The following is a 57,671-nucleotide window of genomic DNA, read 5'->3' on the forward strand; positions in this document are numbered from 1 at the left end:
ACCGATCCCACTGGACGAGGTCGAGCCCGCCAGCGAAATCATCAAACGCTTCTCGACCGGGGCGATGAGCTACGGCTCGATCTCCGCGGAGGCGCACGAGACGCTGGCCATCGCGATGAACCGGCTGGGCGGTCGGTCCAACAGCGGCGAGGGCGGCGAGGACGTCAAGCGCTTCGACCGCGACCCCGACGGGTCCTGGCGGCGCAGCGCGATCAAGCAGGTCGCCTCCGGGCGGTTCGGTGTCACATCGCACTACCTGACGAACTGCACCGACATCCAGATCAAGATGGCCCAGGGTGCGAAACCCGGTGAAGGAGGCCAGCTTCCGGGGCACAAGGTGTACCCGTGGGTCGCCGAGGTCCGCCACTCCACGCCCGGCGTCGGCCTGATTTCGCCGCCGCCGCACCACGACATCTACTCCATCGAGGATCTGGCCCAGCTGATCCACGACCTGAAGAACGCCAACCCGGCCGCGCGCGTGCACGTCAAGCTGGTCTCCGAGAACGGCGTGGGCACGGTGGCCGCGGGTGTGTCCAAGGCACACGCCGACGTGGTGCTGATCTCCGGGCACGACGGCGGCACCGGCGCCACGCCGCTGACCTCGCAGAAGCACGCCGGCGCGCCGTGGGAGCTGGGTCTGGCGGAGACGCAGCAGACGTTGTTGCTCAACGGGTTACGCGACCGGATCGTGGTCCAGGTCGACGGCCAGCTCAAGACCGGCCGCGACGTGATGATCGCGGCGCTGCTGGGCGCCGAGGAATTCGGCTTCGCCACCGCTCCGCTGGTCGTAGCGGGCTGCATCATGATGCGGGTCTGCCACCTCGACACCTGCCCGGTCGGCGTGGCCACCCAGAACCCGCTGCTGCGGGAACGTTTTACCGGCAAGCCCGAGTTCGTGGAGAACTTCTTCATGTACATCGCCGAAGAAGTCCGCGAATACATGGCGCAGTTGGGGTTCCGCACCCTCAACGAGGCCGTCGGCCAGGTGAAGTCGTTGGACACCACGCTGGCGCGCGCCCACTGGAAGGCGCACCGGCTGGATCTGGGCCCGGTCCTGCACGAGCCGGAATCGGCGTTCATGAATCAGGACCTGTACTGCACCTCGCGTCAGGACCACGGTCTGGACAAGGCGCTCGACCAGCAGTTGATCGTGATGAGCCGCGAGGCGCTGGACTCGCAGAAGCCGGTACGCTTCTCCACCACGATCAGCAACGTCAACCGCACGGTGGGCACCATGCTCGGCCATGAGGTGACCAAAGCGTATGGCGGTCAAGGGTTGCCGGACGGCACCATCGACATCACCTTCGACGGCTCGGCCGGCAACAGCTTCGGCGCCTTCGTGCCGCGAGGCATCACCTTGCGCGTCTACGGCGACGCCAACGACTACGTCGGCAAGGGACTGTCCGGTGGGCGGATTGTCGTTCGGCCGTCGGACGACGCGCCGCAGGACTACGTGGCCGAGGACAACATCATCGGTGGCAACGTGATTCTGTTCGGCGCGACCAGCGGGGAGGCGTACCTGCGCGGCGTCGTCGGCGAGCGATTCGCGGTCCGCAACTCCGGGGCGCACGCCGTCGTCGAGGGCGTCGGGGACCACGGTTGCGAGTACATGACCGGCGGCAAGGTCGTCGTCCTCGGTCGCACCGGCCGTAACTTCGCGGCCGGTATGTCCGGCGGTGTGGCGTACGTCTACGACCCGCACGGCGAATTGTCAGGAAATCTCAACGCGGAGATGGTCGAGCTCGAGAGCTTGGATGAAGATGACAACGAGTGGTTGCACGGCATGATCCAGGGACACGTTGATGCCACCGATTCCGCTGTGGCTCAGCGCATTCTGAGTGACTGGCCAGAACAGCGGAAGCATTTCGTCAAGGTGATGCCGCGGGACTACAAGCGGGTGCTGCAGGCCATCGCCGAGGCGGAACGTGACGGCGTGGATGTGGACAAGGCGATCATGGCGGCCGCCCATGGCTGATCCAAGCGGCTTCATGAAATACACGCATCGGGAACTGCCGAAGCGCCGGCCCGTCCCGCTGCGGTTGGGCGACTGGAACGAGGTCTACGAGGAATTCGACAACGAGACCCTGCGTGAGCAGGCGACCCGCTGCATGGACTGCGGCATTCCGTTCTGTCACAACGGCTGCCCGCTGGGCAATCTGATTCCGGAGTGGAACGACCTGGTACGCAAGGACCAGTGGCGCGACGCCATCGAACGACTGCATGCCACCAACAACTTCCCGGACTTCACCGGTCGGCTGTGCCCGGCCCCCTGTGAGCCGGCCTGTGTGCTCGGCATCAACCAGCCCCCGGTGACGATCAAGCAGATCGAGTACGAAATCATCGAAAAGGCCTTCGCCGAGGGCTGGGTGCGGCCGCTGCCGCCGGAGAAGCTGACCGGGAAAAAGGTCGCCGTGGTCGGTTCCGGGCCGGCGGGTCTGGCCGCCGCTCAGCAGCTGACCCGCGCCGGCCACAGCGTCGTCGTCTTCGAGCGGGCCGATCGCATCGGTGGACTGCTGCGCTACGGCATTCCGGAATTCAAGATGGAAAAGCGCGTTGTCGACCGTCGGCTGGACCAGATGCGGGCCGAGGGAACCGAATTCCGGGCGGGCATCAACGTCGGGGTCGACATCACCGCGGAACAACTGCGCGCCGACTTCGACGCGGTGGTGCTGGCCGGTGGTGCGACCGCGTGGCGCGATCTACCCATTCCCGGCCGGGAATTGGACGGCATCCACCAGGCGATGGAGTACCTGCCCTGGGGCAACCGGCAGGCCTCGGGTGACCTCGGCGACGCCGAGATGGATGCGGACGGACAGCCGCCGCTCACCGCCAAAGGCAAGAGGGTCATCATCATCGGCGGAGGTGACACCGGCGCCGACTGTCTGGGCACCGTGCACCGGCAGGGCGCCATCGAGGTGCACCAGTTCGAGATCATGCCGCGCCCGCCGGAGACGCGCGCCCCGTCCACCCCGTGGCCGACCTACCCGCTGATGTACCGGGTCTCCGCGGCGCACGAAGAGGGCGGCAAGCGGGTGTTCTCCGTCAACACCGAGGAGTTCGCCGGCGAAGACGGTCACGTGACCGCGCTCAAGGCGCACGAGGTGACCATGGAGGACGGCAAGTTCGTCAAGGTGGAGGGTTCCGAATTCGAACTCGAGGCCGACCTGGTGTTGCTGGCGATGGGATTCGTCGGCCCCGAGAAGGAGGGCCTGCTCACCGAACTCGGGGTCAAGTTCACCGACCGCGGCAACGTCGCGCGCAGCGCCGACTTCGAGACGTCGGTTCCGGGCGTCTTCGTTGCCGGGGACATGGGTCGTGGCCAGTCCCTGATCGTCTGGGCGATAGCTGAGGGCCGGGCGGCCGCAGCGGCGGCGGACCGATTCATGATGGGTTCCACCGCACTGCCGGCACCCATCAAGTCGACCGCGGCACCGCTTCAGTAGTAACACCAGTCACACCAGAAACACAGCCGGTCGTCGTCGGCGCGTCTCCCGCAGTTTGCCAGATGGTAGGTGTCTAATAATCCTCTGTGAGCCCGCTCACAGGGGGGTCACACTGTTTCCCGGATGAACGGACCGACCGCAGGAGTGGTTCTTGTGCATATCCACCCAGTACCCCGGACTCGGATGGGGCGAATGGCCTGGTCATGGCTGCGTCACCCGGTGAAAAGTCGTGAGTTTCCCGCCAAGCACGAGCGGCTCGTAACCGCTCAGGACCTACTGCTCTTGGGCGCGTGACCGCCCGGGCGGCGCGCTTGCCGGCGCGCACTGGGTTTGCTCGGATCCCGGCGAACGGGATCTTCGCCTAAGAGTCTCAAGCGGGCCCGAAACCGGTGCACAGTTCGTCACTGCTCCACCAACCCCGAATCGCGGATCGCCTCGGCGAGCGGCTCCAGCACGGCGGGGTCGAACGGCGGGGGAAGGTAGACGATGCCCAGATCCAGCCCTTCGGCGGCGAGTCCGGCCGCGTCCTCGACGACCTTCCCGTAGTCGAGGTTTGGCTCCAGGCGCAGGTGGGCCGAGAGGGTGATCTCCTTCGGATCGCGGCCGATGTCCGCGCAGTGCGAGGCGAGAACGTCACGCTTGTGGGCGAAAACATCGGGCGGACCGCCAACGAAATTCCAGTGCTGCGCATAGCGGGCGGTGATCCGCAGCGTGCGCTTCTCCCCGCTGCCGCCGATGCAGATCGGCGGGTGCGGCCGCTGCGGTCCCTTGGGCTCGTTGCGGGCGCCCTTGAGCTGATAGAACCTGCCTTGAAAATCGGAGCAGTCGGTGGTCAAAAGGCGGGTCAGCACCTCACACGCTTCCTCGAAGCGGTCGAAGCGTTCCGTGATGCTGCCCAGCTCGATGCCGTAGGCGCCGGATTCCTCTTCGTTCCAGCCGGCGCCGATCCCCAGCTCGAGCCGCCCGCCCGAAATGATGTCGAGGGCGGCCGCCATGTTGGCCAGCACCGCGGGGTGGCGGTAGTGGATCCCGGTGACCAGGGTGCCCAGCCGCAACCGCTTGGTGGCCTGTGCCAGCGCCGTCAGCGTCGTCCAGCCCTCCAGGCATGGCCCGCTGCTGTCGGAAAAGATCGGATAGAAGTGGTCGAACGTCCACCCGGATTCGTAGACGTCGATGTCGTCGGCCACCTGCCAAACGGCCAGCATTTGTGGCCAGGTCGTGTTTTGCGGAGAAGTCTTGAACGCGAAGCGCATCTCGATCACGTTAGTGGATCTTTATGAAGGGCAACTAAGCTCGACTGCGCTATGACTACTGTTTGCGGTTCCCTCGGCATCGACACCAAGATCACCCTGCTGGCGGCGGGCCTGATCTTCCTTCTCGCGCTCGTTCTCGGCGTATGGAAATACCGCGAGATGATCACCTCCGACAACCACCTCGCGCATCCCTACGTCGACATCGCGCACCGGGCGGCGCTGCTGTACTCGTTCGCGACGCTGCTGCTGGCGGCATTCGTGCAATACAGCGCCTGGCCAGCGTGGGTGAACCTGACGGCGGCGGGGGTGGTGGTCTTCTTCTTCGTGGCGGCGATCGCGGCCTACATCGACCACGGAGCGCGGCGCGACACCGTCAACCAATTCGAGAACGCCGACGGGCGACTCAGGCTGGCGATGGTGCTGCTGATCATCGGGGAGATCGGCGGATTCACGGTGCTGCTCGCCGGATTCGTCGCCGGCCAGCTGGTGTGATCCGGGGAGGTCTGGCGGGCACACTGGAGTCATGGACCCGGTAGCGGCGCTGCGCCAGATCGCCTACTACAAGGACCGGAGCCGCCACGACCCCAGGCGGGTGATGGCCTATCGCAACGCGGCCGACGTCATCGAGGGCCTCGACGACGCGGCGCGGGAACGCCACGGTCAGGCCAACAGCTGGCAGTCGTTGCCTGGTATCGGTCCCAAAACCGCCAGGGTCATCGACCAGGCGTGGTCGGGTCGTGAACCCGACCTGCTGGTCGAACTCCGTTCTGGCGCCGAGGATCTCGGGGGCGGCGACATCCGTTCCGCGCTGCGCGGCGATCTGCATCTGCACTCGAACTGGTCGGACGGCTCGGCGCCGATCGAGGAGATGATGGCCGCGGCGGCCGCGCTGGGCCACGAATACTGCGCGCTGACCGATCATTCGCCGCGGCTGACCATCGCCAACGGTCTCTCGCCGGAGCGGTTGCGCAAGCAGCTCGACGTGATCGACGGGCTGCAGGACGAGTTCGCGCCGATGCGCATCCTCACCGGGATCGAGGTGGACATCCTCGACGACGGCAGCCTGGATCAGGAGCCCGAACTGCTGGAGCGCCTCGACGTCGTGGTGGCCAGCGTGCACTCCAAGTTGTCGATGGATTCGGCGGCGATGACCCGTCGCATGGTGCGCGCGGTGGAGAACCCGCACGCGGACGTGCTCGGCCACTGCACCGGCCGGCTGGTGTCCGGAAACCGCGGCATCCGGCCGGAATCCAAGTTCGACGCCGAGGCGGTGTTCACCGCATGTCGCGAGCGCGGCACCGCGGTGGAGATCAACTCCCGGCCCGAGCGGCGCGACCCGCCGACCCGTCTGCTCAACCTGGCGCTGGAGATCGGCTGCATGTTCAGCATCGACACCGACGCCCATGCGCCCGGACAGCTGGATTTCCTCGGTTACGGCGCCCAGCGCGCGCTGGATGCGGGCGTTCCCGTCGACCGGATCGTGAACACCTGGCCGGCCGAGCGGCTGCTGGAGTGGACGGCGAATTAGTCGCCTGTCGCACATCCTGTCGATCAACGACTCCCGTGACGGCTCTTGGTGCCCGCGGAAATGACAAGTCCTCCAAGGCTTCCCATCGCTGCGAGGGCGCCGCCGACAGAGGCTTTGGCCGTGTCCCGCTTCGACACGTCAGTGCGACCTGGAAGCGAAGCCAGCCACGCGAGTGCGTGGTCGCGTTCCTTCGATCAGTCGGGTGGGTGCGGCATGTCGAAGCCCGCATCGCGGCCCAACAAGACCGCGGGGGTGAGCGCCGATTTGCCATAACGCCGGCGCACCCGGTCGATGGCCGCGTCGATGTCGTCGCCGGCCGCGCGGCGGTTCGGTTCGCCGAACGGCAGCATCAGCTGCTGGGCGCCGCTGCGGTCGATGCCCGCCACCGCGAAGCCGACCAGCGTCAAACCGCGCTGCGCGATCATCGGCGCGGCGCCGGCAACCAGCTGCCGCGCGGTGGACAGGATGGGTGCCGTGGACGACGTGGCCCACGGCATGGTGTGTGACCGGGTCGCCCGGGTGAAGTCGTCGAAGCGCAGCCGCAGCACCACCGTGCGACCGGTGCGCCCGGCGGCGCGCATGCGACCCGTGATGCGGTCGATCAGGTTGACCACAACGGCGTCAATCTCATTGGGCGACATGGTGTTACCGGGGCGGCCCAGCGCCCGCTGGGCGCCGACGGAGCGACGCCGAACGCCGGTGGTGACCCGGCGGCGATCGATATTGCGGGCCAGCGCATACAGCTGGCGACCCATCGCGCCGCCCACCATCGAGCCCAGCGTCGACTCGCTGAGCTCGGCGACGTCAGCGACGGTCACGATGCCGTGTGCGTGCAGCTTCTCGGCCGTCACCGCGCCCACGCCCCACAGCCGGCGCACCGGCAATGGCCGCAAAAACGTCAACTCCCGATCGGGCGGCACCAGCAGCAGCCCGTCGGGCTTGGCCTCCTGGCTGGCGACCTTGGCGAGGAACTTCGTCCGGGCGATCCCCACGGTGATCGGTAGCCCGACCCGGTCGCGCACGTCGGCGCGCAGCCGCTCGGCAATCGCCGCCGGCGTGCCGCTGACCCGGCGCAGCCCGCCGACGTCGAGGAAGGCCTCGTCCACCGACAGCGCCTCCACGATCGGGGTGCAATCGCGGAACACCTCGAAGACGGCGTCACTGGCGCGGCTGTAGGCGCTCATCCGCGGCGGCACCACCACCGCGGCCGGGCACAGCCGCCGCGCCTGCGCGCCGCCCATGGCCGTCCGAACGCCGTAGGCCTTGGCTTCGTAACTCGCGGCCAGAACCACCCCGCCGCCGACGATCACCGGGCGGCCGCGCAGCGTCGGGTCGTCGCGCTGTTCGACGGACGCGTAGAAGGAATCGAGGTCCGCGTGCAGGATGTCGGCTGTTTGAATACGCGAGCTCCGCACGAACATATGTTCGCACGCGGCTCCGACAGCTAGCCGGATTCGCCGTAGATGCTGCTGACCCAGATGTGGGTGAGGGTGTCGACGACGCGGTCCTCGTCCACCGCGGGTGTCTCGGCGGAGAGCGCGGCCATCATGCTGCGCTCGTTCATCTGGTTCAGCGATGTGGCGAGGTCGGCGGCGGGAATGGTGTCGGGCGCCGCGCCGCGCTCGCGTTCCGCCGTGATCATGGCCGCCGTCTGGTCGATCCACTTCTGCATGAACCCCGACCACACCGACCGCAACTCCGAGCTGGTGGCCAGCGCCTCGGTGGCGGCGCGAGCCAGCGGGCGGTGCGAGCTGAAGGCGGTGAAGAACGCCTTGATCCCGTTGCGCCACACCCGCCGCGGGTCGGCGGGCAGCCGCTGCACGGCGCCGTCGAACTCGGCATCGGCGCGCGCGATGACCGGCTCGAGCAGCGACAGCACCACCGCCTCTTTGGACTTGAAATAGAAGTAGAACGTGGGCCGGGACAGGCCGGCGCCCTTGGCCAGGTCGTCGACCGAGATGCCGGCGAACGGTCGCGTTTCGAGCAGCCGCTCGGCGGTGGCGAGAATGGCCTGCTCACGCTCGTCGCCCGAGGGGCGGATGGGGCGGCGGCCCCGCAGGGCGCGAGTCTGGCCGACGGAAGTCACAAACGCCACTTTACACCCTGTTGAAATTCTCGACACTGTGTTGACCCACTCGACGCAGCGTTGATAGCGTGGGGGTATGACTGAGCACCTTGACGTCCTCATCGTGGGCGCCGGCATCTCCGGCGTGAGCGCGGCCTGGCACCTGCAGGAACGCTGCCCGACAAAGAGCTACGCCATCCTCGAACGCCGCGCCGACCTCGGCGGCACCTGGGACCTCTTCCGATACCCGGGCATCCGATCCGACTCGGACATGTTCACCCTCGGCTTCCGGTTCAAGCCCTGGCGTTCGGCGAAGTCGATCGCCGACGGCGCGTCGATCAAGGCCTACATCAAGGAGGCCGCGGTCGAGAACCGGATCGAGCCGCGCATCCGCTACAACCACCGGGTGGTGGCCGCCGACTGGTCCGACGCCGACAACCGCTGGACGCTGACCGTCGAAAACGACGGCCGCCAGACCGAGATGACGTGCTCGTTCCTGTTCGCCTGCACCGGCTACTACAACTACGACGAGGGGTTCTCGCCCTCCTTCCCGGGCTCGGACGACTTCGGCGGCACCATCGTCCATCCGCAGCACTGGCCGGAGAATCTCGACTACGCGGGCAAGCGAATCGTCGTCATCGGATCCGGCGCCACCGCGATCACACTGATTCCCGCCCTGGTGAACTCTGGCGCCGGTCACGTGACGATGCTGCAGCGCTCGCCGACCTACATCGGGTCGCTGCCCGGGGTCGATCCCTTCGCCGAGAAGGCCAACCGGCTGCTGCCGGAGCGCCTGGCGCACATGGCCAACCGCTGGAAGGCCATCGCGTTCAGCACTTTCCAGTACCAGCTGTCCCGCAAGGCCCCCGCCTACATGCGCAAGACGTTGATGACGATGGCGCAGCGGCGCCTGCCGCAGGGCTACGACGTCGAAAAGCACTTCGGCCCGCGCTACAACGTCTGGGACGAGCGGTTGTGCCTGGCGCCCGACGGCGACTTCTTCCGGACCATTCGGCACGGCAAGGCCGACGTCGTCACCGACACCATCGATCGGTTCACCGAGTCCGGCATCAGGCTCATCTCGGGTCAGGAGTTGCCGGCCGACATCATCGTCACCGCAACGGGATTGAACATGCAGTTGCTGGGCGGGGTGAAGCCGACCCGCAACGGTGAGGACGTCGACCTGACCTCGTTGATGACCTACAAGGGCCTGATGTTCTCCGGTGTGCCGAACTTCGCCATCACCTTCGGATACACGAACGCATCCTGGACGCTGAAGGCTGACCTGGTCTCCGAATTCGTGTGCCGGTTGCTGAATTACATGGACGCCAAGGGTTTTGACTTCGTGGAGCCGCAGCACCCGGGCGACGACGTCGGCGAGCTGCCGTTCATGGACTTCAGTCCCGGCTACTTCCGGCGTTCGATGCACCTGCTGCCCAAGTCGGGGTCGCGGGCGCCGTGGCGGCTCAAGCAGAACTACTTCGTCGACATGCGCACGATCCGGCGTGGCAAGGTCGACGACGAGGGCCTGAAGTTCGCGAAAAAGCCTGCGCCGGTAGCGGTTTAGCGGCTCGTGGTGACGACGACTATCCCGTCTTCGTCGCTGTAGGCGATCTCGCCCGGCACGAACGTCACACCGCCCAGGGTGACTTCGACGTCGCGTTCGCCGGCACCGGTCTTGGTGCTCTTGCGAGGATTGGTGCCCAGCGCCTTGATGCCGATGTCCATGCCCCGCAGTGCGGCGGCGTCACGCACCGCACCGTTGACGATGAGCCCGGCCCAGCCGTTGGAGCGTGCGAGCTCGGCGATGACGTCGCCGACCAGCGCGGTGTGCAGCGAGCCGGCACCGTCGACCACCAATACCCCGCCGTCACCCGGCTCCGAGAGCACCGACTTCAGCAGCGCGTTGTCCTGAAAGCAGCGCACGGTGCTGATCGGCCCGGCGAATTCGGCCCGCCCGCCGAGCTGGCGGAATTGCACGTCGCAGCTGCGCACATCGGGACCGATGCTGTCGACGAGGTCGGCGGTCGGCCGGAATGGCACCGTCACTTCTGACACGTTAAACGCCTGCGCGCTCAGCGACGGCGCAGCTGGCGGATGAGCAGGATGGCCAGCAGGCTGACGGCCAGGGCAACGATCAGCGGCACCGGGGATTGACCCACTGCGGGGCCCGCAACGGTGGGAGAGACCGGGTTGTTGGCGGCGTCCACCGTGGACTTCGCCTGTGCGGCGGCATCTTTGGCGGCAGCGGTGAGATCACCATTGGTTTCCGCACGCTGTTGCGCGTTGGCCGCGGGTTCGGTGTTCTTGACGGGCGCCTTCTTGGCCGGCGCCTTTTTCGCGGGCGCTTTCTTGGCCGGCGCCTTTTTCGCAGGTGCTTTCTTGGCGGGCGCTTTCGCGGCCTTTTTCGCCGCCTTGGCGGGGGGCTTCTTCTCCGGCGGAGTGCCGGCACCGTCGGGCGCGCTGTCGGTTGGGTCCTGCGGGTCTGCCATGCGGCCGCTCCTTGAGCTTCCTCTGTCGTCGTTTCCCTAGCTCACCGAGTTCTCGCCCCCATCATGCCAGGACGCGTCACGGCACCTCGGTCACCGGTCGCCGCACCGATCACCGTCTGCGCCGCACCGCCCACCAGACACCGCCGGCGACGAGCGCCAGCGCGGCCGCGACGAACGGCCAGACGGGCACGTCTGCGCCGTCACCGCCGCCGGCGGCGGGCCGCCCGGGCGTGCCGGTGCCGGGCACCGTGAGCTGAAACGACCAAGAGCCGGACACCACGTGGCCGTCCGCGGAGGTCACCCGGTAGTTCACCGTGTACGTGCCGGCCGGCCCCAGTGGGCCTAGGGCGGTGCTGACCACCGCGCCTTGCACGGTGGGCTCGCCGGTGGACCACAGGTTGCCGTCCGGCCCGACGACCGTCATGGCGGCGAACGTGGTCTGCAACTGCTCGCTGAAGGTCGCGCTGACCCGCTGCGGTGCGGTCGCGAGCACCGCATTGACCGCGGGGTCGGTGGATACCCGCGTGGCGTGCGCCGACGCGGCCGGCGCGCTGAGGGTGGCAAGCACGAACATCGCGCTGACGCACGCGCCCACCGCCAGCCGTTTCATGGCCGGCGGCGGATCAAGGCGATCGCGGCACCCAGCGCGGCGATCACCAGCGCGATGCCACCCAACAGTCGAGCGGTGCCGTCGGCCTGGCTGGGCGTCGCATGGTGTGGGTGGGGCGCCGCCGGTCCGTTGGCAAGGATGAGCATGGGCACCGGGTGTTCCGGCTCGCCGCCGTCGGACAGCGGCGGCTGATCCCATTTCACGGCGGTCCCGTCGGCGTAGGTCTGCGTGGCCGGAAAGCTGACGCTATCGGTGTCGGGCAACTTCACGGATAACCGGAACAGCGCGAATTGGTCCGCGGCGATCCCCCCGTTGGGGGCGGCCGTCCATGTCACCGAACGGACGGCACCGGACGCCGCGTCTCGGTCGAGGCGGGCCGCCCAGCCCGGCATGCTTTCGGCGCGTGCCGATGCGACGTTGGGAAGGGTGACGGTCAGCGCGGTAGTGGCGGCCCCGGTGTTCGACTCGTTGGGCACCTGGAAGGTGACGAGGGCCATGGCGCCGCGCACCGCGTTGTCGCTGCTGGCGTGGACGTGTGCCCAGGCGGCGGGACTCTGCATCGCCGATCCGAACGCGAGGACGACGACCGCACCGACCGCGAGGAGGATGCGCGGGATCCACCTGCCGTGGACTGACATTGCGGGGGGTTGCCTTTCGTGCGGGCGGTCAGCTCAACCCGAGGCGGGCCATCAGGTCCGCCTCGATGCCTTCGAGCTGCGACGAGATCGCGGTGTGCGCCGCCCGGCGCCGTGCGGCGGGCAGATTCTCCGCGGCGGTCACCGCCGCCGACAGATCGGTGAGCCGTTCGGTGATGGCGCCCACGAACTGCTTGGTCTCGGTGTCCTTGGGCTTCTTGTCCTGCACCATCCGCAACGATTTTTCCGCCCCGGCGATTCGGGCCGACAGCTGGGCGCCCTGTCCGGAGAACTGGCCGATCTGAGCCAGCGGAATCCCGAGCCTATCCGCGCGGCGCTGATCGATCAGCGCGCGCGCCGACACGGCTAAGCGGTAGATCACCGGCGTGAGGATCGGCGCGAGGAGCCGCGACACCGTGAGCACGCGACGGATCCGTGTCGGCGAAAAGATCTTGCCCTCCCGTGCCGCCTTGAGTTGGGCCTCAGCGACTTTCAACGCATTGCGGTCACTGTCGTGTTGCGCCTTGAGCTGAGCCCTGAGCGCCTTGTTCTCCGCCCGTTGAGCGGATTTGGCGCGGCGAACCTCGTTCTTCGCGGCCAGCTTGGCCTCGAGCTTCGCGCGGGCCTTGATCGCGCGGGCTTCGGCGCGACGCGTCGCGCGGCTCTTTCGCTTGCCGAACAGGCCCATTCCCGGCCGCCTCCCGGTATCTCGCTGGCAATTGTTGAGCCAACCCTAATCGGAATGGCCGGGCGGTAACCCCCCAGGGCTGGACAAACCGCCCCGGAAGGCTGCTGTCAGGCGTGGGCGGGCGCTAGGCGTCCAGGTGCTCCGTGCGGCGCAGTTCGTTGACCCGCGCCATGACCTCGCGCTGGGCCTCGGGAGACAGCTCCGCCGTGCGCACCGCGATGCGGCGCACACTGTCGTCGCGCGTCGTGGCCAGCCACGACAATTCCTTGTCGAGCTTCTCGTAGTACTCGTCGTCGGTGAAGTACGCCGGCTTGATGCGGAAGAAGTTCGCCAATGCGGCCATCGTCGTCGAGGACGGGTTGGTGCGGTTGCCGGAACGCAACTGAGACAGGTAGGGAGCCGACATCGTTACGCCCTCCGCCTTGAGCGCCGCGATCACTTCCGCGGAGGTGTGCGGCCCGCGTCCGGGCGGATACACCGTGTCGAACAGGCGGTTCAGGCGAGCAGCGAACGTCGTGCTCATTGATATGACCTCCACGGGGCTGTAGAAGTGAACTATTACCTAGGTGTATTTGCTGATCATGGTAGCGAGGCTTGGTAAGGGTAACCAGGTGCAAACCCCGAAGGATTCCCGGCCGGCATAGCTGACGCTCACCATCTGCCCACTTGACGAGCGTCTAACTGATTCGCTGGGGTGTCCATAAAATCCATGGAACTCACAGGTTACCCGCAGAATCAGACACCGGTCCCGAGGTGGCGGGCGGGCATCCTCGTGGGGGACACGGTGAGCACCCGGGCGGTGCAGGGCGATTGCACCGCAACGGGCCGGCACGCCGGCCCGATCTAGGACGCCATTTGCTACCGGGTGCGAAACGGGACCGGGGAGAGCGCGACGGAACCCCCGCGTTCGCCTGGCGGACGCCGATGGTCGAGGGGTCGTTAACTTAGCCGGCGCGGGGGGCGGACTTGTCGCTCATCTCGGCGAGCGCGAGGGGCGACGCCACCTTCGGGACCGCGAATCATCGTTCGCGAACCCTCGCGACGTCTCGGATTCGAGTGCTGAACTCGTTTGCGCGTTTTCGCTATGCGGCGAGAAGCATCGCCAGAATTGCCGTGTCGGGATGGCTGATCGGGTCGACGCCCACTCGGCTCACCATCGAGGTGATGGTGCCGTCGGCTTCTGCCTCCACCCAAGCCGCGCGGTGTTCCAGCCCCAGGTAGGGCAGTCCGGGCAGTAATACGCATCCCGATGCCGCCCCCGTGCATTCGGGCAGCGACGGCGTTGTCTCCGACGGAGGATGCAGCATGAGTAGCGCGGGGGGCTGATGGTCCGAGAAATAGCCTGGCTGGATTGCTGATTCACCGCAGACCGTGCCCTCGGCCAGCACCAGGCCGACGGTTCCGGGCTCGGGTTCGTCGGGCAATTCCTCGCGGGCGCCGAACACCGTTGTGGTGGAAAGCAATCCGGGCAGGGACGCGATCCTCACCGCGACCATGAGCAGCTGGGCCCACTCTTTGGTCGAATCGGGCCAACGCCCGGAGATCACGAAGCCCTTCAGGGCACCGCGCGAATGGAACGGGGATACCCCGATAGGCCGATCCGACCCAGTTTCCATCTCGACCTCCGCGCGACCCCTCCGTCTGGAATAACCACACTGGTAGCTCGAATAATTAAGCATGCCTGCGGATTAGGCCTCATGCAACGCGACACGGTGGCATCCCAGATTTCACATGCGGCCATTCTGGGCCGGACAAACGACTGGGGCGCCGCGCAATCCGCGCGACGCCCCCGCCGATCGAAATGAAAGTCAGCCGAAAATCAGGCCCTGGGTCTTCGAGGTCGCAGCCGCGTAGCGCTTCTGCACGTCTGCCCAGTTGACGACGTTCCAGAACGCCTTGACGTAGTCCGCCTTAACGTTCTTGTACTGCAGGTAGAAGGCGTGTTCCCACATGTCGACCTGCAGCAACGGAATGATGCCGAGCGGAACGTTGGCCTGCTGGTCGTAGAGCTGGAAGGTCAGTAGCCTGCCGCCGAGGGTGTCATAGCCCAGCACTGCCCAGCCCGACCCCTGCAGGCCGTTGGCGGCGGCGCTGAACTGCGCGCGGAATCGGTCGAAGGATCCGAACGCGTCGTCGATCGCGGCGGCCAGGTCGCCGGTCGGCTTGTCGCCGCCGTCCGGCGACAGGTTCTTCCACCAGATCGAGTGGTTGACGTGGCCACCCAGGTGAAAGGCCAGGTTCTTCTCGTTCAGGAAGATCGCAGCGTGATCCTCGTTGCCACGGGCCTCTTCGAGCTTGGACAGAGCGTCGTTCACGCCCTTGACATATGCGGCGTGGTGCTTGCTGTGGTGGATCTCGTTGATCTGACCTGAGATGTGCGGTTCCAACGCTGCATAGTCCCAGTCCAAGTCGGGCAGGGTGTATTCAGCCACGGCGTTCCTTTCCTTCGGTGGATTCGTCGGTGATTATCGGCCGCCCAGTCGCGCGGGCTGCCACGCGGCGGTCAATCGTAGATAACCCTGCTCCATGACCGCGCACACCGCAAGGACGGCCCCTGTTGAGCCGTGGGGCGGATACCCGCTCGGGGTCGTTCAGAACAAGACGATGACCGCGAGGACCGCCAGCAAGGCCAACGCGATCAATCCCGCGCGCAGCGCGGCGACGCTGTAGCTGTGATTCCACGCGGGCGAGCCGCAATACGAGTTCGACGGGGCGGGTGGGCCCGGACCGAACGAATGCGTGGCCATCAATCGCCTTTCCCGCTTCACCCCGCGTAGTGAGGTGAGTCACAAACACTTTCGCGAACGCGATCATAGCGCTTTGTGGCGAGGTTGAAAAATAATTCTCTGAGCTGCGGGTTTGCGACAGATGGCGAGGTACGGCGTCAAGTTCGACGGAGCGGGGACCCTTACCGGTGCGCTGCGGGGCGAGTGCTTAGCCCGCCAATCCATTTCGCTCGGCGACCGCTCCCGGCCGCCGATGACATGAGTACAACACCGCGACCTTATCCACAGTTAGATCACGGCTTGGCGCCAGAGGCTGTAGCGATGGCTTCGTATACCCCCCGGGCATGTGTGGATAAACCTGTGGAAACTGTGGATAGCCTGCGGGCGCCGATACGTTGCCCGACCCGCGCGAGCCTCGTCGATACCCGGCCGTCGCGCCGCTCCTCCGCGGCCCGCATCGTCGCGGCGCTAGTCTGGTCCGGTGATCCAGGTGTGCTCCCAGTGCGGCACCCGCTGGAACGTGCGCGACCGGCAACGCGAGTGGTGTCCCCGCTGCCGCGGCGCCCTGATGGTGCCCATACCGGAGTCGCCGCCGGCCGACCCGCGATGGAGCACTGCGGGCGCCCCGCCCCCAACCGGACCGCGCCCGGCTCCGGGGTGGCAGCGCACGTCACCGCGGCTGCCGCCCGGTTATCGCTGGATCGCGGTGCGTCCCGGCGCGGCGCCGCCGGCCAGACACGGCCGGCGCCCCCTCGGGCCCACGCCGCGCTACCCGGTGATGCCGCGCTGGGGATTGGCGGACCGCGTCGAGCCCGCGCCCGCCGCTGGCGAAGCGCCCGCGCCACCGGGCCCCTCGGCGCAGCTCGTCCGCACCACGTCATTCGTGAGCGTGCTGGTCCTCGGCATTGCCGCCCTCGTCTACGTCGTCCGCTATGCGCTGCTGGTGATCAACCGGACCACATTGCTGGACTCGTGGGTGGCCATCGGTGCCGACTGGCTCGGCGTGCTCGCCAGCGTGGGCGCGGCCGCGGCGGTGATCGCCTCCGGCGTGGTGCTGATCCGGTGGATGATCGCGCGGCGCGCCGCCGTGCTCGCCCATCACGGCCTGCCCGAGCCGCGCTCCACGCGGGCACTGTGGGCCGGCTGCGTCGCGCCGCTGGCCAATCTGCTGTGGGCCCCGGTGTATGTGATCGAGCTGGCGCTGCTCGAGGACCACTGGGCCCGGCTGCGACGGCCCATCCTGCAGTGGTGGCTCGCGTGGATCTGCAGCTACGCCGTATCCATCTCGGCGATCGCGACCAGCTTCGTCACCGACGCCCAGGGCATCGCCAACAACACCGCCCTGATGGTCGTCGCCTACCTGTTCGCCGCCGCCACCCTGGCCGCCGCCACCCGCATTTTCGAGGGATTCCATCGCAAACCCGTCGCGCGGCCCGCGCACCGCTGGGTCATGGTTCCCGACGACGGGGCTGCGGCCCCGGCTTCGACTGACCCAGTTGAGTTCGACGGGCAGGAACCGGCAGCATAGGGATATGACGTGGGCCGACGAGGTGCTCGCCGGGCACCCCTATGTCGTCGCCCACCGCGGCGCTTCGGCGGCGCGCCCCGAACACACGCTGGCCGCCTATGATCTGGCGCTCAAAGAGGGCGCCGACGGCGTGGAATGCGATGTGCGGTTGACCCGCGACGGTCATCTCGTGTGCGTGCACGATCGCCGGCTGGACCGGACCTCCACCGGAGCCGGCTTGGTCAGCACGATGACCCTCGCTCAGCTGCGCGAGCTGGAGTACGGGGAGTGGCACGACAGCTGGCGCGAGGACGGCGCCCACGGCGATACCAGTTTGCTGACGCTGGATGCGCTGGTTTCGCTGGTGCTGGATTGGCATCGTCCGGTGAAGCTTTTCATCGAAACCAAGCACCCCGTCCGGTACGGCTCGCTGGTGGAGACCAAACTTCTGGCGTTGCTGCACCGCTTCGGCATCGCCGCACCCGCCTCCGCCGACCGCTCCCGCGCGGTGGTGATGTCGTTCTCGGCGTCCGCGATTTGGCGGATCCGGCGCGCCGCGCCGCTCCTGCCCACGGTGCTGCTGGGCAAGACCGCTCGCTACCTGACCAGCGGCGCGCCCACCGCCGTCGGCGCCACCGCCGTCGGGCCTTCGCTGCTGACGTTGAAGGAATATCCGCAACTGGCGGACCGCGCCATCGCCCAGGGCAGGGCGGTGTACTGCTGGAACGTCGACGAGTACGACGACATCGATTTCTGCCGCGACGTCGGAGTGGCCTGGCTGGCCACTCACCACCCGGGCCGCACCAAGGCCTGGCTGCGGGGCGACTCCGCGGGCCAGGTCAGCATCTAGTTCGACCGCTACTGCTGGCCATCTCGCGCGGCGGGAGGCACGTGCGCGTCGGTGGCCAACGCCTGGAACAACCGGGCTGCCTCATCGTGATCCCACACCACCACCGCGCCCACGTCACCGCTGGTGAACTCCCCGATCGGGACGGTGACGCTGGTGGTGGATCCACGCAACGCCCAGCCGAGCCGGGCCAGATCCCACGCGTGGTCATCCTGGTCGACGGTCAGGGCGTCAGCGGCGGCACGGGGCACCGAATACCAGCGCCACGGGTTGAGCCACACCGCCGGGCTGCCGGCACGATGCAGCAGCTCCGCCACGAACTGGCGTTCATTGGCCATCCGGTCCAGATCCGCCCGCGGGGTGGCCCGCGTCCGGACGTATCCGAGGGCGTGGCGACCGTCGAGGGTCTGGCAGCCGGCCGGCAGGTCGATGCCGGCTAACGGGTCGCTGACCGGTGCCTTCGGGCACACCGTCACCCCGCCGAGCGCATCCACCACGGCGGCGAACCCGCCGAACCCGATCTCGGCGTAGTGATCGATGCGCAAGCCGGTCGCCTTTTCCACCGTGCGGGCCAGTAATTGCGCGCCGCCCATCGCGAACGCGGCGTTGATTTTGTCCTTGCCGTGATCCGGGATCGGCACATAGGAGTCGCGCGGTATCGACACCATCGTCGCCGGAACCGCGGACCCGACGCCCGGCACGTGAACCAGCAGGATCGTGTCGGTTCGACCATCGCCGATGTCGCCGCCCGTGGCCAGATCCTGTTGCTGCTCGACGCTGAGATCCTGACGACTGTCCGAGCCGACGATCAGCCAGTTGGTGCCGCGGCCGGGCCCGGGGCGCTCGGGATACTCGGCGAGCACCCGCTCGCGGTGCAGTTTGGTGTCGAACCAGACGGCCCCGGTGACGACGCCGGCGCCGACCAGCAGCACGCCCACCAGCAGGGCCGAGAGCACCGTTCGGACCCACCGGCGCCGCCGGCGGGACGCCTTCGGCGCGCGTGGTGGTGGTGGGGGTTGTCGCGGTGGTGGGGGGACGGCCGCGGGGGCCTGCGGCGTCGGCCGCTGCAGCGGCTGGGTCTCCGCGGTCGGCGACGGCGGCGGGGCGCCCGCGCGGCGAATCACCTGGGGCGGCTCGCGGCGCGGTGGGACCGGTGGGCCCCGCCGTGCGGGCCGCCGACGCTGCGGTGCGCGGTCGCCGTTCACCCGGCTAACGTACGTGGCCGGCGCCCGCCGCGCCGGTTCGCCGCGATCTCGGCTAGGCCAATTGCCCTACTCCTCCTCACCCCGCTACGCGGGCTGCATCGTCGCAGGGCTAGGCCAATTGCCCTACTCCTCCTCACCCCGCTACGCGGGCTGCATCGTCGCAGGGCTAGCCGCGCGCCCGCAACCCGTTCATGAAGGGGCACCCCATCAGCACTCGGATGGCCTGGCGCAGTCCGGTCATGTCGTCCACCGGCTTGTGGAACGGCAGCCGGACGTCGTGGTCTCGGTCGGTGCCCTCGACGCGGAACCGCACACCGTAGCGGTCGAGGCCCAACGGCCGCACCTGCCCGCGCCGCAGCGGCGCGGGCAGCCGGGAGACCAGTCGCGCCACGACGTCGCTGTGGGCGGTGTCCAAATGCCACAACAGGCTCGACTCGAGCGCGCAGAACGGGTCGGGCCGGGCCGCCAGAAGATCGTCCACGGTGACCGGCTCCGCGCCGGTCGCATCGGTGACCACGACCGACGCGATCTCGAGCCGCAGCAGCGTGTACCGCTGCTCTCCCGCACCGGAGGGCGCACACCTCGGGGTGTCGACTCCCAGCAGTGCCGGATTCGGGCATTCGGCGGCGACCGCGTCGAGCGTGGTGAGGATCTCCGCCGCGGGCACCTCCCGCAGGCACCCGCGCACCCACACCAGCGAACGGACCGGTTCGCGCAGCGGGAGCGGCGCGTAATCGGTCAGCTCCAGCAGCGCTGGGGATCCCGCGACGGGCCGCTCGCGTTCCCGGTCGACGGGAAGCGCCAGCGCGAAGGAGCCGTTGTCCATCAGGTGGTGTACGGGCGTGGGGACCGGGTCGTCATGCTCGATCGCCAGGAGTGCGCCGCCGGCGCGCGCGCACGCGCTGCGAATCCGTTCGGCGGTGGTCGGGGCGTGGCAGCTCAGCGGTAACACTATTCTCATCCTTTGATTAGGTAAGCCTAAGTTAACTTATGCCGGGTGGCGTCGCAAGGGTTTTCTGTCCTGCGCGCCGCTAGGGTTGGGACGTGGCCCGCATCGCTTACCTCGGTCCGGCAGGGACCTTCACCGAGGCGGCGCTGCGACAGATCACCGCCGCCGGTTTGGTTCCCGAACGGGGGCCCGACGGCGTGCAGCCGTCGCCGGTCGACAGCACCTCCGCGGCGTTGGACGCGGTGCGCGACGGCGCCGCCGACTACGCATGCGTCCCGATCGAGAACTCGATCGACGGTTCGGTGACCCCAACCCTGGACAGCCTGGCCATAGGTTCGCCGCTGCAGGTCTTCGCCGAGACGACGCTGGACGTCGCGTTCAGCATCGTCGTCAAAGCGGGACTCCGGGCCGCCGACGTGCACACGTTGGCGGCCTTCGGGGTGGCGGCGGCTCAGGTGCGGCAGTGGGTGGCCGCCAACCTGGCCGATGCCGAACTGCGGCCGGCGTACTCCAATGCCGACGCCGCTCAGCAGGTGGCCGAGGGGCGGGTCGACGCCGCCGTGACCTCGCCACTGGCCGCCACCCACTGGGGGCTGGACACCCTGGCCGACGGTGTGGTCGACGAACCCAACGCCCGCACCCGCTTCGTTCTGGTCGGGCTGCCCGGGCCCGCACCGGCCCGCACTGGCGCCGACCGGACATCGGTGGTACTGCGGATCGACAACGCGCCCGGCGCCTTGCTGGCCGCGCTCGCCGAGTTCGCCATCCGGGGCATCGACCTGACCCGAATCGAATCCCGGCCGACCAGAACCGGACTCGGCACCTACCGGTTTTTCGCCGATTGCGTGGGGCACATCGACGACGACGCCGTCGCCGAGGCACTCAAGGCGTTGCACCGTCGTTGTGCCGATGTGAGATACCTGGGATCTTGGCCCACCGGCTCCCCCGCCGGGGCGCTGCCGCCGTCCGCCGAGGAGGCGTTGCGCTGGCTGGCGCGGGTGCGGGACGGAAAGCCCGAAGAGCCCGCCGGGGGGTCGCACCGGTGAGCGGGCGCTTGATCCTGGTGCGGCACGGCCAGTCTTACGGAAACGTCGAGCGCCGGCTCGACACGCGTCCGCCCGGGGCGGAACTGACACCGCTGGGCCGCGACCAGGCTCGGGCGTTCGCCCGCGGGTCGGGCCACCCGGCGATGCTCGCGCACTCGGTGGCCACCCGGGCCTCGCAGACCGCGGCGGTGATCGCGGGCCAGCTCGCGATGTCCGCGATCGAGATGCCCGGCATCCATGAGGTGCAGGTCGGCCGGCTGGAAGACCGCAACGACGACGACGCGGTCGCGGAGTTCAATGCCATCTACGACCGTTGGCATCGGGGCGAGCTCGATGTGGCGCTACCCGGTGGCGAAACCGGCAGCGACGTGTTGGACCGCTACGTGCCGGTGCTCACCGACCTGCGCCTGCGCTACCTCGACGACGACGACTTCCACGGTGACATCGTGGTCATCAGCCATGGCGCGGCGATCCGGTTGGCCGCCGCCGTGCTGGCCGGCGTGGAGGCCGACTTCGCGCTGGACAATCATCTCGACAACACCGAATCGGTGGCCTTGAGCCCCGTCACCGACGGGCGGTGGAGTTGCGTGCGCTGGGGAACGTTGACGCCGCCTTTTTATCCGGAGGCCGAGGCGACCCCGGTCGCGGACGCGGTGCGGTCAAGCACCGACCCGATGGGCTGACACCTCGATCAGACGGCCAGCGCGACCACTTCGGTGCAGGCACAGCCGACGGCGTCGCAATCGATGACGAAGGCGTGCGGCAACAATTCGGGGCTGAAGCAGTCCGGCTCGGTGCACTCCGACCGGTGCAGTGCGTGGCGAATGATGGTGCCGTGACAGTGATCTAAGCCTGCCCGGCAGTCGCGGCAGTCAGTGCTCATAAGTGAGTTCATAGCACCCGCCGCGGACAAATCCGGGACGCCGCGCCCAGTCAGGCCCAGCCCAGTTCGTGCAGCCGGTCGTCGTCGATGCCGAAGTGGTGAGCGATTTCGTGGATCACCGTGATCGCCACCTCCTCGACGACCTCGGCCTCGGACTCGCACGCGTCCAGCAGCGCCTCGCGGTAGATGGTGATGGCGTCCGGCAGCGCACCGGAGTAGTCGGAGTCGCGTTCGGTCAGCGCCACCCCCTCGTACAGTCCGAGCAGTTCGGCTTCCTCGGGATGGCGGCTTTCGACGAGGACGACGACGTTATCCATCGCAGCGGCCAGCTCGGGCGGTATCAGGTCGAGGGCGTCGGAGACCAGTTCGTCGAACCGCTGCGGATCCATCCGCACGGACACCCCGCTAGCCCCCCGGTGGGGGTTCGGCCGGCGGGGGCGGCGGGGGCGGCGGTGCCTCGGGTGCGGGGTTCGCGGGCGGTGCGCCGTTGTCCGCCGGCGGCGGCTGCGGCGCTTGCTGGACGGGAGCCTGCTGTTCGGGGGCTTGCTGGGGTTGCTGGGGTTGCTGGGGCTGCGGCACCACCGGTTGCTGCCCGGGGAGGTGCTGATTGTTGGGCGGGATCTCCGGCGGGGCGGCGGACTGGTCGGACGGCGCCTGCGCCGGGACCTGGAGCGGAACCGGCGGGATCGTGAGCCGCTCTTCGGGAATGTCGGGGGGCGGTACCGGGGGCTGGCCGTTGATCAGCAGCTGGCCCTTGGCGCTGTTCAGCAGGGTGGCCCAGCCCCCGTTGCCCAGCGTCGCGCCGATGCTGCAGGCCACCTCGCGGCTGCCGGCCGTCCAGCTGGACAGCGGCACCGTGGGATAGATCAGCGTCAGGGTCGTGGTGCGCAGCTTGACCGGCGCCAGGTACGCGTCCGTCATCTTGGTGCACGAATCCTTGATGAAGCCATCCTGGTCCGGCTCGGCGGGCAGGGCGTCGGGAAACTTCTCGGCCAGGTTGACCGTGCCGGTGACCTGCATCGCGTGCGGGACCGCACAGTCGACCGGCACATCGGTCGGCTGATTGGTCGCCGGATCGATCCCCAGGCAGGTGCCGGCCGGCCAGACCTTGGACTGGTCGACGTCGGCGACCTTGCCCTTGAACGGCTGCTGCTGGTTGTTCATGCCGGGCAGTTGCAGGCCGCACAGCATGCGGCGGTCGCCGGACTGGCGCCAGGCGCGGTCGCCGGGCCACAGCAGGCTGACCGTGAATTTGCTGTTCGGATCGAACTTGAGTCCCAGATAATTACGGACGGCGGCCTCGCACTGTTCCTGGGTGATCTGCTGGATGCGGGCGGGCGTCGGGGGCGCGGCGCTGGGCCCGTACTCGGAGCCCGGGAACGTCCGCATATCAATGGATTCGGCGACTTCAAACTTGTGATCATCGCCGCAGTCGACGATTTTCGCCGACTCCGGGGTGGTGTCGGGCCACATCAGGCATTCCCCGCGGGAGGCGCGGTTGAGGGCGGCGTCGCTCTTGGCCCCGGTGCTGCGCACGGGGCTGCTGTCGAGGAGCCGTCCCGATCCGGTGCCCACCGGGATGGCGGTGACCAGCCCGGCGATCAACAGGCCGCCGAGCGCGGTCAGCAGCAGCGCCCGCCTGGTCGCCCGGGCCTGCAGGCTGCGCGGCCACAAGAAGGCGGGCGACCGCTGTGCGGACGGCCCATCGGCCGAGGCGGCGGGCGTCTCGACTGCGGGGCCTTCCGAAAGTTCCTTCTCGGGCGCTTGCGACATCGGCTCCATTCTGACAGGACCACCTGAGGCGCGTGACAAAAGTTACGGATGTGAGTCCTGGGCCGGCGAAGGGCGGACGCTCCGCCCGGCGGCCGGAGCCGGTGAAAGTAGTCTCAGGGCCGTGATCGACCTGAAGCTGCTCCGGGAAGACCCCGACGCCGTGCGCCGCTCCCAACTCAGCCGCGGTGAAGACCCGACGTTGGTGGACGCCCTGCTGTCGGCCGACGCCGCGCGCCGGGCCGCGATCTCGTCCGCCGACGCGCTGCGGGCCGAACAGAAGTCCGCCAGCAAGAGCGTGGGTGCCGCGTCGCCCGACGAGCGCCCGGCGTTGCTGGCGCGCGCGAAGGGACTGGCCGAGCAGGTAAGGGCCGCCGAGACCGCCCAGACCGATGCGGAGGCGAAGTTCACCGCGGCGCACATGGCGATCTCGAACGTCGTCATCGACGGCGTTCCGGCCGGCGGCGAGGACGACTTCGCCGTCCTCGACATCGTCGGTGAGCCCCGGGCGATCGACAACCCCAAGGACCACCTGGAGCTAGGCGAGTCGCTGGGTCTGATCGACATGCAGCGCGGCGCCAAGGTGTCCGGCTCGCGGTTCTACTTCCTCACCGGTCAGGGGGCGCTGCTCCAGCTCGGCCTGCTGCAGTTGGCGCTGCGGCTGGCCGTCGAGAACGGATTCACCCCGATGATCCCGCCGGTGCTGGTGCGCCCGGAGGTGATGGCCGGCACCGGATTTTTGGGCGCGCACGCCGACGAGATCTACCGGGTCGAGGCCGACGACCTCTACCTGGTGGGCACCTCGGAGGTGCCGTTGGCCGGCTACCACTGGAACGAGATCCTGGACCTGTCCGGTGGCCCACTGCGGTACGCGGGCTGGTCGTCGTGCTTTCGCCGCGAGGCGGGCAGCTACGGCAAGGACACCCGGGGCATCATCCGGGTGCATCAGTTCGACAAGGTCGAAGGCTTCGTCTACTGCACGCCCGACGAGGCCGAGGCCGAACACCAGCGGCTGCTGGGCTGGCAGCGCGAGATGCTGGCGCGCATCGAGGTGCCGTATCGGGTGATCGACGTGGCCGCAGGCGATCTCGGCTCGTCGGCCGCCCGCAAGTTCGACTGCGAGGCGTGGGTTCCGACGCAACAGGCCTACCGCGAGCTGACGTCGACGTCGAACTGCACCACGTTCCAGGCGCGCCGGCTGACCACCCGCTACCGCGACGAGAACGGCAAGCCACAGACCGCGGCCACGCTCAACGGCACGCTGGGTACCACCCGCTGGCTCGTGGCGATCCTGGAGAACCACCAGCGGCCCGACGGCAGTGTGCGGGTTCCCGAGGCGCTGGTGCCATTCGTCGGCACCGAAGTGCTGGAGCCTTAGGCGTTTACCGTCGCGCGGTCCTGCTCGTGCCGGCGCTGGCGTTCCATCGTCGCGAAGTAGAACGCGAACGCGAACGCGAAGCTGGTGAACAGGCTCGACACGAAGTACAGCCAGGGGTGGCGCAGTCCGCGCCGGTAGCCGTCCACGATCGTAAAGATCGGCAGCAGAATCACATTCGCGATCGTGTAGTCCTGGCTGGCCGAGCTGGCGGCCGGGTTGGTGAACATCAGCTTGATGTACTCGGCCCAGCTTCCGTGTTCGCCCCAGAGCGGATTGGTGGATCCGTGCGAGTACTCGTGCACGAAGGTGATGTTGAAGTACCAGCCGAGCGCGACGGAGACGATGCCGACGACGTAGTACACGATTTCCATCGGCGAAAAGAATGGGCCGTTGGCCGGCCGGGCGAAGACCTTTGAGTTCGACCGGACGATCCAGGTGATGACCGCCAGTCCGAGCACCGCGTGAGTGAGTAGCGAGACCATGGGCGCAGTCTCACCCGCGCCCCAAAGTTTTGTCAATATTGACACAACAAGTCGAATGACAAATCCGATGTCTTGATACGTTACTGAGATGGTCAGGCCCGCTCAGACGGTGCGCAGCGAACGCACTCGCGAAGCGTTGCGCCAGGCCGCCGTGGTGCGATTCCTGGCCCAGGGCGTCGAAGACACGTCGGCCGAACAGATCGCCGCCGACGCCGGAGTGTCGCTGCGGACGTTCTATCGCCACTTCAGCTCGAAGCACGATCTGTTGTTCGCCGATTACACCGGGCTGCACTGGTTTCGCGCGGCCCTGGACGCCAGGCCGGCCGACGAACCGATCATCGACTCGGTGCAGTCGGCCATCTTCTCGTTCCCGTATGACGTCGACGCGGTCACCAAGATCGCCGCACTGCGCCAAGGCGAGCTCGACCCCGGCCGCATCGTCCGCCACATCCGGGAGGTCCAGGCCGACTTCGCCGACGCCATCGCGGCACAGTTGCAACGGCGTGGCCGCGGGACCAACGGCGCCGCGGAGCCGACGGCGGACCTGCGGGTGCGCACCGCGGTGACCGCGCGGTGCATCGCCGCCGCCGTCTTCGGCGCGATGGAGGTCTGGATGGTCGGCGACGACCGGTCTCTCGGCGAACTCGCGCGGTTGTGCCACGCGGCACTGGAGTCGCTGCGAGCGGGGATCACCGACTCCTGGATCACCGCGACAACGCGTCAAGTTTCGTCATAATTGACAAAACTTGACCGTCGTGCGAGCCTCCTTTTCGGAGGGCAGGACATGACTGGTTATGACGCGATCGTTATCGGAGCAGGACATAACGGGCTGACCGCGGCCGTGCTGCTGGCCAAGGCCGGACTGCGGACGGTGTGCCTGGATCCCAAGCTCTACGCGGGCGGGATGGCTTCCACCGTGGAGCTTTTCGACGGGTACCGGTTCGAGATCGCCGGCTCGGTGCAGTTCCCGACGTCACAGGTGGTCGTCGACGAGCTGGGCCTGGACACCATCCCGACGATCGAGCTGGACGTGATGTCGGTGGCGGTGCGCGGCGTCGGTGACGATCCGCTGGTCCAGTACAGCGACCCCATCAAGCTGTTCACCCACCTCAACGAGGTGCACGGGGCCGACGCCGTCAACGGAATGGCGGGGCTGATGGCGTGGAGCCAAGGCCCGACACGCGCGCTGGGCCGGTTCGAAGCCGGAACACCGCCCAAGAGCATCGACCAGATGTACGCCTGCGCCACAAACGAATTCGAGCGCGCGGCGATCGATGACATGTTGTTCGGCTCGGTCACCGACGTGTTGGACCGGTATCTGCCGGACCGCGAGAAGCATGGCGCGCTGCGCGGTTCGATGACCGTGCTGGCCGTCAACACGCTGTACCGCGGCCCGTCTACGCCGGGTAGCGCGGCCGCGCTCGCCTTCGGCCTCGGCGTTCCCGACGGCGACACCATGCAGATGAAGAAGCTGCGCGGTGGCATCGGCGCGCTCACCGCGCACCTGTGCGACGTGCTGGAGAGCCACGGCGGCGAAGTTCGGTTGCGCACCAAGGTGACCGAGATCCTCGTCGCGGACGGGCGGGTGACCGGGGTGCGAACCGAGGCGGGCGAGACCCTGAACGCCCCGATCGTCGTCTCCGGCATCGCCCCGGACATCACCCTCAACGAGATGATCGACCCGGGCGCGCTGCCCGCCGACATCCGGGAACGCTATGCGCGCATCGACCACCGCGGCAGCTATTTACAGATGCACTTCGCGCTGGACGAGGCCCCCGCCTTCGCCCCGCCGTACGAGGCCCTCAACGAGCCGGCCATGCAGGCCTCGATCGGCCTGTTCTGCACGCCGGAGGAAGTCCAGCAGCAATGGGAGGACGCTCGGCGCGGGATCGTTCCGGCCGACCCCACGGTGGTCTTGCAGATCCCCTCGCAGAACGATCCGGACCTCGCCCCGGAGGGCAAGCACGCCGCGTCCGCGTTCGCGTTGTTCTTCCCGATCGAGGGCGACCCAAACAGGGCAAGCTACGGGCAGGCGAAGATCGAAATGGGTCAGCGGGTGATCGACAAGATCACCCGTCTCGCACCGAATTTCGAACGCAGCATCATCCGGCACACCACCTTCACGCCCAAGCACATGGGTGTGATGTTCGGCGCGCCGGGCGGCGACTACTGCCACGGCCTGTTGAATGCGAACCAGATAGGCCCCAACCGGCCCGGCCCGAGGGGTTTCCTGGGCCAGCCGATCCCGATCGACGGCCTGTACCTGGGTAGCGCGGGCTGCCACGGCGGGCCCGGGATCACGTTCATCCCGGGCTACAACGCGGCGCGGCAGGCGCTCGCCGATCGGGACCGTTGAGCGGCCGCTAACCGCGCGAGCTCAGCAATTCGTCGAGCAACGCGGTGAACTCGTCCGCGCGCGCCGGCGTGAACGCGGGGGTGGGCCAGGTCCCCGGCACGTCCAGGGTGATCAACGTCGACCGCAGCGGCCGTTGCACGTCCAGGGGAAGCCAGCGGCGAAAGTCCGAGCTGCCCCAAACCCGGAACCGCTGCGTGAAAAGCCCCAGCTTTTCGGCTTTGTACCCGCGGATCGTGTCGAGCGCGATGACCTTCGATGTGCCCGACGGAAAGTGGTAGCGGCGCAGCGTGATCGCCGCGCGATCCAGCTGAACCAGGCCGTCATCGTAGGAGCCGTAGGAGTCGTTCACGCCCGGCGGCTCCGCAGTTGGTGTCCCCGTGCGGTCAGGCAGCGCCCGTCGTCCAATCGCCACTGCCACCCATGCAGGTTGCAGGTCAACGTGTTTCCTTCCACCACACCAAACTTCGAGAGGTCAGCCTTGAGGTGTGGACAACGGCGCTGAATCTCCCAGCCATCCAGTGTGACCGACGCCGAGTCGTCGTGGGTTTCGCCGAACCAGCCGTCGGCGTAAGCGATCCGTTCGCCGGTCAGGCACTTGAAGAAGGTGTAGAGGTATTCGTTGTAGCCGCCGACGCGCCATGCCCTGAAGCGGGTGGACAAGAAGATCGTGTTGACCCAGTCCGGCTCGTGATCGCGCAGCACGGTGCGCACCAACTCCGGCGCGATCTCGAAGCCGTAGCGGACCTTCTCATCCGGAATCCGCTCCCGCACCGCCCGTTTCGGGAAGTCCAGGATCACGGTCTCGGGGCCGAGCACCAGTTCGACGGGGTAGCCGATCCCGTCGCAGATCTCGTCGCTTTGCGACATGATCGGCTCGAACAGGGCACGCAGCGGTTCCAGGAGCGGCTCCCCGGCCGCGGGGGCCCAGCTGGCCCGTTCCGCGGCGACGACGGGCGCCATCCGCTCGGCGTACTCGGCGATGTAGCCGGCCTTGCCCGTGGTGAAGATGGCCTCGACCTCGTCGGTGGGCAGCGGGTGGTGCAGCGAATGCAGGGTGGATCCGGTGAAGTCGGCGGCGGATCCGGGGATCATCAGCAAGCCGCCGTCGTGCCCGTGCGTGCGCATCTGGTCCAGGAACACCATTTGATCCGGGAAGATGTTGGCTGGATCCCCGTGGTCGTCGTTGAGGTGGCGTAACTCCGGATCCAGGAAGCAGGGCGGGCCCGCTGAGGGGATTACCCACGCCGCCCCGACCTGGGCGAGGTATTGGCGGGCGCGGTCCATCTGCCGCTGCCGCTTCTGGACGCCGAACGACTCCTTGGCGCGGGCGGGCATGTCGTAGACCATCGGGTACCAGATGGCCCCGGAGTACTGCAGCAGGTGCACATCGATGTGCCCGAACTCGCACGCCAGCACGTCCAGGTCGACCGGGCGGGCGTCGTTCATGTTGAAAACCGTTGTCGCGCCGTCGGAAACCAGCAGTGCCGAATCGCCGATCGGGCCGTCGGCGGGGGCCCGGAGGGCGATGATCATGACGTCGAGGTCGCCCTTGGGGCCCTCGACCCGATGCTTGACCGAATTGCTGGTCTCGAAGAATCGGTGAAAGCCCAATTCCTGCAATGCATTTCGCAGATCTGGCACCGGAAATTCCGGCAGCAGGACGGTCGCGTCCTTGTTGACGTGCTCGGCCAGGTTCTTCGCGTCGAAGTGATCCTTGTGCAGGTGCGACACATACAGGTAGTCGCAGGCGCCCAAGCTGTCCCAGTCCAGCGTGCTGTTGTCCGGGAACGGGAACCAGGATGTGAAGTAGGCGGGATTGACCCAGGGGTCGCAAAGGATGCTGCCTGCCTGGGTCTCGATCAAGAATCCGGCGTGGCCTACGCTGGTGACCTGCACTAATGCCTTTCCGCGGAACGCTGGTGGACCGATTCGGTCTCGGCCGACGATGACGGTTTTCAGTCCCCGAGCTTAGCGCGAGGCACCGGGTCGGGCTCGGTGCCGCAGCCGGCTGGTCCCGGGCCGGCGGTGCGGATTTTCGGCACCGGGGGCCACCGCGCGGTCCGGAGCACTAGGCTGATGAGCTGTGGAACCGGTTTACGGGACTGTCATTGCACTGGCCCGCTTGGTATGGCGCGTGCAGGGCCTGAAGATCACGGTCGCGGGCGTGGAGAACCTACCGACAAGCGGCGGTGCGGTCATCGCGATCAACCACACCGGCTACCTGGACTTCACTTTCGCCGGGTTGCCCGCCTACAAGCAGCGCCTGGGTCGCAAGGTGCGATTCATGGCCAAGCAGGAGGTGTTCGACCACAAGGTCACCGGGCCGATCATGCGCAGCCTGCGGCACATCTCGGTGAATCGGCAAGACGGGGCCGCCTCCTACGAGGCCGCCGTCCGGCACCTGAAAGACGGTGAGCTGGTCGGGGTTTATCCCGAAGCCACCATCAGCCGCAGCTTCGAGATCAAGGAGTTCAAATCGGGGGCCGCCCGCATGGCGGTCGAGGCCGGGGTACCGATCGTCCCGGTGATCGTCTGGGGCGCCCAGCGCATCTGGACCAAGGACCACCCGAAGAAGCTGTGGCGGCCGAAGGTGCCGATCATCGTGCTGGTGGGCGAGCCGATTGAGCCGACGTTGGCCATCGAGGAATTGAGGGGCCTGCTGCGCTCCCGGATGCAGCACCTGCTGGAACGCGCGCAGGAGATGTACGGACCGCATCCTGCCGGGGAGTTCTGGGTGCCGCACCGGTTGGGCGGGGGCGCCCCTTCGCTGGCGGAGGCCGCCCGGTTGGAAGCTGAGGAGGCAGCCGCGCGGGCGGCTCGTCGTGCGAAGTCCACAGGGGCGCCGGAGTAGTGATCGATGGTGGAGCCGACCTTCCGCGCGCTGGAGCTTCTGGCCCAACTGGTTGTGGCGGCCACCGGCACCAAGATCACCTACAGCGGCGAGCAGCATATTCCCGAGCGGGGCGGCGCCGTGGTGGCGATCAACCACACCAGCTATGTCGACTTCTTGCCGGCCGCCCTGGCCGTACACCGGCGGGAACGACGCCTGCGATTCATGATCAAGGCCGAGATGCAGCGGGTGAAAGTGGTCAATTTCCTGATCAAGCACACCCGTGCCATCCCGGTGGACCGCGGCGCCGGCGCGGGCGCCTACGCGATCGCCGTGCAGCGACTCCGTGAAGGTGAGCTGGTGGGCGTGTATCCGGAAGCCACGATCAGCCGCAGCTTTGAGCTCAAGGAATTCAAGACCGGCGCCGCCCGGATGGCCATCGAAGCGGACGTCCCCATCGTCCCGGTGATCGTCTGGGGGGCACACCGAATCTGGACCAAGGACCACCCACGTAAACTGGGCCGAGCCAAAATACCTGTCACTGTGCAGGTAGGCGCACCGTTGCCGGTGCGCGAAGACATTGCGCAGACCGACGCTGCCCTGCGCGACTCGATGACCACGTTGCTGCACCAGGCGCAACAGCGCTATCCGAGCGATCCCGGGGCGTACTGGGTGCCGCACCGGCTGGGCGGAGGAGCCCCGACCCGGGCGGAGGCCGCGCGGATCGAGGCCGACGAGGCGGCCGCCCGATCGGCCAAGAAGGCCGCCGAACAGGCCGAACGCCCGTCGCAGTAGGCGAAGGAGAAGAAATGCCCGAGGGGTTCTACCGGTTGGCCGAGTGGATCGTGCCGCCGATGGTCGCCATGCAGGGAACCAAGTTCACCTATCAGGGCCTCGAGAACATCCCCGAGCGGGGCGGCGCCCTGCTGGCCCAGAACCACACCAGCTACCTGGACTGGCTGCCCACGCTGCTGGCCGTCCGGGAGCGGCGGCGGCGCGCGTACTTCATGATCAAGGCGGAGATGGCCGACGTGAAGGCGGTCAACTACGTCATCAAGCACGCCCGCCTGATCCCGGTGGATCGCAAGTCGGGACACGACGCCTTCGACGCGGCGGTGCAGCGCATGCGCGAGGGCGAGCTGATCGGGACGCACCCCGAGGCCACCATCAGCCGCAGTTTCGAACTGCGGGAATTCAAGACCGGGGCGGCACGCATGGCGCTGGAAGCCCAGGTGCCGATCGTCCCGGTGATCGTGTGGGGCGCCCATCGGATCTGGCCCAAGGACCATCCGAAGAAGGTGCTGCGCAACAAGGTTCCGATCACCGTGGTCGCCGGGCGGCCGCTGCCACCGCTGGGCACGCCCGAGCAACTCAACGCGGTGTTGCGCGAGGCGCTCAATACCCTGCTGTACCGGGTGCAGGAGGAATATCCGCACCCGAAGGACGAATTCTGGGTGCCGCGCCGATTGGGCGGTGCGGCGCCCACCCAGGACGATTCCCGAGCGATCCGGTTGTCGGAGTTGCAGGACCGGATGCAGAAATACGGAACCGACGGCGTCACGCGACCGGGGCAGACCCAAAGCGGATTGCATTGAGCGGTCGGGACCGATGACGATGAAGCCGACGCTCATCGCCTGCGACGTCGACGGCACCCTGTTCGACGACGACGAAAAGATCACGCCACGCACCCGCGACGCCATCCGCGCCGCGGTGGACGCCGGCGCACAGTTCGTCGTGGCGACGGGGCGCCCGCCGCGGTGGATACGTCCCGTGGTCGACGCGCTCGGCTTCGCCCCCATCGCCGTGTGCGCCAACGGCGCCGTGATCTACGACTCCGCGACCGACCGGGTGGTGTCGACGCGCACGCTGTCCGTCGACACCCTGGCCGAACTGGCGGAGCTGGCCACTCGCGTCATCCCCGGCGCGGGGCTGGCCGTCGAGCGAATCGGCGAACGCGCCCATGACACGGCGACTCCTCAGTTCATCAGCTCGCCGGGCTACGAGCATGCCTGGCTGAACCCGGACAACACCGAGGTGTCGATCGACGACCTGCTCAGTGCGCCGGCGATCAAGCTGCTCATCCGCCGGGCGGGGGCCCGCAGCTCCGACATGGCTGCCGAACTGGCCAAGCACGTCGGCATCGAGGGCGACATCACCTACTCCACCAACAACGGCCTGATCGAGATCGTGCCGCTGGGGATCAGCAAGGCCACCGGTGTGGACGAGATCGCCAGGCCGTTGGAGATCGCCCGCGACGAGGTGGTGGCGTTCGGTGACATGCCCAACGACCTGCCGATCCTGCGCTGGGCGGGCCATGGCGTGGCCATGGGCAACGCCCATCCCGACGTGCGGGCCGCCGCCGACGAGGTCACCGCCGCCAACAATGACGACGGGGTGGGACGGGTGCTCGAACGCTGGTGGCTTTAGCCTCAGGTCGCCGCCGGGTGCGTCGGCAGGGAGAAGTGTTCGGCCGGTACCGTTGGGCCGCTTGGTAATTGGGTGGCCAGCGACGTCGTGATACCGTCTACGACTTCGGTGACGTTACCGGTCAGCCGCTCGAAGTTCAGCGTGCCATGCTGAAAATTCTGCGTAATCTGCAGTGGTTCTTGTATTTCCGCACTGGTGGGCAATCCGAGCGGCCCGCGTTCGTAGCTCTGAGAGCCCCAGGCGTCGTAGATGGCGCCGGTGACAGGTTGAGGGCCCGTCTCGGGTGACCAGTACATCGCGCCCCGGCCGAAAGTGACGAAGCGCGCGTCACCGGCGGCACTGTCTTCCGGTGAGGTCGGCGGACCCAGCACGCTGTTCATCCCGCCGATCGCCTGCCAGTGGTCATAGATCGCGCCACCCTGCAGTGCCTCGATCAACTCCTCCGGGGGGTCGTTGAAATGCGATGCGATATCCCGTATTTCGTCCATCAACGCGTAGGCGGCGTTGCCAGGGCAGTCGGTGTTCCCGACGTCGCGGTGGGTGAAGATGGTCGGAAGCGTCGCGATGGAGCCGGCCGGAAAAGTGGTGTAGTGGCTGCCGGCCGACTCCAGTTGCACCGCGCCCTTGGGGTCCACGCCGTCCATACTCAACCGCCAGCCGAGTAGCCGGCCCACGGTGCGCAGTTGGATCGGTGTCGGGGGCACGTCGTCGAAGTTGCCGATCATCGACACGCCCCAGGTGTTGCGGTTGAATCCGCCGGTGTGGAACGCCTCGACCGCTTTGGCGAGTCCGCCTGCGCTGCCCTCGAACACCTGGCCGTACTTGTCGACCAGCGCGTTGTAGGCGATGTCGCACCAGCCCAGCGTCTTGCTGTGATAGGTGTAGATGGCCTTGACGATCCCGGCTGATTCCAGCGGGGAATAGTCGTTGCTGCCCGCGGTGTGGTGGACGACCGCGGCGCGAATCCCGTTGTCGTACTGCGGGCTACCGCATCGCAGCGATTCGTCGGCGCCCCATTCCGCCCGGCTGATGATGGGGGGCGCTTGCCCGGGCATCACCACGCCGGACGGCGGTGTCCACTGTGTTTGCGCCGGCGCTTGCGGCGGGGAGATGAGGACGGCGGAGATGTTCTGTCCGAAGGGCTGTTCCCTGGATGCCGGTTTGTATCCCAAGTCCCTCTTGTCGCTCGGGGGTGCCGGAGGCGGTCCCCCGCCAGCGGGAGGTGCCCCCAGGGTCGCCGGCGCATCGAGCGGGCGGGTGACCGCGATCTGGACCGTCGTCGTGGTGCCGACGAAGACGGGATCCGTGCCGCGCGGCCCCTCCGTGACGCCGGCGGGGTGGTTTGACCTCGCCGAGTCGTCACCGCCCGTTCGAGACGTCGGGTCGGGCGCCGCGGTTTCATACTCGGTCTGATACCAGGGTCCCCACGAACCGTCGGGACGCTTGGCGCGCACGCGCGTCGACGTGCCGGCCAGGTCGCCGGTCAGCGCGACCAGAGAAAAAGGAGTGTCCTGACTGATTTCGCGAACCGTGACACCGGCACTCAGCCCCACCAGCGGCTGCTCGACGAGTCGGGTGCCGCGCTCCGGCGGCGGGCCGGAGGTGCCGCGATCGCGTGTGTCCCCCACCCACGAGACGATGACGACGGTCGCCGCGATGGCGGTGAGCAACATCGTCGGGGCACGACTACGAGACACCAGGCGATGTTACGTGTGTTTCTGATGTTATCTATGAGACGACACGAGGTTGGGCGAGGCCGAATCCTCGGAAAAATCGACGGCACCGCAGATGATTCTGCGGTGCCGTCTGGTGGAGGGTTTGCGAAAGGTCAGACCGGAGGCAGTACCGGTACCGCGCCGGCGGCCGCCGGCAGCGCACCCGCGGCGGCCGGGAGAGCTCCCGCCGCAGCGCCCGGCAGGGCACCCGCGGCGCCCGGCAGTGCACCTGCGGCAGCGCCCGGCAGGGCACCCGCGGCCCCGCCGCCCTGCATGCCCTGCGTGATCGCAGGCATCACCAAGCCCTTGAGCAGGTCGATCGCCTGACCGGCGCCCAACTGGTTGGCGGCTTGCATCACGTCGTTGACCAGCCCGCCACTGGCGCCGGAACCCGAGCCACCGCCCAGGCCGGTGGTGCCACCGATGGGCGAACCGTTACCGAACGTCGACGGGTCGCCGAGGATCGGGTAGGTGCCGCCGACACCCGGGTCCAATCCGGCCCCGGAGTCGATCGGAACTTCGGTCGGAGACAGGGTCGGGCTGCCCAGCCCCGGTGCGACCCCCGCCGGGCTGGTCAGCCCGGGGTTGGAAAGCGCCGGGTTGAGCCCGGCGCCCGGGGTCGCGACCCCCGCGCCCGGGGTGGTCGGCAACGCACCCGGGGCGGTGAGCCCGGGCGTCATGGGCGCCATGCCCGGGTTGGTCAGGCCGGGGCTCGTCAGGCCGGGGCTCGTCAAACCGGGGCTCGTCAGGCCGGGGCTCGTCAAGCCCGGATTGGTCAGGCCCGTCGTCCCCAGGCCGGGGGTTCCGAGGCCTGGAGTGCCCAGGCCGGGGCTGGCGAGACCGGGTGTGGTCGCACCCCCGTTCAAGGCGGGCACCGGGGGCATGTTGATCCCGAACTGCGACAGGCCCTGCGATAGCGCGCCCATCAGCTCGCCGGGCAGGTCGCTCATCACCGCGGCCTGCTTGAACTCGTGATGCTCGGGCGCTTTGTTGTCGGCCGTCGATTCGTAGACAAGGAAGTATGCGCACGGACTCGCCACTGCCAGGGCGGCAACCGCGCTCATGGCTGTCGAGAGCTTGCGTCGGCGTCGGTTCGGCACGGAAGTCTCCTCTATCTGACTATGTGTTTGTGTCGGCGGTCCCGCCGGTCCTATCTGGCAGGAACCACACACAGTCGATGGTACGAGTGGGGGACCTGTTACTAGAGTGGTGATATTGAATCGTGAGGCAATTGCGACCAGGACTGTGATCGCGGATCCCGGACGCCCCAACGGCCGTGGATAAAACGGCCGGGCCTCTCTCTGGCCTCGCCAAATGGGTTAGGGCGACGGGGTCAGATACCCTAAGCAACCGATGACCGCTCGTTTCGATCTTTTCGTCGTCGGCTCTGGATTCTTCGGACTGACCATTGCCGAACGCGTGGCTACCCAGCTCGGGAAGCGTGTACTCGTTGTGGACCGCCGCCCGCACATCGGTGGCAACGCCTATTCGGAAGCCGAGCCGCACACCGGCATCGAGGTCCACAAATACGGCGCCCACCTGTTCCACACCTCCAACAAGAGGGTCTGGGACTACGTGCGGCAGTTCACCGACTTCACCGACTACCGGCACCGGGTCTTCGCCATGCACAAGGGGCAGGCCTACCAGTTCCCGATGGGGCTGGGCCTGGTGTCGCAATTCTTCGGCAAGTACTTCACCCCCGACGAAGCGCGCAAGCTCATCGCCGAGCAGGCCTCTGAGATCGACACCGCCGACGCGCAAAACCTCGAGGAGAAGGCGATCTCGTTGATCGGCCGCCCGCTCTACGAGGCTTTCGTCAAGGGCTACACCGCCAAGCAGTGGCAGACCGACCCCAAGGAACTCCCGGCCGCCAACATCACCCGGCTACCGGTGCGCTACACCTTCGACAACCGCTACTTCAGCGACACCTACGAGGGTCTGCCCGTCGACGGTTACACGGCCTGGCTGCAGAACATGGCCAGCGACGACCGCATCGAGGTCAGGCTGGACACCGACTGGTTCGACGTGCGCGAGCAGCTGCGCCAAGAGTCCCGGTCGGCCCCCGTCGTTTATACGGGCCCGCTGGACCGCTACTTCGACTACGCCGAGGGCCGGCTGGGCTGGCGCACCCTCGACTTCGAGCTGGAGGTGCTACCCATCGGGGATTTCCAGGGCACACCGGTGATGAACTACAACGACCCCGACGTGCCCTACACCCGCATCCACGAGTTCCGCCACTTTCACACCGAGCGCGACTATCCGGCCGACAAGACCGTGATCATGCGGGAATACTCGCGGTTCGCCGAGGACGACGACGAGCCCTACTATCCGATCAACACCGAGTCCGACCGCGCCGTGCTGGCCGCGTATCGAGCCAGGGCGAAGTCCGAAACCGCTTCGTCGAAGGTACTTTTCGGCGGCCGGCTGGGCACCTACCAGTATCTCGATATGCACATGGCCATCGCCAGCGCACTGAATATGTACGACAACGTCCTCGCGCCGCACCTGCGAGACGGCGCATCGTTGACGGAAACCCAGAACAAAGAGGAAGGCGCGCGATGCGCGCCGACGAAGAATTGAGAGGGGTAGCGATGAGGTGGGGGTTCCACCCGCTTGTGGGGGAGAGTGGCGCCTGATGACTGCCGTGAGCCTGCTGTCCCGGATCATCCTGCCGCGTCCCGGCGAGCCGCTCGACGTGCGCAAGCTGTATCTGGAGGAGTCGACGACCAACGCCCGGCGGGCGCACGCGACGAGCCGCACCTCGTTGGAGATCGGCAAAGAGTCCGAGGTGTCGTTCGCCACGTACTTCAACGCGTTCCCGGCCAGCTACTGGCGGCGCTGGTCGATCTGCAAATCGGTGGTGCTGCGGGTCGAGCTGACCGGAACCGGGCGCGTCGACGTGTACCGGTCGAAGGCCACCGGGGTGCGGATCTCGGTGGAGGGCCGCCAATTCGTCGGCACCGACGACCAGCCGGCCGTCGTCGAGATCGAGGTGGCGCTGCGGCCGTTCGAGGACGGCGGCTGGATCTGGTGCGACATCACCACCGACAGCGCGGTCAACTTGGTGAGCGGCGGCTGGTATGCGACCGAGCCCGCTCCGGTACCGGCCAACATCGCCGTCGGCATCCCGACGTTCAATCGTCCCGCCGACTGTGTCAACGCGCTCGCCGACCTCACCGCAGATCCCTTGGTGGACGAGGTGATTGGTGCGGTGATCGTCCCGGACCAGGGCGTCCGCAAGGTGCGCGATCACCCGGACTTCCCGGCGGCGGCGGCGGGTCTGGGCGATCGCCTGTCGATCCACAACCAGCCCAATCTCGGCGGTTCCGGCGGCTACAGCCGGGTGATGTACGAGGCGCTGAAAAACACTGACTGCCAACAGATCCTGTTCATGGACGACGACATCCGCATCGAGCCGGACTCGATCCTGCGGGTGCTGGCGATGCACCGTTTCGCCAAGACGCCGATGCTCATCGGCGGTCAAATGCTCAACCTGCAGGAGCCGTCACACCTGCACATCATGGGCGAGGTGGTCGACCAGTCGAACTTCATGTGGACCGCCGCGCCGCACGCCGAGTACGATCACGATTTCGCCGAATTCCCGTTGAGCGACAAGAATCCTCGGAGCGCGCTGCTGCACCGTCGCATCGACGTCGACTTCAATGGCTGGTGGACGTGCATGATCCCGCGGCAGGTCGCCGAGGAGCTGGGCCAGCCGCTGCCGCTGTTCATCAAATGGGACGATGCCGAATACGGTCTGCGCGCCGGCGAGCACGGGTATCCGACCGTCACGCTGCCCGGCGCGGCGATCTGGCACATGGCCTGGAGCGACAAGGACGACGCCATCGACTGGCAGGCCTACTTCCACCTGCGCAACCGGCTGGTGGTCGCCGCGCTGCACTGGGACGGTGACATCACCGGGTTGGTTCGCAGCCACCTCAAGGCAACGCTGAAACACCTTGCTTGCCTTGAGTATTCGACGGTGGCTATCCAGAACCGGGCAATCGATGACTTCCTCGCCGGGCCCGAGCACATCTTCTCGATCCTGGAATCCGCGTTGCCCGAGGTGCATCGCCTGCGCAAGGAATACCCGGACGCGGTGGTGCTGCCGGCGGCGAGCGAACTGCCGCAGCCGCGCTACCCAAGCAAGGCGATGAAGCCGCCGGTGAACCCGGTGTCGATCGGCTACCGGCTGGCCCGCGGAATCCTGCACAACATGACCAAGGCCGACACCGATGCCCACGGGAGCCCGGAGTACAACGTGGCGACCCAGGATGCGCGCTGGTTCCGGCTGTGCACGGTTGATGGCGTGACGGTGACGACGGCCGACGGGTGTGGCGTGGTCTACCGGCAGCGGGATCGGCGAAAGATGTTCTCGCTGTTGTTCGAATCGCTACGCCGTCAGCGTCAGCTGCTCAGCCGGTTCGATGAGATGCGCAACACGTACCGCGACGCGCTGCCGGTGTTGTCCAGCAAGCAGAAGTGGGAGACGGCGTTGCTGCCAGCTGCAGAACATGCCTGAGGCCGCTGCTGCAGAGGCGCCGCGCGGTGAGGTGGCCGCGCTGGTCGCCGTCCAGGCGGCACTGGGCGATCGCCCCGGAGCGCTACCGGTGGCGCGCGCGCTGTCCCACTTCGGCGAGCACAGCATCGGCTGGGTGGCCGTCGCCCTGCTCGGCGCGGCCCTTTCGCCGACGCGGCGCCGGGACTGGCTGGCGGCCGGGGCCGGAGCGTTCGTCGCCCACGCCGCCGCCGTCGTCGTCAAGCGGATCGTGCGGCGCAAGCGGCCGCATGACCCGGCCGTCGTGGTGAACGTCGGCACACCCAGCCAGCTGAGTTTTCCGTCCGCACACGCCACTTCCACCACTGCCGCCGCGATTCTGATGGGCCGGATCACCGGTCTGCCGCTGCCCGCGGTCGTGGTGCCGCCGATGGCGTTGTCGCGGATGTTGCTGGGTGTGCACTATCCCAGCGACGTGGCCTGCGGGATCGCGCTGGGTGCCGTCATCGCGGCGTTCGCGCGCCGCGTGGGACAGGTGCAAGAGGTTGTAAGAGGTGAGAATGACCGAGGAAACTGAGGAAGTGGTGGCCGGACCACCGACCAACCTGGTCGCCGGGGTGATCAAGGCCATCCGCCCGAGGCAATGGGTCAAGAACGTGCTCGTGCTGGCCGCGCCGGTGGCCGGGCTGGGCAGCGGAATTCGGTACGACTACGGGCAGATGCTCACGCAGGTGGGGCTGGCATTCGTGGTGTTCAGCCTGGCGGCGTCGGCGGTGTATCTGGTCAACGATGTGCGCGACGTCGAGGCCGACCGCGAACACCCCACCAAGCGGTTCCGCCCGATCGCGGCGGGCGTGGTGCCCGAGTGGCTGGCCTACCTCCTGGCGGTGGTGCTGGGTGTGGCCTCGCTGGGCATCGCGTGGGCGGTGACGCCGAACCTGACGCTGGTGATGGCCGTCTACCTCGGCATGCAGCTGGCGTACTGCTTCGGTCTCAAACACCAAGCGGTGCTTGATATCTGCATCGTGTCGTCGGCGTATCTGCTTCGCGCCATCGCCGGCGGCGTGGCCACCGAAATCCCGCTGTCCCAGTGGTTTCTGCTCTCGGCGGCGTTCGCGTCGCTGTTCATGGTGGCCGGCAAGCGTTACGCCGAACTGCAATTGGCCGAACGCACCGGCGCGAAGATCCGCAAATCGCTGGAGAGCTACACCAGCACCTACCTGCGGTTCGTCTGGACCATGTCGGCCACCGCGGTGGTGGTCTGCTATGGCCTGTGGGCGTTCGAGCGCGACCACCACTCGGGCTCCTGGTTCGCGGTGTCGATGGTCCCGTTCACCATCGCGATCCTGCGCTACGCGGTGGACGTGGACGGCGGGCTGGCCGGGGAGCCCGAAGACATCGCGCTGCGGGACCGGGTGCTGCAGCTGTTGGCGGTGGCGTGGATCGCGACAATTGGAGCCGCCGTTGCCTTCGGTTAGCCCCGAACTGCAGGCGCTCAAAGCGCGCATGATGCGCAGCCGGCCGGTGATCAGGCGGCCCGGCTGGCCGGTGTTCCCCTACACGGCCGTGGTGCGGGTCAGCCTGTGGATCAGCGTGGCGGTGGTCGCCGTCCTGTTCGCCTGGGGCGGCTGGCAGCGGCGGTGGATCGCCGACGACGGACTCATCGTGTTGCGCACCGTGCGCAATCTGTTCGCCGGCAATGGGCCGGTTTTCAACCAGGGCGAGTGGGTGGAGGCGAACACCTCCACCGCGTGGACGTACCTGATGTACGCCGGCAGCTGGGTCGGCGGCCCGCTGCGCATGGAATACGTGGCTTTGGCTCTGGCACTGGTGCTTTCGGTGCTCGGCGTGGCGCTGCTGATGCTGGGCGCCGCGCGGTTGTATGCGCCGAGCCTGCGCGGCCGCAAGGCGATCATGTTGCCCGCCGGGGCGTTGGTTTACATCGCGCTGCCGCCGGCGCGTGACTTCGCCACCTCCGGCCTGGAGAGCGGTTTGGCGCTGGCCTACCTCGGGCTGCTGTGGTGGATGATGGTCTGCTGGGCGCAGCCGGTGCGCAACCGCGCGGACAAGAAGGTGTTCGTCGGTGCGCTGGCGTTCGTTGCCGGGTTCAGCGTCCTGGTTCGGCCCGAGCTCGCGCTGATGGGCGGCCTGGCGCTGATCATGATGCTGGTCGCGGCCCGGACCTGGCGGCGCCGCGCGCTGATCGTGGCCGCCGGTGGTGTGCTGCCGGTCGCCTACGAGATCTTCCGGATGGGCTACTACGGCCTGCTGGTGCCCGGCACCGCACTGGCCAAGGACGCGGCCGGGGACAAGTGGTCCCAGGGCATGATCTACCTCTCGAACTTCGACGGCCCGTATGCGGTGTGGATCCCGGTGGTGCTGCTCGTGCCGCTCGGCGCCCTGCTGTTCGCCGCCCGGCGGCGGCCGTCGTTCCTGCGCCCCGCGCTGGCGCCCGACTACGGCCGGGTAGCGCGGGCGGTGCACAGCCCGCCGGCGGTGGTCGCGTGGGTCCTGGTCAGCGGTCTGCTGCAGGCCCTGTACTGGATCCGGCAGGGCGGCGACTTCATGCACGCGCGGGTGCTGCTGGCGCCGCTGTTCTGCCTGCTGGCCCCAGTGGCCGTCGTCCCGGTCATCGTGCCCGACGGCCAGGACTACTCGCGTGAGACCGGTAACTGGGTGGCCGGCGCGGCGACGGCGTTGTGGCTGGGGCTGGCCGGGTGGGCACTGTGGGCGGCGAATTCACCCGGCATGGGCGATGACGCCACCCACGTCACCTACTCCGGGATCGTCGACGAACGGCGCTTCTACGCCCAGGCCACCGGTCACGCGCATCCGCTGACCGCCGCGGACTATCTGGGCTATCCGCGGATGGCGGCGATCCTGACCGCCCTGAACAACACTCCCGACGGAGCGCTGTTGCTGCCGTCGGGCAACTACATCCAATGGGACCTGGTGCCGATGGCTCAGCCCGTTCAGTCCGCGCCCGGCGGTGCCGCCGACAAGTCGCCGCAAAAGCCCCAGCACGCAGTGTTTTTCACCAACCTCGGCATGGTTGGCATGAATGTCGGGCTCGACGTCAGGGTCATCGATCAAATCGGATTGGCAAACCCACTGGCGCAACACACACAGCGGCTGAAGCACGGCCGCATCGGGCATGACAAAAACCTGTTCCCGGACTGGGTGATCGCCGACGGCCCCTGGGTGAAGGTGTATCCGGGAATTCCGGGCTACCTGGACGCGCAGTGGGTCGCCGAGGCCGTCTCCGCGCTGCAATGCCCCGATACGAAGTCGATGCTCGGTTCGGTGCGCGCGCCGATGAACCCCCACCGATTCCTGTCCAACGTGCTGCACTCCTTCCAGTTCACCAAGTACCGCATCGACCGGGTGCCGCGTTACGAACTCGCCCGGTGCGGGCTACCGATACCCGAAGAAGCCCCACCGCCACCTCGCGAGTAAGCGCTGCGCAGAAGAAATTTCGGCAGACCCCGAACCAATCGCTGCCCGCCGGCCGCGAAAAAATGGCAGCAACATCACATTTGGCCCTTCACCAGCTGGCAATGCTGGCCAAGCACATGTGAAAACATCGCCTCTTCTACACGTGTTCGACATGAAAACCCCTGGGTAGGTGGGCCGCTCGACGGTTCGCGGGCTCGCCTCGATGCGACCGAATGGTGCGAGGTGTGGTTGACTACACGGGCACTGCTGCGCTTCGCGCGTAGGCAGTTCGACCCAATCAAGAAAGCGGCCGATCGGACGAATGCGCCGAGAGGCCGCAAGAAGGATGAGGAAGCAAGGATGACGCTTGTCGACAGATTGCGCGGCGCCGCGGCGGGTATGCCGCGCCGGCTCGTGGTGGCGGCCGCTGGTGCGGCCCTGCTATCGGGCCTGATTGGCGCCGTCGGGGGCTCGGCGACCGCCGGTGCCTTCTCGCGCCCGGGTCTGCCGGTGGAGTACCTGCAGGTTCCGTCCGCCGGAATGGGCCGCGACATCAAGGTTCAGTTCCAAAGCGGTGGCGCGAACTCGCCGGCGTTGTACCTGCTCGACGGTATGCGCGCGCAGGACGACTTCAACGGCTGGGACATCAACACCCCGGCGTTCGAGTGGTACAACCAGTCCGGCATCTCGGTTGCCATGCCCGTGGGTGGCCAGTCCAGCTTCTACTCCGACTGGTACAAGCCCGCCTGCGGTAAGGCCGGCTGCACCACCTACAAGTGGGAGACCTTCCTGACCAGCGAGCTGCCGGCGTATCTGCAGAGCCAGAAGCAGGTCAAGCCGACCGGCAGTGCCGTCGTCGGTCTGTCGATGGCGGGATCGTCGGCGCTGATCCTGGCCGCCTACCACCCGGAGCAGTTCGTGTACGCCGGCTCGCTGTCGGCGCTGCTGGACCCGTCGCAGGGCATGGGCCCGTCGCTGATCGGCCTGTCGATGGGTGACGCCGGTGGTTACAAGGCCGCCGACATGTGGGGCCCCAAGGAGGACCCGGCGTGGGCGCGCAACGACCCGTCGCTGCAGGTGGGCAAGCTGGTCGCCAACAACACCCGCATCTGGGTGTACTGCGGTAACGGCAAGCCGTCCGACCTCGGTGGCGACAACCTGCCCGCCAAGTTCCTGGAGGGCTTCGTGCGGACCAGCAACCTGAAGTTCCAGGACGCCTACAACGGCGCCGGTGGTCACAACGCGGTGTGGAACTTCGACGCCAACGGCACCCACGACTGGCCCTACTGGGGCGCGCAGCTGCAGGCGATGAAGCCTGACATGCAGTCGGTGCTGGGCGCCACCCCGGGCGCAGGCCCGGCCACGGCCGCCGCTGCCGGTAACGGAACCGGTCAGGGCACCTAAAACACGCAAGCATTGCGACTCGCGGCGGGAACCCCTCGGGGTTTCCGCCGCGAGTCGTTTGCGGCGTGTGTGACGTGTTTCACTACCCGGCGAGCGGGGGAACCAAGCAGCTGGCTAATGTGCTCTCAGCGACGAAACGATGGAGGGTGGACATGACGGTCGTGCGGGGTGTGCCAGCGCTTCTTCGGGCGTTCTGCTTTGCCGTGCTCGCGGTCGGGTTGGCGGTTGTCTTGCCGACGGCGCCGATCGTCGGCAAGGCCAGGGCGGCGGGCTACGAAAGCCTGATGGTTCCGTCGGCGGCGATGGGCCGCGACATCCCGGTGGCCTTCCTCGCCGGGGGCCCGCACGCGGTGTACCTGCTGGACGCCTTCAATGCGGCGCCGGACGTGAGCAATTGGGTCACCGCCGGCAATGCGATGAACACGCTGGGCGGCAAGGGAATCTCGGTGGTGGCTCCGGCCGGCGGCGCCTTCAGCATGTACACCAACTGGGAGCAGGACGGCAGCAAGCAGTGGGACACGTTCCTGTCCAGCGAGCTGCCCGACTGGCTGGCGGCCAACAAGGGACTCGCGCCGGGTGGCCACGCCGCCGTTGGCGCCTCGCAGGGCGGTTACGGCGCCATGGCGCTGGCCGCCTTCCATCCCGACCGCTTCGGTTTCGCCGGCTCGATGTCGGGGTTCCTGTACCCGTCGAGCACCAACTACAACGGCGCCATCCTGGCCGGCCTGCAGCAGTTCGGCGGCGTGGACGGCAACGGCATGTGGGGCGCGCCGCAGTTGGGCCGGTGGAAGTGGCACGACCCCTACGTGCACGCCTCGCTGCTGGCGCAGAACAACACCCGGGTCTGGGTCTACAGCCCGATGAACCTGGGGGGCGACGACGCCGCGATGATCGGCCAAGGGGCCGCGGCCATGGGCAGCTCCCGGGAGTTCTATCAGCAGTACCGCAGCAACGGCGGGCACAACGGCCACTTCGACTTCCCGAGCGGCGGCGACAACGGCTGGGGTTCCTGGTCGGGCCAGTTGGGGGCCATGTCGGGCGACATCGTCGGCGCCATCCGCTAGCAGCGAGCCCCTGGCAGCGAGCCGGTACCGTGTGAAAGTGCAGCACGGGCCGGGAGGGCCGCTTGCCCGGATTCCGAGCTGCGATCCACCGACACTGCTGGCAGGAGAACATGGCTAACAGCGCCCGGCGTAAGCGCCGCCGCACCCTCGCCTGGATCGCCGCCCTTTCGGTCGCCGGCGTCGTCTTGCTGGTCATCGTGGCCGTCGTCGCGGTGCTGCGCGGGCGCGAGTCGCAGCCGAGCGCGGTGCCGCCCGGGGTGTTGCCCCCGTCGTCGACGACGTCGCACCCGCACAAGCCGCGACCCGCATTCCAGGACGCCTCCTGCCCCGACGTGCTGCTGGTCAACGTGCCCGGTACGTGGGAGTCCGCCCCGCAGGACGACCCCGGCAACCCGTTGCAATTTCCGAACGCGTTGCTGCACAACGTGACTACGAGCATCACCCAGGATTTCCCGGCGTCGCGGGTGCAGGCGTACACCACCCCGTACACCGCGCAGTTCCACAATCCGTTGAGCGGCGACACGCAGATGTCCTACAACGCCAGCCGGGCCGAAGGCACCCGCGCCACCGTTGCGGCGATGACCGACATGAACGCCAAGTGCCCGCTGACCAGCTATGTGCTGATGGGCTTTTCCCAGGGCGCGGTGATCATGGGCGACATCGCCAGCGATATCGGCAACGGCCGCGGACCCGTCGACGACGACCTGGTGCTGGGTGTGACGTTGATCGCCGACGGCCGTCGTCAGCTCGGGGTCGGCAACGACATCGGACCCAACCCGCCGGGCCAGGGCGCCGAGGTCACCTTGCACGAGGTGCCCATCTTGTCCGGGATGGGGCTGACCATGACCGGCGCGCGTCCGGGTGGCTTCGGCGACCTCAACGGCAAGACCAACGAGATCTGCGCGCCGGGCGACCTCATCTGCGCCGCACCGGAGGAGGCCTTCAGCATCGCCAACCTGCCGAGCACGCTGAACACCTTGGCCGGCGGTGCCGGTCAACCGGTCCATGCGCTGTACGCGACGACGCAGTGTTGGAGCGTGGACGGGGCGCCCGCGACCGATTGGACGTTGAACTGGGCTCACGGCCTGATTGCAAATGCGCCACAACCGAAACACGGATGATCGGGGCGGTGGGACACAGGCTTTAGGTAGCGGTTGCCGGTGGCTATCGGCGGTACCTTGTGATTTGGTCTGCCGTGGGGCAGGCCCGTAACATTAAGAGGAATTTAAGAGCTGCCAGACTTTGTCGCGGACCCGGGCCGGGGTCGATGCCGGCCGGGACTGACACATGACCGGCGTTCCCCAGCGGGTGCCGTGCGAGGGCTGGCCCGCGCGTAGACGTGTAACGGTTGGCGGTGGCCGATCAGAGCTAGAGACCGAAACGTCGGCGGAGCCGACCTAGACAACAGGTGTGACAGGAGAGCGGCATGGTGTACCACAACCCGTTCATCGTGAATGGAAAGATCAAGTTCCCGGAGAACACGAACTTGGTCAAGCACGTTGAGAAATGGGCGAAGGTTCGCGGCGACCAGCTCGCCTACCGGTTCCTGGACTACTCGACGGAGCGCGACGGCGTCGAGTGCGACATCTCCTGGTCGGAGTTCAGTGCCCGCAACCGCGCCGTCGGCGCCCGGCTGCAGCAGGTCACGCAGCCCGACGACCGCATCGCCGTGCTCTGCCCGCAGAACCTGAACTACCTCGTCGCACTCTTCGGCGTGCTGTACGCCGGCCGGATCGCGGTGCCGTTGTTCGACCCGAGCGAGCCCGGCCACGTCGGCCGCCTGCACGCCGTGCTCGACGACTGCACCCCGTCGACGATCCTGACGACCACCGAGGCCGCCGAGGGCGTCCGCAAGTTCATCCGCGCCCGTTCGGCCAAGGAGCGGCCCCGCGTCATCGCCGTCGACGCGGTACCCAACGAGGTCGCATCCACCTGGGAACCGCCGGAGGCCGACGAGAACACCATCGCCTATCTGCAGTACACCTCCGGCTCCACCCGCACCCCGACCGGCGTGGAGATCACCCACCTGAACCTGCCCACCAACGTGCTGCAGGTGCTCAACGGCCTGGAGGGCAAGGAGGCCGACCGCGGCCTGTCCTGGCTGCCGTTCTTCCACGACATGGGGCTGATCACTGCGCTGTTGTCACCGGTGGTCGGTCACAAGTTCACCTTCATGACGCCGGCCGCCTTCGTGCGCCGGCCCGGCCGGTGGATCCGTGAGATGGCGCGCAAGCCCGAGGACGCCCCGGATTGCGAAGTCATCACCGTGGCGCCGAACTTCGCGTTCGAGCACGCGGCGGTCCGCGGGGTGCCCAAGGACGGTGAGCCGCCGCTGGACCTGAGCAACGTGAAGGCGATCCTGAACGGCAGCGAGCCGGTGTCCCCGGCGTCGATGCGCAAGTTCTACGACGCGTTTTCGCCCTACGGTCTGCGCGAGACCGCGATCAAGCCGTCCTACGGCCTGGCCGAGGCGACGCTGTTCGTCTCCACCACGCCGATGGACCAGGCGCCCACCGTCATCCACGTCGACCGTGACGAGCTGAACAAGCAGCGCTTCGTCGAGGTGCCCGCCGATTCACCGAAGGCCGTGCCGCAGGTTTCCGCCGGCATCATCGGCGTCGACGAGTGGGCCGTCATCGTCGATCCGGAGACCGCGAGCGAGCTGGCGGACGGTCAGATCGGCGAGATCTGGCTGCACGGGAACAACCTGGGCATCGGCTACTGGGGCAAGGAAGAAGAGACCAACGACGTCTTCCGTAACATCCTCAAGTCGCGGATCAGCCAGTCGCACGCCGAGGGCGCCCCTGACGACGGCATGTGGGTCAAGACCGGCGATTACGGCACCTACCACAACGGCCACCTCTATATCGCGGGCCGCATCAAGGACCTGGTCATCATCGACGGCCGCAACCACTACCCGCAGGATCTCGAGTACTCGGCGCAGGAAGCCAGTAAGGCGCTGCGCACCGGTTACGTGGCCGCCTTCTCGGTGCCGGCGAACCAGCTGCCGCAGGAAGTGTTCGACAACCCGCACGCCGGCCTGAAGTACGACCCCGACGACGGCTCCGAGCAGCTGGTGATCGTCGCCGAGCGGGCCGCCGGGTCGCACAAGCTGGACTACCAGCCGATCGCCGACGACATCCGGGCGGCCATCGCGGTGCGCCATGGCGTCACCGTCCGCGACCTGCTGCTGGTGCAGTCGGGGACCATCCCGCGGACCTCCAGCGGCAAGATCGGGCACCGCGCGTGCCGCGCCGCCTACCTCGACGGCAGTCTGCGCAGCGGCGTCGGATCTCCGACGGCCTTCGCCGACTCAACTGACTGAATCTCTTAGGACCATGGCTGACACTGAGCACCCCGGCACCGATCCCGAAGACACCACCCCGGACCCCGGCGGGGAGGTGCCCGCCGCGAAGGCCGAGATAACGACCGTCCCCGAGATGCGCCGGTGGTTGCGCAACTGGGTGGGTAAGGCGGTTGGGCGGTCGCCGGACGACATCGACGAGTCGGTGCCGATGGTCGAGCTGGGGCTGGCGTCCCGTGATGCCGTGGCGATGGCCGCCGACATCGAGGACATGACCGGTGTGACGCTGTCGGTGGCCGTGGCCTTCCAGCACCCGACGATCGAGTCGCTGGCCACCCGCATCATCGAGGGCGAGCCGGAGGTTGCCGACGACGACCTGGACCGGGCGGACTGGACCCGCACCGGCCCGGCCGAGCGCGTCGACATCGCGATCGTGGGGCTGTCCACCCGGCTGCCCGGGGACATGAACAGCCCCGACGAAACCTGGCAAGCGCTCATGGAGGGCCGCGACGCCATCACCGATCTGCCCGAGGGCCGCTGGTCGGAATTCCTCGAAGAGCCGCGCATCGCCGCGCGCGTCGCCGCCGCCCGCACCCGCGGCGGCTACTTGAAGGACGTCAAGGGCTTCGACTCGGAGTTCTTCGCGGTCGCCAAGACCGAGGCCGACAACATCGACCCGCAGCAGCGGATGGCGCTGGAGCTGACCTGGGAGGCGCTCGAGCACGCGCGCATCCCGGCGTCGAGCCTGCGCGGCGAGGCCGTCGGCGTGTATGTCGGCTTCTCCAACAACGACTACCAATTCCTGGCGGTCTCCGACCCGACAGTCGCGCATCCCTACGCGATCACCGGCACCGCCAGCTCGATCATCGCCAACCGGGTGTCCTACTTCTACGACTTCCGGGGTCCCTCGGTGGCGCTGGACACCGCGTGCTCGAGCTCGCTGGTGGCGACGCATCAGGCGGTGCAGGCGCTGCGCAACGGCGAGTGCGACGTCGCGGTCGCCGGTGGTGTCAATGCGCTGCTCACGCCGTTGGTGACGCTCGGTTTCGACGAGATCGGCGCGGTGCTGGCTCCCGACGGCAAGATCAAGTCGTTCTCGTCGGACGCCGACGGCTACACCCGCTCCGAGGGCGGCGGGATGTTCGTGCTCAAGCGGGTCGACGACGCCCGCCGCGACGGCGACCAGATCCTGGCCGTGATCGCCGGCAGCGCCGTCAACCACGACGGCCGGTCCAACGGCCTGATCGCCCCCAACCAGGACGCCCAGGCCGAGGTGCTGCGCCGGGCCTACAAGGACGCCGGCATCGATCCGCGCACCGTCGACTACATCGAGGCGCACGGCACCGGCACCGTCCTGGGCGACCCGATCGAGGCCGAGGCGCTGGGCCGCATCGTCGGGCGGGGCCGTCCCGCCGATCGCCCGGCGTTGCTGGGCGCGGTGAAAACCAATGTGGGACACCTGGAGTCGGCCGCCGGCGCGGCGAGCCTGGCCAAGGTGGTGCTGGCGTTGCAGCACGACAAGCTGCCGCCGTCGATCAACTTCGCCGGGCCGAGCCCCTACATCGACTTCGACGGCATGCGCTTGAAATTCGTTGACAACGCGACCGATTGGCCCCGTTACGGAGGCTATGCGCTGGCCGGGGTGTCCAGCTTCGGTTTCGGTGGGGCCAACGCGCACCTGGTGGTGCGCGAGGTCTTGCCACGTGACGTCGTGGAAAAGGAGGTGCGCGAGCCCGAGCCCGCCCCCCGGGTCGAAGCCGCCGAAGCGACGGAGGCGCCCACACTGGAAAGCCACTCGCTGCGGTTCGACGACTTCGGCAACATCATCCCCGACGCCGAGGCGCCCGAGGAAGAAGAATACGAACTGCCGGGCCTGACCGAAGAGGCCCTGCGCCTCAAGGAGATCGCGGCCGAAGAGCTTGCCGCACAAGAAGAGTCAGCGCCCCTGATCCCGATCGCGGTGTCGGCCTTTTTGACCTCCCGCAAGAAGGCCGCGGCCGCCGAGCTGGCGGACTGGATGGAAAGCCCCGAGGGGCAGGCGTCGTCGCTGGAATCGATCGGCCGGGCGCTGTCGCGGCGCAACCACGGCCGCTCGCGCGCGGTGGTGCTGGCCCATGACCATGACGAGGCCGTCAAGGGCCTGCGGGCGGTCGCCGAGGGCAAGCAGCGGCCGAACGTGTTCAGCGTCGACGGGCCGGTGACCAGTGGACCGGTATGGGCGATGGCCGGTTTCGGTGCGCAGCACCGCAAGATGGGCAAGAGCCTGTACCTGCGCAACGAGGTCTTCGCCGAGTGGATCGAGAAGGTCGACGCGCTGATTCAGGACGAGCGGGGCTACTCGGTGCTCGAGCTGATCCTCGACGACTCGCACGAATACGGCATCGAAACTTCCAACGTCGTCATCTTCGCGATCCAGATCGCGCTGGGCGAGCTGCTCAAGCATCACGGCGCCAAACCGGCTGCGGTGGTGGGTCAGTCGCTCGGAGAGCCCGCGTCGGCCTACTTCGCCGGCGGGCTGTCGCTGGCGGACGCAACCCGGGTGATCTGCTCGCGCTCGCACCTGATGGGCGAGGGTGAGGCGATGCTGTTCGGCGAGTACATCCGGCTGATGGCGCTCGTCGAGTACTCCGCCGACGAGCTGAAGACGGTGTTTGGTGACTTCCCCGGCCTGGAGGTGTGCGTCTACGCCGCACCCAGTCAGACCGTGATCGGTGGCCCGCCCGAGCAGATCGATGCGATCGTCGCCCGCTGTGAGGCGGAGGGCCGCTTCGCCCGCAAGCTGCAGACCAAGGGCGCCGGGCACACCTCGCAGATGGACCCGCTGCTCGGCGAGTTCTCCGCGGAACTGCAGGGCATCGAGCCGCTGACCCCGACCGTCGGAATCTTCTCGACGGTGCACGAGGGCAGCTACGTCAAGCCCGGTGGGGAGCCGATCCACGATGTCGCCTACTGGGTCAAGGGGATGCGGCATTCGGTCTACTTCACGCACGGCGTCCGCAACGCCGTCGACAGCGGCCACACCACCTTCCTGGAACTGGCGCCCAACCCGGTGGCGCTGATGCAGATCGGTTTGACCACCGCGGCAGCGGGTTTGCATGACGCCCAACTGATTCCGACGCTGGCCAAAAAGCAGGACGACGTCGAGTCGATGATCTCGGCCATGGCCCAGCTCTATGTGCACGGTCACGACCTGGACATCCGGACGCTGTTCAGCCGCGCTCGGGGGCCCCAAGGATCTGAAGATTTTGCGAACGTCCCGCCGACCCGGTTCAAGCGCAAAGAACACTGGCTGGATGTGCACTTCTCCGGCGACGGCTCGGTGATCATGCCGGGGACGCATGTCGCATTGCCGGACGGCCGGCACGTCTGGGAGTACGCGCCCCGCAACGGCGAGACGGATCTGGCCGCATTGGTGAGATCCGCTGCGACACAAGTGCTTCCGGATGCACAGTTGGCGGCGTCCGAGCAGCGCGCGGTGCCCGGGGCGGGTGCCCGGCTGGTGACGACGATGACCCGGCATCCGGGTGGGGCCTCGATTCAGGTGCACGCCCGCATCGACGAGTCCTTCACCCTGGTCTACGACGCGCTGGTGTCGCGGGCCGGCCAGAGCGTCGCCGCGTTGCCCACCGCGGTGGGCGCCGGCGCCGCGATCGCGGCCCCGGTTACCGACGGGCCGGTGGCGGAAGCCCCCGCCGCGGCGCCGGCCGAGGAGCCCGACGCCGAGACGCTGTCGGACAGCCTGACCAACCGCTACCTGCCGTCCAGCGTGGGCAGGTGGACACCGGATTCCGGCGAGACCATCGGTGAGCGGCTGGGCCTGATCGTCTCGGCGGCCATGGGCTACGAGCCCGAGGACCTGCCGTGGGAGGTGCCGCTGATCGAGCTCGGCCTGGACTCGCTGATGGCGGTGCGGATCAAGAATCGCGTCGAATACGACTTCGACATGCCGCCCATCCAATTGACGGCCGTGCGCGACGCCAACCTCTATGCCGTCGAAAAGCTGATCGAGTACGCGGTCGAGCATCGCGACGAGGTCGAGCAGTTGCACGAGCACCAGAAGACGCTGACGCCCGAAGAGATCGCCAAAGAGCAGGCCCAGCTGCTCAGCGGGGCAACGCCGACATCGGCCGCCGCACCCCCACCGGATCCGCAGGCGGAGCCCGAGACGCAGGCGCCGATCCCGCCGCCGCCGACGGATCCGTCGGGACCGGCCGCAGCGACCAACGGCGGCCGACCGAACTTGGCGGGGGCGCTCAGCTCCGAAGCGGTGGCCAAGGCGCTCAATTCCGATGTGCCGCCGCGTGATGCCGCCGAGCGGGTCACCTTCGCCACCTGGGCGATCGTCACGGGCAAGTCGCCGGGCGGGATCTTCAACCCGCTGCCCAAGCTCGACGAGGACGCCGCGGCCAAGGTGGCACAGCGGCTCTCCGAGCGCGCCGAGGGTCCGGTCACCGCCGAGGACGTGCTGACGTCGGAGACCATCGAGGCGCTGGCCGAAAAGGTGCGCGGCTACCTGGAGGCCGGCACCATCGACGGCTTCGTGCGCACCATCCGGGCGCCCGAGAACGACTCGCAGGTACCGGTGTTCGTGTTCCACCCGGCCGGCGGTTCGACCGTGGTCTACGAGCCGCTGCTCAACCGGCTGCCGCCCGACACACCGATGTACGGGTTCGAGCGTGTGGAGGGCACCATCGGAGAGCGGGCCGCCCAGTATGTGCCGAAGCTGTTGGAGATGAACGACGGCAAGCCGTTCGTCCTGGCCGGGTGGTCACTCGGCGGTGCGTTGGCGTACGCGTGCGCGATCGGGTTGCGGCGGGCCGGCGCCGACGTGCGATTCGTCGGGATGATCGACACGGTGCGCGCCGGCGAGGAGATCCCGCAGACCAAGGAGGAAACCCGCAAGCGCTGGGACCGTTACGCGAAGTTCGCCGAGCGCACCTTCAACGTCGAGATTCCCGCGATCCCCTACGAGCAGCTCGAAGAGCTCGACGACGAGGGACAGGTCAAGTTCGTGTTGGACATCGTCCAGCAGAGTGGCGTGCAGATTCCGGGCGGCATCGTCGAGCACCAGCGGACGTCGTATCTGGACAACCGGGCGCTCGAGACCGTCGTGATCGAGCCCTACGACGGCCACGTGACCCTCTACATGGCCGATCGCTACCACGACGACGTCATCGCATTCGAGCCACGGTATGCCGTCCGCCAGCCCGACGGCGGCTGGGGTGCGTTCGTCGCGGACCTCGAGGTGGTGCCGATCGGCGGCGAGCACATCCAGGCCATCGACGAGCCGATCATCGCCAAGGTGGGCGCACACATGGCCGACGTGCTGAATAAGGTGGAGGCGCAAGCCAGTCAGACGAGTGAGGTAGGCGAGTAGTGACGGAGACCGTGCCAGCTGCGGGGTCAGCTCCCATCCAGCACACCACAGCCGAGAAGCTGGCTGAACTCTATCGTCGCCTGGACCTGGCCAAAGAGCCCGGCGGTGAGAAGGCCGTCGCCAAGCGCGACAAGAAGGGCATCCCCAGCGCCCGCGCCCGCGTGCACGCGCTGGTCGATCCGGGCACGTTCCTGGAGACCGGTGCGCTGGCCAAAACGCCGAACGACCCGAACGCACTCTACGGTGACGGGTGCGTCACCGGGCACGCCATGATCGACGGCCGGCCGGTCGGGGTGTTCTCCCACGACCAGACGGTGTTCCAGGGCACCGTCGGTGAGATGTTCGGCCGCAAGGTCGCGCGGCTGATGGAGTGGTGCGCGATGGTCGGGTGCCCGATCATCGGCATCCAGGACTCCGGTGGCGCCCGGATTCAGGACGCGGTCACCTCGCTGGCGTGGTACGCCGAGCTGGGCCGCCGTCACGAAGCGCTGTCCGGGCTGGTGCCCCAGATCTCCCTCATCTTCGGCAAATGCGCCGGGGGAGCGGTGTATTCGCCGATCCAGGACGATCTGCTGGTCTCGGTGCGCGATCAGGGCTACTTCTTCGTCACCGGACCCGACGTGATCCAGGAGGTCACCGGCGAGGAGGTCACCCTCGACGAGCTCGGCGGCTCCGACGCGCAGGCCCGCAACGGCAATATCCACCAGGTGGTGGACTCCGAGGCCGAGGCGTTCCAGTACGTGCGCGATTTCCTGTCGTTCCTGCCGTCGAGCACCGTCGGCCAGCCGCCGATCGTCAACCCCGGCCTCGAGCCGGAGACCACGCCGACCGATCTCGAACTCGACTCGATCGTGCCGGACTCGGACAACATGGCCTACGACATGCACGAGATCTTGCTGCGGATCTTCGACGACGGCGACTTCCTCGACGTCGCCGCGCAGGGCGGCCCGGCCATCATCACCGGGTTCGCCCGGGTCGACGGACGCCCGGTCGGCGTCGTCGCCAACCAGCCCATGTACCTGTCCGGGTCGATCGACAACGAAGCCTCCGACAAGGCGGCGCGGTTCATCCGGTTCTGCGACGCGTTCAACATCCCGCTCGTCTTCGTGGTGGACACCCCGGGCTTTTTGCCCGGCGCCGAGCAGGAGCGCAACGGCATCATCAAGCGCGGCGGCCGGTTCCTGTACTCGGTGGTCGAGGCCGATGTGCCCAAGGTGACGATCACCATCCGCAAGTCCTATGGCGGCGCCTACGCCGTGATGGGGTCGCGGCAGCTGACCGCCGACTTCAACTTCGCCTGGCCCACCGCGCGCATCGCGGTGATCGGCGCCGAGGGGGCCGCGCAGCTGCTGATGAAGCGGTTCCCCGACCCGACCACCCCCGAGGCGCAACAGATCAAGAAGGACTTCATCGAGGGCTACAACCTCAACATGGCGATCCCGTGGACCGCCGCCGAACGCGGCTTCATCGACGCGGTCATCGACCCGCACCAGACCAGGCTGCTGCTGCGCAAGTCGATGAAACTGCTGCGGGACAAGCAACTGTGGTTCCGCACGGCACGCAAGCACGGACTCATCCCGATCTAGCCCTTACTGTTCGGCGGGAGAGAACGCGCCGTCGACCAACTCGTCGAAGCGCTCCAGTGCCTCGTCGGAGTCGGCGTCGATACCGCGCAGCGCCCCGCGATCGGCGAGATACCGCTGCGCGTAGAGCCGTGCGACCAGCGCCTTGCGTTCACCGCCGCGGGTGGCCCGCTCCCAGGCCGCCTGCTCGATGAGCAACGCGCCGCCGTAGACGTCACCCATGAATCGGGCCAGCGGGTACAGTCGCGCCTCGGCCATCGCCCTGTCGAGCTTGGACCACGCGGTGATCGCCGCGTCGAGATCCTCGATCCGGCCCGCGACCAGCCTGGTGGCTTCACCGTCGTCAGCGACGGAAACCGCATCGCGTAACCGCGCCAACAGCGTCTCGTGCGCACGGGTCTGCTCGATCCCGCGCCGCACGTCCAGGCACAGGATATTGTCGGGGCCCTCCCAGATGGTGTTCACCTGCGCGTCACGCAAAAGCCTTGCCACCGGCCAGGTCTCGATATAGCCGTTGCCGCCGTGGATCTCGATCGCGTCCGATGCCGCGGTGATCCCGAGCCGGCACACCTTCAGCTTGGTCACCGGCACCGCGATGCGCTGCCGCAGGCTGCGCGGCTGGCGATGGTTGGTGGCGCCGGTGCCGTCGAACACCAGCGCTTGGGCGGCTTCGACGTCGACGATCATCTCGGCGAGCTTGCGCCGCATCAACGGCTTGTCGATCAGCGCCCCGCCGAACGCGCGCCGCTGCCGCGCGTAGCACAGCGACTCGACCAGGGCGCGACGGGCATTACCGAGCCCGAACGACGCGATGCCCAGCCGCGCGGCGTTGGTGAGCTCCATCATCCGGCCCAGCCCCTTGCCGTCGGACGGGCCGGATTCGGGGCTCGGTTCGCCGGACAGCAGAAAAGCCTCGGCGTCGACGAACTCGACCTCGCCCGAGGCCACCGAGCGGGTGCCGAGTTTGTCCTTCAGCCGCCGGACCCGCACCCCGTTGCGGGATCCGTCGCGGCGGGTGCGCAGCACCAGGAAATTGGCGACGCCCCGCGAAGAGTCCGGTGCGCCTTCGGGTTTGGCCAGTACGACGAACGCCTCCCCGGCGCAGTTGGACGCAAACCACTTGAACCCGTTCAGCAGCCACGAGTCACCGTGACGTGTTGCGGTCGTCTCGAGTGCGCCCAGGTCCGATCCGCCGGTGCGTTCGGTGAGCAGCTGCGCCGTCTCGCCTGCCCACTCGCCGGAGGCGAATTTGGCCAGCACGTGTTCGGCCACACCGGCCGGCGCGTAGGCCGCCACCAGCGACTGGACCATGCCGCCGCCGGTGCCCAACGCGCAACCCATCCCGATATCGGCTTGATTGAGCAGATAATTCGACGCGAACAGCGTCAGCGACGAGCTCATCTTCGCCTCGCGCGCCTCGGTCCGCAGCGCCCGCTGGGCGTCCAGAACGGCCCGCTTGGACTCCGTGAACGACGTCGGCATGACCACCCGGCCGACGTCGTGGCCCCACCGGTCGTAGCGCTCGAGCCGCGGTGGGTTGCGGTCGGTCTCTTCGGCCCACCGCGCCACCGGACCGCCCATCAGTTCACCGATGTGCGTCAGATGGCGCTCGGCCAGTTTCAGCTCCTCGGGCTGCAGGTAGTAGGCAAGAGTGAACTGCAGCGTGGGATCGGTGCTGTACCAATTGAGACCGACGGCGCCGCGGTAGTTCTCGGTCGCGTAACGCTGCGACTTTTCTTCGGTGGAGAACGGCAGCCTGTCTACCGCCTCGGCGGCGTAGTCGCTCATGGTTGAGACGCTACGCGCCGAGCCGATCAACCGGGTCGCCCACACAGCGACGGTGTCAGAGCGTCTGGGCGGTGAGGAAAACCAGCCGGAAATTACCGACCTGGAGCACGTCGCCGTTGGCCAGCACTGCGGAGTCGACGGCTTCCCGGTTGCGGTAGGTGCCGTTCAGGCTGCCGAGGTCGACGACGCGGAATTCGCCGTTCTCGTTGCGGAATTCGGCGTGCCGGCGGCTGACCGTGATGTCGTCGAGAAAGATGTCGCTGACGGGGTGCCGTCCGGCGGTCATGACGGGCTGGTTCAAGATGAACTTCGATCCGACGTTGGGGCCCCGTTTCACCACGAGCATGGCCGAGCCGTGCGCCAGCGCCGCCGCCTCGGCCGCC

50 protein-coding genes and 1 pseudogene (1 of these 51 running past the window's edge) are annotated in these 57,671 nt (G+C 67.8%); 27 read left to right on the forward strand and 24 right to left on the reverse strand.

What is annotated here, in order from left to right:
• The coding region (locus Q0W90_RS01880) for a glutamate synthase-related protein (RefSeq protein WP_297772874.1) at window positions 1-1,975 on the forward strand (1,975 nt) is incomplete at its 5' end.
• Window positions 1,968-3,443: a glutamate synthase subunit beta gene (locus Q0W90_RS01885; RefSeq protein ID WP_297594033.1), complete on the forward strand. Its 1,476-nt coding sequence runs from the start codon at window positions 1,968-1,970 to the stop codon at window positions 3,441-3,443. The genes Q0W90_RS01880 and Q0W90_RS01885, both read left to right, overlap by 8 nt.
• Before the next feature lie 401 nt (window positions 3,444-3,844).
• On the opposite strand, the gene Q0W90_RS01890 is transcribed toward Q0W90_RS01885, so the two are convergent.
• Complete coding sequence (locus Q0W90_RS01890; protein WP_297594035.1) at window positions 3,845-4,696, reverse strand: LLM class F420-dependent oxidoreductase; 852 nt, start codon at window positions 4,694-4,696, stop codon at window positions 3,845-3,847.
• A 51-nt stretch (window positions 4,697-4,747) separates the two neighbouring features.
• Here Q0W90_RS01890 and Q0W90_RS01895 point away from each other — a divergent pair, with 51 nt between their 5' ends.
• The gene (locus Q0W90_RS01895) at window positions 4,748-5,188 is read left to right on the forward strand and encodes a hypothetical protein (protein WP_297594037.1); all 441 of its coding nucleotides are present in this window, start codon (window positions 4,748-4,750) and stop codon (window positions 5,186-5,188) included.
• A gap of 31 nt (window positions 5,189-5,219) precedes the next feature.
• Window positions 5,220-6,224 (forward strand): PHP domain-containing protein, encoded by a 1,005-nt coding sequence (locus Q0W90_RS01900; protein ID WP_297697397.1) that lies wholly within the window; start codon window positions 5,220-5,222, stop codon window positions 6,222-6,224.
• 194 nt (window positions 6,225-6,418) lie between these two features.
• On the opposite strand, the gene dinB is transcribed toward Q0W90_RS01900, so the two are convergent.
• Complete coding sequence (gene dinB, locus Q0W90_RS01905) at window positions 6,419-7,645, reverse strand: DNA polymerase IV (protein WP_297594041.1); 1,227 nt, start codon at window positions 7,643-7,645, stop codon at window positions 6,419-6,421.
• Window positions 7,646-7,668: 23 nt separating this feature from the next.
• Window positions 7,669-8,310, reverse strand: a complete 642-nt coding sequence (locus tag Q0W90_RS01910; protein ID WP_297594043.1) for a TetR/AcrR family transcriptional regulator — start codon at window positions 8,308-8,310, stop codon at window positions 7,669-7,671.
• Between the two features lie 76 nt (window positions 8,311-8,386).
• Between Q0W90_RS01910 and Q0W90_RS01915 the strand changes: the two genes are divergently transcribed.
• Window positions 8,387-9,856: an NAD(P)/FAD-dependent oxidoreductase gene (locus Q0W90_RS01915; RefSeq protein ID WP_297697396.1), complete on the forward strand. Its 1,470-nt coding sequence runs from the start codon at window positions 8,387-8,389 to the stop codon at window positions 9,854-9,856.
• Here Q0W90_RS01915 and rraA read toward each other — a convergent pair.
• From rraA to Q0W90_RS01960, 9 genes are all read right to left on the reverse strand, one after another.
• Entirely contained in the window at window positions 9,853-10,338 is a 486-nt protein-coding gene (rraA, locus tag Q0W90_RS01920) for a ribonuclease E activity regulator RraA (RefSeq protein WP_297594045.1), read from the reverse strand. The two genes, Q0W90_RS01915 and rraA, sit on opposite strands and share 4 nt — an antisense overlap.
• A 26-nt stretch (window positions 10,339-10,364) precedes the next feature.
• On the reverse strand, window positions 10,365-10,781 hold the full coding sequence (locus tag Q0W90_RS01925; protein ID WP_297594047.1) for a nucleoid-structuring protein H-NS: 417 nt from the start codon (window positions 10,779-10,781) through the stop codon (window positions 10,365-10,367).
• Between the two features lie 109 nt (window positions 10,782-10,890).
• Window positions 10,891-11,391 carry a copper resistance CopC family protein gene (locus Q0W90_RS01930; RefSeq protein WP_297594049.1) on the reverse strand — a complete coding sequence of 167 codons (501 nt, stop codon included), beginning with the start codon at window positions 11,389-11,391 and terminating at the stop codon, window positions 10,891-10,893.
• Window positions 11,388-12,029 carry a YcnI family protein gene (locus Q0W90_RS01935; RefSeq protein WP_297594051.1) on the reverse strand — a complete coding sequence of 214 codons (642 nt, stop codon included), beginning with the start codon at window positions 12,027-12,029 and terminating at the stop codon, window positions 11,388-11,390. The genes Q0W90_RS01930 and Q0W90_RS01935 overlap by 4 nt, the downstream gene beginning before the upstream one ends.
• Before the next feature lie 28 nt (window positions 12,030-12,057).
• Window positions 12,058-12,714: a DUF6474 family protein gene (locus tag Q0W90_RS01940; RefSeq protein ID WP_297772882.1), complete on the reverse strand. Its 657-nt coding sequence runs from the start codon at window positions 12,712-12,714 to the stop codon at window positions 12,058-12,060.
• A 124-nt stretch (window positions 12,715-12,838) separates the two neighbouring features.
• Entirely contained in the window at window positions 12,839-13,237 is a 399-nt protein-coding gene (locus Q0W90_RS01945) for a transcriptional regulator (RefSeq protein ID WP_297594055.1), read from the reverse strand.
• Window positions 13,238-13,796: 559 nt separating this feature from the next.
• Complete coding sequence (locus Q0W90_RS01950; protein ID WP_297594057.1) at window positions 13,797-14,330, reverse strand: peptidase; 534 nt, start codon at window positions 14,328-14,330, stop codon at window positions 13,797-13,799.
• 192 nt (window positions 14,331-14,522) lie between these two features.
• A complete protein-coding gene (locus Q0W90_RS01955; RefSeq protein WP_297594059.1) occupies window positions 14,523-15,146 on the reverse strand; it encodes a superoxide dismutase in 624 nt (207 codons plus the stop codon).
• 159 nt (window positions 15,147-15,305) lie between these two features.
• The gene (locus Q0W90_RS01960) at window positions 15,306-15,461 is read right to left on the reverse strand and encodes a hypothetical protein (protein ID WP_297594061.1); all 156 of its coding nucleotides are present in this window, start codon (window positions 15,459-15,461) and stop codon (window positions 15,306-15,308) included.
• A gap of 460 nt (window positions 15,462-15,921) precedes the next feature.
• On the opposite strand from Q0W90_RS01960, the gene Q0W90_RS01965 reads away from it, so the two are divergent.
• Together Q0W90_RS01965 and Q0W90_RS01970 are read left to right on the forward strand one after the other, a co-directional pair.
• Complete coding sequence (locus tag Q0W90_RS01965; protein WP_297594063.1) at window positions 15,922-16,968, forward strand: DUF4328 domain-containing protein; 1,047 nt, start codon at window positions 15,922-15,924, stop codon at window positions 16,966-16,968.
• A 4-nt stretch (window positions 16,969-16,972) separates the two neighbouring features.
• Window positions 16,973-17,797 carry a glycerophosphodiester phosphodiesterase gene (locus Q0W90_RS01970; RefSeq protein ID WP_297594065.1) on the forward strand — a complete coding sequence of 275 codons (825 nt, stop codon included), beginning with the start codon at window positions 16,973-16,975 and terminating at the stop codon, window positions 17,795-17,797.
• Between the two features lie 8 nt (window positions 17,798-17,805).
• On the opposite strand, the gene Q0W90_RS01975 is transcribed toward Q0W90_RS01970, so the two are convergent.
• Together Q0W90_RS01975 and Q0W90_RS01980 are read right to left on the reverse strand one after the other, a co-directional pair.
• Window positions 17,806-18,999 (reverse strand): LCP family protein, encoded by a 1,194-nt coding sequence (locus Q0W90_RS01975; protein ID WP_297697395.1) that lies wholly within the window; start codon window positions 18,997-18,999, stop codon window positions 17,806-17,808.
• 166 nt (window positions 19,000-19,165) lie between these two features.
• Window positions 19,166-19,951 (reverse strand): DUF2470 domain-containing protein, encoded by a 786-nt coding sequence (locus Q0W90_RS01980; protein WP_297594121.1) that lies wholly within the window; start codon window positions 19,949-19,951, stop codon window positions 19,166-19,168.
• A gap of 92 nt (window positions 19,952-20,043) precedes the next feature.
• Here Q0W90_RS01980 and pheA point away from each other — a divergent pair, with 92 nt between their 5' ends.
• Entirely contained in the window at window positions 20,044-20,994 is a 951-nt protein-coding gene (gene pheA, locus Q0W90_RS01985) for a prephenate dehydratase (protein WP_297772889.1), read from the forward strand.
• The gene (locus tag Q0W90_RS01990) at window positions 20,991-21,677 is read left to right on the forward strand and encodes a histidine phosphatase family protein (protein WP_297594071.1); all 687 of its coding nucleotides are present in this window, start codon (window positions 20,991-20,993) and stop codon (window positions 21,675-21,677) included. Before pheA ends, Q0W90_RS01990 begins: the two co-directional genes overlap by 4 nt.
• 8 nt (window positions 21,678-21,685) lie before the next feature.
• Here the strand turns inward: Q0W90_RS01990 and Q0W90_RS01995 are convergent, their stop codons facing one another.
• From Q0W90_RS01995 to Q0W90_RS02005, 3 genes and pseudogenes are all read right to left on the reverse strand, one after another.
• Window positions 21,686-21,877: a hypothetical protein gene (locus tag Q0W90_RS01995; RefSeq protein ID WP_066991916.1), complete on the reverse strand. Its 192-nt coding sequence runs from the start codon at window positions 21,875-21,877 to the stop codon at window positions 21,686-21,688.
• Window positions 21,878-21,883: 6 nt separating this feature from the next.
• Window positions 21,884-22,278: pseudogene (locus Q0W90_RS02000) on the reverse strand (metallopeptidase family protein); the annotation flags it as partial.
• A 4-nt stretch (window positions 22,279-22,282) separates the two neighbouring features.
• Window positions 22,283-23,659, reverse strand: a complete 1,377-nt coding sequence (locus Q0W90_RS02005; protein ID WP_297772892.1) for a septum formation family protein — start codon at window positions 23,657-23,659, stop codon at window positions 22,283-22,285.
• 112 nt (window positions 23,660-23,771) lie between these two features.
• Here Q0W90_RS02005 and serS point away from each other — a divergent pair, with 112 nt between their 5' ends.
• Entirely contained in the window at window positions 23,772-25,025 is a 1,254-nt protein-coding gene (gene serS / locus Q0W90_RS02010; protein ID WP_297594073.1) for a serine--tRNA ligase, read from the forward strand.
• On the opposite strand, the gene Q0W90_RS02015 is transcribed toward serS, so the two are convergent.
• Window positions 25,022-25,507 carry a DUF2834 domain-containing protein gene (locus Q0W90_RS02015; RefSeq protein WP_297594075.1) on the reverse strand — a complete coding sequence of 162 codons (486 nt, stop codon included), beginning with the start codon at window positions 25,505-25,507 and terminating at the stop codon, window positions 25,022-25,024. The genes serS and Q0W90_RS02015 overlap by 4 nt on opposite strands.
• A gap of 88 nt (window positions 25,508-25,595) precedes the next feature.
• Here Q0W90_RS02015 and Q0W90_RS02020 point away from each other — a divergent pair, with 88 nt between their 5' ends.
• Window positions 25,596-26,243 carry a TetR/AcrR family transcriptional regulator gene (locus tag Q0W90_RS02020; RefSeq protein ID WP_297772896.1) on the forward strand — a complete coding sequence of 216 codons (648 nt, stop codon included), beginning with the start codon at window positions 25,596-25,598 and terminating at the stop codon, window positions 26,241-26,243.
• A gap of 48 nt (window positions 26,244-26,291) precedes the next feature.
• Complete coding sequence (locus Q0W90_RS02025; RefSeq protein WP_297594078.1) at window positions 26,292-27,863, forward strand: NAD(P)/FAD-dependent oxidoreductase; 1,572 nt, start codon at window positions 26,292-26,294, stop codon at window positions 27,861-27,863.
• Between the two features lie 7 nt (window positions 27,864-27,870).
• On the opposite strand, the gene Q0W90_RS02030 is transcribed toward Q0W90_RS02025, so the two are convergent.
• Window positions 27,871-28,212: a hypothetical protein gene (locus Q0W90_RS02030; protein ID WP_297594079.1), complete on the reverse strand. Its 342-nt coding sequence runs from the start codon at window positions 28,210-28,212 to the stop codon at window positions 27,871-27,873.
• Window positions 28,209-29,759 carry an MBL fold metallo-hydrolase gene (locus Q0W90_RS02035; protein WP_297697392.1) on the reverse strand — a complete coding sequence of 517 codons (1,551 nt, stop codon included), beginning with the start codon at window positions 29,757-29,759 and terminating at the stop codon, window positions 28,209-28,211. The genes Q0W90_RS02030 and Q0W90_RS02035 overlap by 4 nt, the downstream gene beginning before the upstream one ends.
• 187 nt (window positions 29,760-29,946) lie before the next feature.
• Between Q0W90_RS02035 and Q0W90_RS02040 the strand changes: the two genes are divergently transcribed.
• From Q0W90_RS02040 to Q0W90_RS02055, 4 genes are read left to right on the forward strand one after another with little or no spacing between them, the layout of a single operon-like run.
• Complete coding sequence (locus tag Q0W90_RS02040; RefSeq protein ID WP_297594081.1) at window positions 29,947-30,714, forward strand: 1-acyl-sn-glycerol-3-phosphate acyltransferase; 768 nt, start codon at window positions 29,947-29,949, stop codon at window positions 30,712-30,714.
• 6 nt (window positions 30,715-30,720) lie between these two features.
• Entirely contained in the window at window positions 30,721-31,488 is a 768-nt protein-coding gene (locus Q0W90_RS02045; protein ID WP_297594082.1) for a lysophospholipid acyltransferase family protein, read from the forward strand.
• A gap of 14 nt (window positions 31,489-31,502) precedes the next feature.
• Window positions 31,503-32,288 (forward strand): 1-acyl-sn-glycerol-3-phosphate acyltransferase, encoded by a 786-nt coding sequence (locus tag Q0W90_RS02050; protein WP_297594085.1) that lies wholly within the window; start codon window positions 31,503-31,505, stop codon window positions 32,286-32,288.
• Window positions 32,289-32,307: 19 nt separating this feature from the next.
• Window positions 32,308-33,120 carry an HAD family hydrolase gene (locus Q0W90_RS02055; protein ID WP_297594125.1) on the forward strand — a complete coding sequence of 271 codons (813 nt, stop codon included), beginning with the start codon at window positions 32,308-32,310 and terminating at the stop codon, window positions 33,118-33,120.
• Window positions 33,121-33,122: 2 nt separating this feature from the next.
• Here the strand turns inward: Q0W90_RS02055 and Q0W90_RS02060 are convergent, their stop codons facing one another.
• Window positions 33,123-34,820: an LGFP repeat-containing protein gene (locus tag Q0W90_RS02060; RefSeq protein ID WP_297772921.1), complete on the reverse strand. Its 1,698-nt coding sequence runs from the start codon at window positions 34,818-34,820 to the stop codon at window positions 33,123-33,125.
• 128 nt (window positions 34,821-34,948) lie between these two features.
• Complete coding sequence (locus tag Q0W90_RS02065) at window positions 34,949-35,935, reverse strand: PirG (RefSeq protein ID WP_297594087.1); 987 nt, start codon at window positions 35,933-35,935, stop codon at window positions 34,949-34,951.
• A gap of 253 nt (window positions 35,936-36,188) precedes the next feature.
• Between Q0W90_RS02065 and glf the strand changes: the two genes are divergently transcribed.
• From glf to Q0W90_RS02120, 11 genes are all read left to right on the forward strand, one after another.
• Window positions 36,189-37,415, forward strand: coding sequence for a UDP-galactopyranose mutase (glf, locus tag Q0W90_RS02070; RefSeq protein ID WP_297594089.1), 1,227 nt, complete (start codon window positions 36,189-36,191; stop codon window positions 37,413-37,415).
• Window positions 37,416-37,470: 55 nt separating this feature from the next.
• The gene (locus Q0W90_RS02075; protein WP_297697390.1) at window positions 37,471-39,357 is read left to right on the forward strand and encodes a glycosyltransferase; all 1,887 of its coding nucleotides are present in this window, start codon (window positions 37,471-37,473) and stop codon (window positions 39,355-39,357) included.
• On the forward strand, window positions 39,350-39,910 hold the full coding sequence (locus Q0W90_RS02080) for a phosphatase PAP2 family protein (protein ID WP_297772901.1): 561 nt from the start codon (window positions 39,350-39,352) through the stop codon (window positions 39,908-39,910). The genes Q0W90_RS02075 and Q0W90_RS02080 overlap by 8 nt, the downstream gene beginning before the upstream one ends.
• Entirely contained in the window at window positions 39,894-40,811 is a 918-nt protein-coding gene (locus tag Q0W90_RS02085; RefSeq protein WP_297594100.1) for a decaprenyl-phosphate phosphoribosyltransferase, read from the forward strand. The genes Q0W90_RS02080 and Q0W90_RS02085 overlap by 17 nt, the downstream gene beginning before the upstream one ends.
• Window positions 40,798-42,789, forward strand: coding sequence for a terminal beta-(1->2)-arabinofuranosyltransferase (gene aftB, locus Q0W90_RS02090; RefSeq protein ID WP_297772903.1), 1,992 nt, complete (start codon window positions 40,798-40,800; stop codon window positions 42,787-42,789). Before Q0W90_RS02085 ends, aftB begins: the two co-directional genes overlap by 14 nt.
• A 339-nt stretch (window positions 42,790-43,128) precedes the next feature.
• Window positions 43,129-44,172 (forward strand): diacylglycerol acyltransferase/mycolyltransferase Ag85A, encoded by a 1,044-nt coding sequence (ag85A, locus tag Q0W90_RS02095; protein WP_297594106.1) that lies wholly within the window; start codon window positions 43,129-43,131, stop codon window positions 44,170-44,172.
• Between the two features lie 161 nt (window positions 44,173-44,333).
• The gene (locus tag Q0W90_RS02100; protein ID WP_297594130.1) at window positions 44,334-45,236 is read left to right on the forward strand and encodes an alpha/beta hydrolase family protein; all 903 of its coding nucleotides are present in this window, start codon (window positions 44,334-44,336) and stop codon (window positions 45,234-45,236) included.
• Between the two features lie 110 nt (window positions 45,237-45,346).
• Window positions 45,347-46,357, forward strand: coding sequence for a cutinase family protein (locus tag Q0W90_RS02105; protein WP_297594115.1), 1,011 nt, complete (start codon window positions 45,347-45,349; stop codon window positions 46,355-46,357).
• 305 nt (window positions 46,358-46,662) lie between these two features.
• Window positions 46,663-48,561, forward strand: a complete 1,899-nt coding sequence (gene fadD32 / locus Q0W90_RS02110; protein ID WP_297697388.1) for a long-chain-fatty-acid--AMP ligase FadD32 — start codon at window positions 46,663-46,665, stop codon at window positions 48,559-48,561.
• A gap of 13 nt (window positions 48,562-48,574) precedes the next feature.
• Entirely contained in the window at window positions 48,575-53,917 is a 5,343-nt protein-coding gene (gene pks13 / locus Q0W90_RS02115) for a polyketide synthase Pks13 (RefSeq protein ID WP_297772908.1), read from the forward strand.
• An 11-nt stretch (window positions 53,918-53,928) separates the two neighbouring features.
• Window positions 53,929-55,503, forward strand: coding sequence for an acyl-CoA carboxylase subunit beta (locus tag Q0W90_RS02120; protein ID WP_297697409.1), 1,575 nt, complete (start codon window positions 53,929-53,931; stop codon window positions 55,501-55,503).
• Window positions 55,504-55,506: 3 nt separating this feature from the next.
• Here the strand turns inward: Q0W90_RS02120 and Q0W90_RS02125 are convergent, their stop codons facing one another.
• Window positions 55,507-57,288 carry an acyl-CoA dehydrogenase family protein gene (locus tag Q0W90_RS02125; protein WP_297772910.1) on the reverse strand — a complete coding sequence of 594 codons (1,782 nt, stop codon included), beginning with the start codon at window positions 57,286-57,288 and terminating at the stop codon, window positions 55,507-55,509.
• Between the two features lie 55 nt (window positions 57,289-57,343).
• A protein-coding gene (locus Q0W90_RS02130) for an FHA domain-containing protein (RefSeq protein WP_297772912.1) crosses the window boundary here: on the reverse strand, window positions 57,344-57,671 show its 3' portion. The gene runs 116 nt beyond the window's last position; 328 of the gene's 444 nt are visible here — the last part of the coding sequence; its start codon lies off the right edge, out of view — the gene reads right to left on this strand; its stop codon occupies window positions 57,344-57,346.

The sequence above is a fragment of the Mycobacterium sp. genome, assembly GCF_025933915.1.
GTDB lineage: Bacteria > Actinomycetota > Actinomycetes > Mycobacteriales > Mycobacteriaceae > Mycobacterium.

Coding starts and splice junctions, on each gene's coding strand:
- Q0W90_RS01885 (WP_297594033.1), top strand. CDS start 1,968: ATGGCTGATCCAAGCGGCTTCATGAAATACACGCATCGGGAACTGCCG.
- Q0W90_RS01890 (WP_297594035.1), bottom strand. CDS start 4,696: ATGCGCTTCGCGTTCAAGACTTCTCCGCAAAACACGACCTGGCCACAA.
- Q0W90_RS01895 (WP_297594037.1), top strand. CDS start 4,748: ATGACTACTGTTTGCGGTTCCCTCGGCATCGACACCAAGATCACCCTG.
- Q0W90_RS01900 (WP_297697397.1), top strand. CDS start 5,220: ATGGACCCGGTAGCGGCGCTGCGCCAGATCGCCTACTACAAGGACCGG.
- dinB (WP_297594041.1), bottom strand. CDS start 7,645: ATGTTCGTGCGGAGCTCGCGTATTCAAACAGCCGACATCCTGCACGCG.
- Q0W90_RS01915 (WP_297697396.1), top strand. CDS start 8,387: ATGACTGAGCACCTTGACGTCCTCATCGTGGGCGCCGGCATCTCCGGC.
- Q0W90_RS01925 (WP_297594047.1), bottom strand. CDS start 10,781: ATGGCAGACCCGCAGGACCCAACCGACAGCGCGCCCGACGGTGCCGGC.
- Q0W90_RS01930 (WP_297594049.1), bottom strand. CDS start 11,391: ATGAAACGGCTGGCGGTGGGCGCGTGCGTCAGCGCGATGTTCGTGCTT.
- Q0W90_RS01935 (WP_297594051.1), bottom strand. CDS start 12,029: ATGTCAGTCCACGGCAGGTGGATCCCGCGCATCCTCCTCGCGGTCGGT.
- Q0W90_RS01940 (WP_297772882.1), bottom strand. CDS start 12,714: ATGGGCCTGTTCGGCAAGCGAAAGAGCCGCGCGACGCGTCGCGCCGAA.
- Q0W90_RS01945 (WP_297594055.1), bottom strand. CDS start 13,237: ATGAGCACGACGTTCGCTGCTCGCCTGAACCGCCTGTTCGACACGGTG.
- Q0W90_RS01950 (WP_297594057.1), bottom strand. CDS start 14,330: ATGGAAACTGGGTCGGATCGGCCTATCGGGGTATCCCCGTTCCATTCG.
- Q0W90_RS01960 (WP_297594061.1), bottom strand. CDS start 15,461: ATGGCCACGCATTCGTTCGGTCCGGGCCCACCCGCCCCGTCGAACTCG.
- Q0W90_RS01970 (WP_297594065.1), top strand. CDS start 16,973: ATGACGTGGGCCGACGAGGTGCTCGCCGGGCACCCCTATGTCGTCGCC.
- Q0W90_RS01995 (WP_066991916.1), bottom strand. CDS start 21,877: ATGAGCACTGACTGCCGCGACTGCCGGGCAGGCTTAGATCACTGTCAC.
- Q0W90_RS02005 (WP_297772892.1), bottom strand. CDS start 23,659: ATGGAGCCGATGTCGCAAGCGCCCGAGAAGGAACTTTCGGAAGGCCCC.
- Q0W90_RS02015 (WP_297594075.1), bottom strand. CDS start 25,507: ATGGTCTCGCTACTCACTCACGCGGTGCTCGGACTGGCGGTCATCACC.
- Q0W90_RS02020 (WP_297772896.1), top strand. CDS start 25,596: ATGGTCAGGCCCGCTCAGACGGTGCGCAGCGAACGCACTCGCGAAGCG.
- Q0W90_RS02025 (WP_297594078.1), top strand. CDS start 26,292: ATGACTGGTTATGACGCGATCGTTATCGGAGCAGGACATAACGGGCTG.
- Q0W90_RS02045 (WP_297594082.1), top strand. CDS start 30,721: ATGGTGGAGCCGACCTTCCGCGCGCTGGAGCTTCTGGCCCAACTGGTT.
- Q0W90_RS02050 (WP_297594085.1), top strand. CDS start 31,503: ATGCCCGAGGGGTTCTACCGGTTGGCCGAGTGGATCGTGCCGCCGATG.
- Q0W90_RS02055 (WP_297594125.1), top strand. CDS start 32,308: ATGAAGCCGACGCTCATCGCCTGCGACGTCGACGGCACCCTGTTCGAC.
- glf (WP_297594089.1), top strand. CDS start 36,189: ATGACCGCTCGTTTCGATCTTTTCGTCGTCGGCTCTGGATTCTTCGGA.
- Q0W90_RS02075 (WP_297697390.1), top strand. CDS start 37,471: ATGACTGCCGTGAGCCTGCTGTCCCGGATCATCCTGCCGCGTCCCGGC.
- Q0W90_RS02080 (WP_297772901.1), top strand. CDS start 39,350: ATGCCTGAGGCCGCTGCTGCAGAGGCGCCGCGCGGTGAGGTGGCCGCG.
- Q0W90_RS02085 (WP_297594100.1), top strand. CDS start 39,894: ATGACCGAGGAAACTGAGGAAGTGGTGGCCGGACCACCGACCAACCTG.
- ag85A (WP_297594106.1), top strand. CDS start 43,129: ATGACGCTTGTCGACAGATTGCGCGGCGCCGCGGCGGGTATGCCGCGC.
- Q0W90_RS02105 (WP_297594115.1), top strand. CDS start 45,347: ATGGCTAACAGCGCCCGGCGTAAGCGCCGCCGCACCCTCGCCTGGATC.
- fadD32 (WP_297697388.1), top strand. CDS start 46,663: ATGGTGTACCACAACCCGTTCATCGTGAATGGAAAGATCAAGTTCCCG.
- pks13 (WP_297772908.1), top strand. CDS start 48,575: ATGGCTGACACTGAGCACCCCGGCACCGATCCCGAAGACACCACCCCG.
- Q0W90_RS02125 (WP_297772910.1), bottom strand. CDS start 57,288: ATGAGCGACTACGCCGCCGAGGCGGTAGACAGGCTGCCGTTCTCCACC.